The organism is Streptomyces sp. NPDC007929 (assembly GCF_042959065.1).
GTDB lineage: Bacteria > Actinomycetota > Actinomycetes > Streptomycetales > Streptomycetaceae > Streptomyces.
Map to the genome: position 1 here is coordinate 68,212 of NZ_JBIBKD010000013.1, position 57,671 is coordinate 125,882.

46 protein-coding genes and 3 pseudogenes are annotated in these 57,671 nt (G+C 73.4%); 28 read left to right on the forward strand and 21 right to left on the reverse strand.

Going from position 1 to position 57,671, the window contains the following annotated elements; all coding sequences use genetic code 11:
• The first annotated feature begins 271 nt into the window (after positions 1-271).
• Positions 272-2,269 carry a transglycosylase domain-containing protein gene (locus ACFZDE_RS34070; protein WP_391206793.1) on the forward strand — a complete coding sequence of 666 codons (1,998 nt, stop codon included), beginning with the start codon at positions 272-274 and terminating at the stop codon, positions 2,267-2,269.
• Between the two features lie 25 nt (positions 2,270-2,294).
• On the opposite strand, the gene ACFZDE_RS34075 is transcribed toward ACFZDE_RS34070, so the two are convergent.
• From ACFZDE_RS34075 to ACFZDE_RS34110, 8 genes are all read right to left on the reverse strand, one after another.
• On the reverse strand, positions 2,295-4,169 hold the full coding sequence (locus ACFZDE_RS34075) for a LamG-like jellyroll fold domain-containing protein (protein WP_391206796.1): 1,875 nt from the start codon (positions 4,167-4,169) through the stop codon (positions 2,295-2,297).
• Positions 4,170-4,782: 613 nt separating this feature from the next.
• On the reverse strand, positions 4,783-5,793 hold the full coding sequence (locus tag ACFZDE_RS34080; protein WP_391005159.1) for an NAD-dependent epimerase/dehydratase family protein: 1,011 nt from the start codon (positions 5,791-5,793) through the stop codon (positions 4,783-4,785).
• A 63-nt stretch (positions 5,794-5,856) separates the two neighbouring features.
• On the reverse strand, positions 5,857-6,927 hold the full coding sequence (locus ACFZDE_RS34085) for a Gfo/Idh/MocA family oxidoreductase (RefSeq protein ID WP_391206800.1): 1,071 nt from the start codon (positions 6,925-6,927) through the stop codon (positions 5,857-5,859).
• A 366-nt stretch (positions 6,928-7,293) separates the two neighbouring features.
• A complete protein-coding gene (locus tag ACFZDE_RS34090) occupies positions 7,294-9,498 on the reverse strand; it encodes a LuxR C-terminal-related transcriptional regulator (RefSeq protein ID WP_391206803.1) in 2,205 nt (734 codons plus the stop codon).
• Between the two features lie 652 nt (positions 9,499-10,150).
• Positions 10,151-11,308 carry an acyl-CoA dehydrogenase family protein gene (locus tag ACFZDE_RS34095; RefSeq protein WP_391206806.1) on the reverse strand — a complete coding sequence of 386 codons (1,158 nt, stop codon included), beginning with the start codon at positions 11,306-11,308 and terminating at the stop codon, positions 10,151-10,153.
• The gene (locus tag ACFZDE_RS34100; protein ID WP_391206809.1) at positions 11,305-12,915 is read right to left on the reverse strand and encodes a 5-guanidino-2-oxopentanoate decarboxylase; all 1,611 of its coding nucleotides are present in this window, start codon (positions 12,913-12,915) and stop codon (positions 11,305-11,307) included. Before ACFZDE_RS34100 ends, ACFZDE_RS34095 begins: the two co-directional genes overlap by 4 nt.
• Positions 12,912-13,718, reverse strand: a complete 807-nt coding sequence (locus tag ACFZDE_RS34105) for an SDR family oxidoreductase (protein WP_391206813.1) — start codon at positions 13,716-13,718, stop codon at positions 12,912-12,914. The genes ACFZDE_RS34100 and ACFZDE_RS34105 overlap by 4 nt, the downstream gene beginning before the upstream one ends.
• On the reverse strand, positions 13,715-15,799 hold the full coding sequence (locus ACFZDE_RS34110; RefSeq protein WP_391206816.1) for an acetate--CoA ligase family protein: 2,085 nt from the start codon (positions 15,797-15,799) through the stop codon (positions 13,715-13,717). Before ACFZDE_RS34110 ends, ACFZDE_RS34105 begins: the two co-directional genes overlap by 4 nt.
• A gap of 317 nt (positions 15,800-16,116) precedes the next feature.
• Between ACFZDE_RS34110 and solA the strand changes: the two genes are divergently transcribed.
• Together solA and ACFZDE_RS34120 are read left to right on the forward strand one after the other, a co-directional pair.
• Positions 16,117-17,298, forward strand: a complete 1,182-nt coding sequence (gene solA / locus ACFZDE_RS34115; RefSeq protein WP_391005173.1) for an N-methyl-L-tryptophan oxidase — start codon at positions 16,117-16,119, stop codon at positions 17,296-17,298.
• A 69-nt stretch (positions 17,299-17,367) separates the two neighbouring features.
• Entirely contained in the window at positions 17,368-18,573 is a 1,206-nt protein-coding gene (locus ACFZDE_RS34120; RefSeq protein ID WP_391005175.1) for a Glu/Leu/Phe/Val dehydrogenase dimerization domain-containing protein, read from the forward strand.
• Here the strand turns inward: ACFZDE_RS34120 and ACFZDE_RS34125 are convergent.
• The 6 genes from ACFZDE_RS34125 to ACFZDE_RS34150 all read right to left on the reverse strand — a co-directional run bounded on the left by ACFZDE_RS34125 (position 18,566) and on the right by ACFZDE_RS34150 (position 26,133).
• Positions 18,566-20,110 (reverse strand): hypothetical protein, encoded by a 1,545-nt coding sequence (locus ACFZDE_RS34125; RefSeq protein ID WP_391206818.1) that lies wholly within the window; start codon positions 20,108-20,110, stop codon positions 18,566-18,568. The two genes, ACFZDE_RS34120 and ACFZDE_RS34125, sit on opposite strands and share 8 nt — an antisense overlap.
• Positions 20,111-20,208: 98 nt before the next feature.
• Positions 20,209-21,075: a DeoR family transcriptional regulator gene (locus tag ACFZDE_RS34130; protein ID WP_391005342.1), complete on the reverse strand. Its 867-nt coding sequence runs from the start codon at positions 21,073-21,075 to the stop codon at positions 20,209-20,211.
• A 501-nt stretch (positions 21,076-21,576) separates the two neighbouring features.
• A complete protein-coding gene (locus tag ACFZDE_RS34135; protein ID WP_391206821.1) occupies positions 21,577-23,142 on the reverse strand; it encodes an FAD-dependent oxidoreductase in 1,566 nt (521 codons plus the stop codon).
• Positions 23,143-23,369: 227 nt separating this feature from the next.
• Positions 23,370-24,326, reverse strand: a complete 957-nt coding sequence (locus ACFZDE_RS34140) for a hypothetical protein (RefSeq protein WP_391206824.1) — start codon at positions 24,324-24,326, stop codon at positions 23,370-23,372.
• Between the two features lie 52 nt (positions 24,327-24,378).
• Entirely contained in the window at positions 24,379-25,095 is a 717-nt protein-coding gene (locus ACFZDE_RS34145) for a hypothetical protein (protein WP_391206827.1), read from the reverse strand.
• Between the two features lie 144 nt (positions 25,096-25,239).
• A complete protein-coding gene (locus ACFZDE_RS34150) occupies positions 25,240-26,133 on the reverse strand; it encodes a hypothetical protein (RefSeq protein WP_391206838.1) in 894 nt (297 codons plus the stop codon).
• A 341-nt stretch (positions 26,134-26,474) separates the two neighbouring features.
• Here ACFZDE_RS34150 and ACFZDE_RS34155 point away from each other — a divergent pair, with 341 nt between their 5' ends.
• Entirely contained in the window at positions 26,475-27,104 is a 630-nt protein-coding gene (locus ACFZDE_RS34155; protein WP_391005187.1) for a LuxR C-terminal-related transcriptional regulator, read from the forward strand.
• A gap of 41 nt (positions 27,105-27,145) precedes the next feature.
• Here the strand turns inward: ACFZDE_RS34155 and ACFZDE_RS34160 are convergent, their stop codons facing one another.
• Positions 27,146-27,766, reverse strand: a complete 621-nt coding sequence (locus tag ACFZDE_RS34160) for a hypothetical protein (RefSeq protein WP_391206841.1) — start codon at positions 27,764-27,766, stop codon at positions 27,146-27,148.
• Positions 27,767-27,931: 165 nt separating this feature from the next.
• Here ACFZDE_RS34160 and ACFZDE_RS34165 point away from each other — a divergent pair, with 165 nt between their 5' ends.
• The 16 genes and pseudogenes from ACFZDE_RS34165 to ACFZDE_RS34240 all read left to right on the forward strand — a co-directional run.
• Positions 27,932-29,560 carry a phage tail sheath subtilisin-like domain-containing protein gene (locus tag ACFZDE_RS34165; protein ID WP_391206844.1) on the forward strand — a complete coding sequence of 543 codons (1,629 nt, stop codon included), beginning with the start codon at positions 27,932-27,934 and terminating at the stop codon, positions 29,558-29,560.
• 14 nt (positions 29,561-29,574) lie between these two features.
• Positions 29,575-30,033 carry a phage tail protein gene (locus ACFZDE_RS34170; RefSeq protein WP_391005194.1) on the forward strand — a complete coding sequence of 153 codons (459 nt, stop codon included), beginning with the start codon at positions 29,575-29,577 and terminating at the stop codon, positions 30,031-30,033.
• On the forward strand, positions 30,030-30,431 hold the full coding sequence (locus ACFZDE_RS34175) for a hypothetical protein (protein ID WP_391005196.1): 402 nt from the start codon (positions 30,030-30,032) through the stop codon (positions 30,429-30,431). Before ACFZDE_RS34170 ends, ACFZDE_RS34175 begins: the two co-directional genes overlap by 4 nt.
• Positions 30,428-30,601, forward strand: a complete 174-nt coding sequence (locus ACFZDE_RS34180; RefSeq protein ID WP_391005344.1) for a DUF6760 family protein — start codon at positions 30,428-30,430, stop codon at positions 30,599-30,601. Before ACFZDE_RS34175 ends, ACFZDE_RS34180 begins: the two co-directional genes overlap by 4 nt.
• Positions 30,602-30,639: 38 nt before the next feature.
• Positions 30,640-33,924 (forward strand): hypothetical protein, encoded by a 3,285-nt coding sequence (locus ACFZDE_RS34185; protein ID WP_391206847.1) that lies wholly within the window; start codon positions 30,640-30,642, stop codon positions 33,922-33,924.
• 88 nt (positions 33,925-34,012) lie between these two features.
• A complete protein-coding gene (locus ACFZDE_RS34190; RefSeq protein ID WP_391206850.1) occupies positions 34,013-34,543 on the forward strand; it encodes a phage tail protein in 531 nt (176 codons plus the stop codon).
• A gap of 17 nt (positions 34,544-34,560) precedes the next feature.
• Positions 34,561-35,169, forward strand: coding sequence for a phage tail protein (locus tag ACFZDE_RS34195; RefSeq protein WP_391206852.1), 609 nt, complete (start codon positions 34,561-34,563; stop codon positions 35,167-35,169).
• Positions 35,166-35,807: a hypothetical protein gene (locus ACFZDE_RS34200; protein ID WP_391005205.1), complete on the forward strand. Its 642-nt coding sequence runs from the start codon at positions 35,166-35,168 to the stop codon at positions 35,805-35,807. The genes ACFZDE_RS34195 and ACFZDE_RS34200 overlap by 4 nt, the downstream gene beginning before the upstream one ends.
• Positions 35,804-37,711, forward strand: a complete 1,908-nt coding sequence (locus ACFZDE_RS34205) for a phage baseplate assembly protein V (protein WP_391206881.1) — start codon at positions 35,804-35,806, stop codon at positions 37,709-37,711. The genes ACFZDE_RS34200 and ACFZDE_RS34205 overlap by 4 nt, the downstream gene beginning before the upstream one ends.
• Positions 37,712-37,731: 20 nt before the next feature.
• The gene (locus tag ACFZDE_RS34210) at positions 37,732-38,160 is read left to right on the forward strand and encodes a GPW/gp25 family protein (RefSeq protein WP_391206883.1); all 429 of its coding nucleotides are present in this window, start codon (positions 37,732-37,734) and stop codon (positions 38,158-38,160) included.
• Between the two features lie 48 nt (positions 38,161-38,208).
• Entirely contained in the window at positions 38,209-40,119 is a 1,911-nt protein-coding gene (locus tag ACFZDE_RS34215; RefSeq protein ID WP_391207035.1) for a putative baseplate assembly protein, read from the forward strand.
• Positions 40,116-40,658, forward strand: a complete 543-nt coding sequence (locus ACFZDE_RS34220; RefSeq protein ID WP_391206885.1) for a phage tail protein — start codon at positions 40,116-40,118, stop codon at positions 40,656-40,658. Before ACFZDE_RS34215 ends, ACFZDE_RS34220 begins: the two co-directional genes overlap by 4 nt.
• 1,409 nt (positions 40,659-42,067) lie before the next feature.
• Positions 42,068-43,036 carry an NADase-type glycan-binding domain-containing protein gene (locus tag ACFZDE_RS34225; RefSeq protein WP_391206887.1) on the forward strand — a complete coding sequence of 323 codons (969 nt, stop codon included), beginning with the start codon at positions 42,068-42,070 and terminating at the stop codon, positions 43,034-43,036.
• A gap of 55 nt (positions 43,037-43,091) precedes the next feature.
• Positions 43,092-43,466 (forward strand): hypothetical protein, encoded by a 375-nt coding sequence (locus ACFZDE_RS34230; protein WP_391206889.1) that lies wholly within the window; start codon positions 43,092-43,094, stop codon positions 43,464-43,466.
• A 390-nt stretch (positions 43,467-43,856) separates the two neighbouring features.
• Positions 43,857-44,154, forward strand: a pseudogene (locus tag ACFZDE_RS34235) (RacP protein); the annotation flags it as partial.
• Between the two features lie 22 nt (positions 44,155-44,176).
• A pseudogene (locus tag ACFZDE_RS34240) lies at positions 44,177-44,862 on the forward strand (transposase); the annotation flags it as partial.
• On the opposite strand, the gene ACFZDE_RS34245 reads toward ACFZDE_RS34240, so the two are convergent.
• The 3 genes from ACFZDE_RS34245 to ACFZDE_RS34255 all read right to left on the reverse strand — a co-directional run bounded on the left by ACFZDE_RS34245 (position 44,794) and on the right by ACFZDE_RS34255 (position 47,001).
• Complete coding sequence (locus tag ACFZDE_RS34245) at positions 44,794-45,708, reverse strand: S41 family peptidase (RefSeq protein WP_391206891.1); 915 nt, start codon at positions 45,706-45,708, stop codon at positions 44,794-44,796. The pseudogene ACFZDE_RS34240 and the gene ACFZDE_RS34245 sit on opposite strands and share 69 nt — an antisense overlap.
• A gap of 269 nt (positions 45,709-45,977) precedes the next feature.
• A complete protein-coding gene (locus ACFZDE_RS34250) occupies positions 45,978-46,619 on the reverse strand; it encodes an FtsX-like permease family protein (protein WP_391206893.1) in 642 nt (213 codons plus the stop codon).
• A gap of 97 nt (positions 46,620-46,716) precedes the next feature.
• Positions 46,717-47,001 (reverse strand): hypothetical protein, encoded by a 285-nt coding sequence (locus ACFZDE_RS34255; protein WP_391206896.1) that lies wholly within the window; start codon positions 46,999-47,001, stop codon positions 46,717-46,719.
• 42 nt (positions 47,002-47,043) lie between these two features.
• Between ACFZDE_RS34255 and ACFZDE_RS34260 the strand changes: the two genes are divergently transcribed.
• The 7 genes from ACFZDE_RS34260 to ACFZDE_RS34290 all read left to right on the forward strand — a co-directional run bounded on the left by ACFZDE_RS34260 (position 47,044) and on the right by ACFZDE_RS34290 (position 53,081).
• A complete protein-coding gene (locus ACFZDE_RS34260) occupies positions 47,044-47,196 on the forward strand; it encodes a hypothetical protein (RefSeq protein WP_391206899.1) in 153 nt (50 codons plus the stop codon).
• A 125-nt stretch (positions 47,197-47,321) separates the two neighbouring features.
• The gene (locus ACFZDE_RS34265) at positions 47,322-48,110 is read left to right on the forward strand and encodes an MHYT domain-containing protein (RefSeq protein WP_391206902.1); all 789 of its coding nucleotides are present in this window, start codon (positions 47,322-47,324) and stop codon (positions 48,108-48,110) included.
• A gap of 197 nt (positions 48,111-48,307) precedes the next feature.
• Positions 48,308-48,823: a SigE family RNA polymerase sigma factor gene (locus ACFZDE_RS34270; RefSeq protein WP_391207038.1), complete on the forward strand. Its 516-nt coding sequence runs from the start codon at positions 48,308-48,310 to the stop codon at positions 48,821-48,823.
• Positions 48,813-49,493: a hypothetical protein gene (locus ACFZDE_RS34275; protein ID WP_391206908.1), complete on the forward strand. Its 681-nt coding sequence runs from the start codon at positions 48,813-48,815 to the stop codon at positions 49,491-49,493. Before ACFZDE_RS34270 ends, ACFZDE_RS34275 begins: the two co-directional genes overlap by 11 nt.
• A gap of 171 nt (positions 49,494-49,664) precedes the next feature.
• A complete protein-coding gene (locus ACFZDE_RS34280; protein WP_391206910.1) occupies positions 49,665-49,817 on the forward strand; it encodes a hypothetical protein in 153 nt (50 codons plus the stop codon).
• 305 nt (positions 49,818-50,122) lie between these two features.
• On the forward strand, positions 50,123-51,799 hold the full coding sequence (locus tag ACFZDE_RS34285) for an ABC transporter substrate-binding protein (RefSeq protein ID WP_391005229.1): 1,677 nt from the start codon (positions 50,123-50,125) through the stop codon (positions 51,797-51,799).
• Between the two features lie 43 nt (positions 51,800-51,842).
• Positions 51,843-53,081 carry an amidohydrolase family protein gene (locus ACFZDE_RS34290; protein WP_391206913.1) on the forward strand — a complete coding sequence of 413 codons (1,239 nt, stop codon included), beginning with the start codon at positions 51,843-51,845 and terminating at the stop codon, positions 53,079-53,081.
• 29 nt (positions 53,082-53,110) lie between these two features.
• Here ACFZDE_RS34290 and ACFZDE_RS34295 read toward each other — a convergent pair.
• Both ACFZDE_RS34295 and ACFZDE_RS34300 read right to left on the reverse strand, forming a co-directional pair.
• Positions 53,111-54,017 (reverse strand): annotated as a pseudogene (locus ACFZDE_RS34295) (aldo/keto reductase family oxidoreductase).
• Positions 54,018-54,181: 164 nt separating this feature from the next.
• Positions 54,182-54,862: a hypothetical protein gene (locus ACFZDE_RS34300; protein ID WP_391206916.1), complete on the reverse strand. Its 681-nt coding sequence runs from the start codon at positions 54,860-54,862 to the stop codon at positions 54,182-54,184.
• A 369-nt stretch (positions 54,863-55,231) separates the two neighbouring features.
• Here ACFZDE_RS34300 and ACFZDE_RS34305 point away from each other — a divergent pair, with 369 nt between their 5' ends.
• Positions 55,232-56,092 carry a hypothetical protein gene (locus ACFZDE_RS34305; protein WP_391206919.1) on the forward strand — a complete coding sequence of 287 codons (861 nt, stop codon included), beginning with the start codon at positions 55,232-55,234 and terminating at the stop codon, positions 56,090-56,092.
• A gap of 49 nt (positions 56,093-56,141) precedes the next feature.
• On the opposite strand, the gene ACFZDE_RS34310 is transcribed toward ACFZDE_RS34305, so the two are convergent.
• Positions 56,142-57,599: a hypothetical protein gene (locus ACFZDE_RS34310; protein ID WP_391206922.1), complete on the reverse strand. Its 1,458-nt coding sequence runs from the start codon at positions 57,597-57,599 to the stop codon at positions 56,142-56,144.
• Positions 57,600-57,671 lie beyond the last annotated feature (72 nt).

The window sequence follows — 57,671 nt, forward strand, 5'->3', positions numbered from 1 at the left end:
CTGCGGTGAGCGATCCCCCGGGGCGCCGCGCCCTGTCCCGCGGCTCCCGGTCGCGCCGGGCGGTCAGGGCGGGAGCCGGATCCCTTGCCTCGTACGGCCCGGCCGCCGTCTGCCGCCCGGCGGCAGGTGCGGACGCCGCGGGGGCGCCCGCCGTTGCGTGACGTCCTTCACGGCTGTCGCCGACGACAACCGGTGTGCGCCGTCCGTCCTCTCCGGCAGGCCCTTGGGACGCGCGACGGGGCCGTGAGAACGACCGAGGGAGCAGACCGCTTTGACCGCACAGTCACGCCCGTACCGGTCCAGGCACAGGTCCGCGGGCCGACCGCCCCGCGGCATCGGGAGCGGCGGCCGCCGCGGGAGACGGCGGTGGATCGACTACCCGCGTCACGGCCGGTCCGGCCCGCGCCGCTGGCTGCCGTCCTGGCGGCTGGTGTCCGGGACGCTGGCGGCCTGCCTGGCCGTGATGGCGGCGCTCTGCGTCGGCGTGTACCTCTACGTCGACGTCCCCGACCAGAACGCCGAGGTGCGGCAGGAGGCCAACGTCTACTACTGGGCCGACGGCAGCTCCATGGTCAGCGTCGGCTCGGTGCACCGGCGCAACGTGCCCCTGTCCCGGGTACCCGGCCCGGTCCGCGACGCGGTGCTCGCCGCGGAGAACGCCGACTTCTACAGCGACTCCGGCGTCTCGGTCGGCGGCATGGCCCGCGCGGCCGTCAACATGGTCCGGGGGCAGGAGACCCAGGGCGGTTCCACCATCACCCAGCAGTACGTGAAGAACACGTACCTGACCCAGGATCAGACCCTGACGAGAAAGGTGCAGGAACTCGCCATCGCCCTGAAGCTGGACCGCCGCATGTCCAAGGACGACATCCTCCAGGGGTACCTCAACACGAGCTGGTTCGGGCGCGGAGCCTACGGCATCCAGGCGGCGTCGTACGCGTACTACGGCGTGGACGTCAGCAGGCTGAACCCCTCCCAGGGCGCGTTCCTCGCCGCGCTGCTCAAGGGCGGCAACGAGTTCGACCCCTTCCGAGGCGAGGCGCAGCGGCACCGGGCCGAGAAGCGCTGGGCGTGGATCCTGGACCGCGAGGTCGAGCGGGGCATGATGGATCGCTCGGAACGCGCGCGGTACACCGAGTTCCCCACACCCCGCAGACAGACCCTGGCCACCAGTCTGGGCGGCCAGAACGGCTATCTGGTCGACCTCGCCAAGCGTTACGTGAAGAAGCGGACCGGTCTCACCGACGCCGAGCTGGACCGGGGCGGCTACCAGATCCACACCACGTTCGAGAAGGACGCGATGCGGCGGCTGGGGCGCTCCGTCGAGGACGCCCTGCGCGACATCCGTTCCTCCCGGCGCGCGAAGGACCGGCATGTGCAGGTGGGGGCGGCGTCCGTGCGGCCGGGTGACGGTGCGATCCTCGCGGTCCACGGCGGTGCCGACGCGCTGAAGCAGTTCAGCAACAACGCCGACACGGCCGGTGTCCCGGCCGGAGGGGTGTTCAAGCCGTTCGTGCTGGCCGCCGCGATGCAGTACGGGGTGCGCACCCATGACGGCGGGAGGGTCTTGCGCTTCCTCCCCGAGAGCTACTACGACGCCACCGGCGGGTTCCACCTGGGCGGCGTCCCGGGAGCCGCGGATGGCCGGGGAGCGGTGCCGTCACTGTCCTCAGACGTCCCGACGCTGCGCGACGCGCTGGTCGCGTCCGCCCATCTCACCTTCCGTCGGCTGGGCGCCGACACGGGCCTGAAACAGGTACGGAGACTGGCCGTCGACGCGGGGATGCTGCGCGCGACCATGGCGCCGCTGAACGAGGAGTTCCCGCTCGGCACGTCCTCGCCCAGCGCCATCCGGGTCGCCACCGCCTACGCGACGTTCGCCGACGGCGGGACGCGGCACGAGCCGTACTCGGTGACCAAGGTGCTGCGCAAGGGGGAACGGATCGCGGGGTTCTCCCGGCCGCGCGGCAGCCGGGCGATGGCGGAGTTCGTCGCTCGGCAGATGACGTCGGTGCTGCGCGACGCGGCCAGGAGCACCACGGGCCCGGGCGGTCGCTACGCCGGCATGTCCACGGGTGGCCGGGAGACGCAGCGGGTCGCCTGGTTCGCCGGTTACGGGGACGACCTGGCCACGGCGGTCACGCTGTTCCGCGCCGAGCCCGGAAAGGCGCTGCTGCCGCTCGCCGGTACCGGCGGCCCGGGGCCGGCGAGCGCACAGCGGCTGCCGGGACGGATCTGGACCTCGTACATGGAGGCCATGTCCCGGTGAGGGCGTCTGGCGCCGCCGTGCCGGGTCAGTGGTTGTGTGCGGCGGAGGCGAGGCCGGTGATCCGCGAGGGCGTGAGGGCGTCCTGGAAGACCCGTACGTCGTCCAGGTAGCCCCGGAACAGATCGGCCCCGGTACCGCCGCGCTGGCCGCGCCCCACCGTGAAGGGGCCGTTCGCCCGCCATGCGGAGGTGTGGCTCGCGGTGCCCTGGAGGGTGCCGTTGACGTACAGCCGCAGCTGCCGCTTCCCGGCGTCGTACACCCCGGTGAGGTGCTGCCACCCGTCCGGGGCGGCCGGGGCCGAGGAGCGGGCGTCGTCCCGGGGCGCGTCCGCGGAGTCCGCGCCGCCCATGGTCATGTGCCAGCGGTCGTCGGCGGCGCTGTAGCGCAGGAGGAAGCCGCTGACGTTCGCACCGTCCTGTGCGGCGAGCGTGTAGTCCCCGCCCCCGGGTCGGGGCCGTGCCCAGAGCGCGACGGTGAAGCTGCGGGAGGTGTCCAGCACGGCCTGCGTGGTTTGGACATGGCTCTTGCCGTCGAAGAAGACGGAGCCCTCCCGGTCCGGCCGCCAGTCGACATAGCCGTGGTACTCGCCCGGCCGGCCGAAGGAGGAGGTGTCCTTCGGGCGGGCCCCCCAGGTGCGGAAGTCCCAGCGCAGGGCGGCCTGCGCGTGGCCGAGGCGGGCAGGCGGGGCGGGCTCGGGGGACGGGGACGGCTTGCCCGCGCCGGAGGACCGGGCCGGCCCGGGCTTCGGCGGCGGGGCGCTGGCCGGGATGTCGGTGAGGCCGCCCGGCCGCGGGGGCGAGGAGCTGGTCCAGTGGTTCCACTTGTCCCCGTGCTGCACCGCGTTTGCCGTACGGGTCTCGGGCGCCGGGTCGGGGGCGCCGCCGGTCATCAGAGCCGCCCCGGACACGGCCAGGACCGCGGCGACGGCCACGGCGGCCCACCACAGGCGACGCTCACCGCGCCACGGGGCGGGCTCGTGCGCGGAGGCGACGGCACGCACCTCGGGCAGCAGCCGCGCTCCCGCCCGCTCCTGCCGGTAGTGCCGTCCCTCCCAGGGCAGCAGTTCCTGGGCCAGCAAAGGCGCCCACTGCCCCGTGTGGAGCCGCGACACCTCACGGAACGCCCGTGCGCAGCCCTCGCAGCCCTGCACATGTCCCGCCAGTTCGCCGCCGCCGCGCACCGGGCGGTCGAGGCCCGTGCGGGCCGTCGTCAGCACCAGACGGCTGTAGGGCCGGCACGGGGGTGACACGGACTCCTCGTACAACCGCCCGTACACGGCGCGGAACTCGTCCTCCACGGTCTCGCTCCACCGCCGTACGACGGCGGTGGAGCTGCCGGTGCAGCGCGCGGCGAGGGTGAGGTCCTCGCCCTCGACGAAGACATGCCAGAGCACGGTCTGGAGCCGGCCGGGCAGCCCGCGGAACGCCGCGACGAGCAGCGGCACCTCGCCCGTGGCGTGGTCCGCCGGCACCGGGGCGGGTATCTCCCCGCGGGATCCTTCCAGCCAGGTGAGGAGGCCGGGCACGAGGTGGCGGCGGGCGTCGGTCCCGCTCCACGCGGCGGCGGTGTGCAGGACCGTGTTCAGCAGGTGGGGCCGCCATGCGAGGTCGCCGTCGTGGAGGAACGTCTGGGCCGCCGTGCGCTGTGCGGAGGTGCGCAGCAGTTCGGCGGCGGCCGGGGTGGTGGTGCACCGGGCGGCGTAGGCGCCCACCGCGGTGTCGTGGCGGTCGGCCAGTTCCCCGGCGGCCTTCTCCTGGGCGAGCGGGTCGTCGGTGGCGGGCTGCACGAGCGCCGCGCGCACCAGCTCGCGGTCGTCGGGCACCGGCCCGTCCAGCGGGAGGGCGAGGGGCGGGGTGGCAGCGCCGGCGGTGTGGGGGAGCCGGCACCCGAACTGGGGCACGTCGTTTCTCCTGAGGAATGTGGTCGCTCGTCGAGGAGGGCCCCCGGTCTCGCGCGCGCGTTCCTGTCACCCCGCCGCCGCACGACGTCCCGGCTGCCGCCCCGACGCACGCGGTCGGCGGCAAGAGGCACCGTGGGCACGGGACTTCGCCGTGCGGGGGGATCACGGCGAAGTCCCGGCCCACCGTGCCACACCCGGAGATCGCAGCCCAGTGGCGGCCGGACGCGGTGGAGGTGCCTTCCGTACGGCGGAAAGACCGGTCGGACGGTTTCCGCACGGTCAGGGGCCGTGCGGCGCGGGCAGTGCCGTCGCCGGGCCCCGCGAACTGCTCGTCCCTCCTGAGCGGTTCGCGAGTGCGGCGGGAGCTCTCCCGCCGGGCCCTGCGGTCCTGCCCGACCGGGTCCGACGTGCCGCGCCGCCCGCCCACCGGGCTCCCCGGGAGCCCGCGGGCGGGCCTCGGGCCGCACCGGACCGGAGCGCGGCCGGTACGGCGTTCGCGGGACGGCCCGACGGCTCCGGCGCGCTCGTCCTCACGACCCGCTGAGGGTGGGGACGTCCGGGTGTGACCGGCCCGGACGTCCCCGGCCCGGCACGCGGGCGCACACAGGTGCCGCTAGCGCGGCCGGTGTGCCTCGATCAGCCGCTCCATGATCGCCTCGCGCCGGGTGTCCACGACACGCCGGGCGGGATCCTCGTCGTACCAGGCGACGATCTCCCGGGCCCCCTGCGTGAACGGAACGGAAGCCGTGAACTCGGGCACCAGCCGCCGCACCTTGGTGTTGTCGAAGACCATCGAGTGGGCCTTGTCGCCCAGGAGGTCCTCACCCCAGGCCGGGTCGGCGGCGGCGATCGCGTCGGAGGGCACATGGACCAGCCGCGGCTCGTCAACCCCGGCGGCACCGGCCATGATCCGGTAGATCTCGTCCCAGCTCAGCACCTCGTCACCGGTGATGTGGAAGGTCTCCCCCAGCGCCCCGGGGTGGCCCAGGAGCCCGGTGAAGCCCAGCGCGAAGTCGGTGTGGTGCGTCAGCGTCCACAGTGAGGTGCCGTCGCCGTGGACCATCACCTCCTTGCCCTGCCGCATCCGCTCCACCGCGGTCCAGCCGCCGTCGAAGGGCACGGCGGTGCGGTCGTAGGTGTGGGAGGGCCGTACGACGGTGACGGGCAGGCCCCGCTCGCGGTGGGCCCGGGCGAGCAGTTCCTCGCAGGCGATCTTGTTCCGGGCGTAGGCGGAGTTCGGGTTGTGCAGCCGCGCCGTCTCGGGGACCGGCACCCGGGCGGGGGGCCTCTGGTAGGCGGCGGCGGTGGCGATGAACACGTACTGGCCGGTGCGCCCGGCGAACAGGTCGACGGACAGGGCGACCTGCTCGGTCGTGAAGCCCAGGAAGTCGACGACGACGTCGAACTCCCGGCCGCCCAGGGCCGCGCGCACCCCGTCGCCGTCACGGACGTCGGCGGTGATCACGGTGGCGCCCTCGGGCGCGGGTCGTGCGGCGGAGACGCTGCGGTTGAGCAGGTGCACATCGGCGCCGAGTTCGGCGGCGCGCGCGGCGCAGGCCGAGCTGATCACTCCGGTGCCGCCGATGAACAGGACGCTCCGGCCCTTGATGTGGTGGGTGGTCATGAGGGGTGCCGCTCCTCGGGGGTGGGGGGACGGTGGCTCGCCGTGCAGCCGGGGGGTGCCGGGTCACTCGCCGGGGAACGTCACGCCCAGGTCGGCGCGGATCCGGTCGAGGGCCCGCATGACGCGCAGCGTCTCGTCGAGCGGCATGAGGTCCGACTCCGTCCTGCCCGCGGCCACGCACCGGGCCACCTCGGCGGCCTCGAAGCACAGGCCTCCCTCGCGCAGGGCGGGGACGTGATGGCCGAGCAGTTCGTCGGACCGCCCGATCAGCCGGACCGTCGCCGGTGCGTAGAAGGGGCCCTCGATCTCCAGCCGGGCCCGGGTGCCCGAGATCGACGCGGTGGTGGGGGTGCGGGCGTGGAGGGTGGTGTTGAGCACGCCGTGCGCACCGGCGTCGTTGGTGACGACGACCGACGCCTGGCCGTCGACGCCGGTGTGGGTGGTGGCCCCGACGGTGGTGAGCGAGGCGAACGGCCCCAGCACCATGGACGCGAAGGACACCGGGTAGACGCCCAGGTCCAGCAGGGCCCCGCCGGCCAGTTCGGGGGCGAACAGCCGGTGGGCGGTGGCCGGGTCCATGAACTGGCCGTGGTCCGCGGTCACCGTGCGCACCTCGCCCAGCAGCCCGAGGTCGAGCACCTGGCGGACGATGTCCATGTGCGGCAGGAAGCGCGTCCACATCGCCTCCATGCAGAACACGCCCTTGGCGCGGGCGGCTTCGATGAGCTGCTCGGCCTCCCGCGCGTTGCGGGTGAAGGCCTTCTCCACCAGGACGTGCTTGCCGGCCTCGACCGCCTGGAGGGCCTGGGCGAAGTGCTCGGAGTGCGGTGAGGCGATGTACACGACGTCGACCCGCGCGTCGTCGACGACCTCGGCGTAGCCGCCGTGGGCGGCCGTTGTGCCGAACCGGTCGGCGAAGGCGCGGGCCCGCCCGGCGTCGCGTGAGCCGACCGCCACGATGCGCTGCTCGGTGTGCGCGCGCAGCGCCCCGGCGAACGACGCGGCGATACCGCCCGGGGCGATCACACCCCAGTTGAGGACCGGCGCGTCGCGCGGGGAGGGAGTCCGGGGCGCGGGCAGCACCGTACGGGCGGTGCGGTCCGCGCGTCCGTCGGCCTGGCGGGTCTGCGGCATGGGGCTCCTCGGGGGGAGGTACGGGCGAGATGCGTACGGCGTCGGGGGTGCGGCGTCGAACCCCCGGCGGGGCGGCGTCACGTGGCGCCGGGCCGGTGTGCGGGGCGGGTCCGGTCCGGCGCCACCGCGCGTTCCCTCTCCGACGTGCGGACAGGGGCCCGGCCATGCAAACGGATCACGGCGGAGGGACGCAAGCCGTTTCCGGCCGGTACGGCGACTGCCGGAACACCGCCCCCGAATCCACGCCGAACTGCTCACCCACCCTGCACGATGCCCACCGGGCACGAGGCAGGCTCCGGCTGTCGGTGAAGGTCCTCGGTCGGCTCCACCGCCGAGGTCGAGTGGGAGTTCGTCACGCGCGGCTGATCACCCCTCGTCCCGGCCGGCCCACCAACGGCGGAGTTCGTAGCGGGAGCGGATGCCGAGCTTGCCGTAGATGTTGCCGAGGTGGAAGCCGACCGAAGCGGGGGTGACGAACAGCCGGGCCGCCACCTCACGGTTGCTCATACCGCTGCTGACGAGCCGGGCCACCTCCGTCTCCCGGGCGGTCAGCGCGAACGGCTCGGTCCGGCCGGGCATGCGCAGGGCGCGCAGCCCGGCCGCGCACCTCGCGCGCAGGGGTTCCGCTCCCAGCCGCGCGGCGATCGTCCAGGCCGCACGGTAGCGGTCGACCGCGTCGCGGCGGCGGCCCGTCGCCGCGAGGAACTCGGCGTGGTCCGCCTGGTAGCGGGCGTAGTACCAGGGGGCCGCCGACTCGAAGGGCCCGGCGGCGGCGTCGGCCTCGGCGTAGAGCCGGGCGGTGGCCTCGCGGGAGCCGGTGAGCGCCATGGCACGGGCCTCCACCCCGGACGCGCAGGCGCGCACCCACGGCGGCAGCCCGGCCGACTGTGCGCGCCGCAGGGAGCCGAGGAGGGAGGCGGCCAGTGCCGTGTCCCCGGCGGTGACCGCGGCGCGCGCGAGTTCGGCCTTGCGCCACGGCAGCAGGGGGCCCGAGAACACGTCCAGGGCCAGGCGGTGTTCGGGGGCCGTGAGGCAGGCGGCGGCCTGCGTCCCGTCGGCGTCGGCGACGAGCGCCCGGAACAACCGCGCCACGGCCTCCGGCACGGAGGTCTCCACCGGTTGCGTCTCGACGCCCGGTTCGGAGATTCCCGTCGGTTGCGCGTCGACGTCCCATACGGAGACTCCTGCCGGCCGCGCATCGGCGTCCGGCACGGAGGTTCCCGTCGGCTGCACGTCGACGCCCGGTTCGGAGGCACCCGTCGGTCGCACGTCGGCGTCCCACACGGAGGCACCCGTCCGCCGCGCGTCGGTGTCCGGCTCGGGGGCACCCGTCGGTCGCGCGTCGACGTCCGGCACGAAGGCCTCCACCGGTCGCGCGTCGGTGTCCGGCGGGGCTTGCCCCGGATGTCCCTCGGCGTCCGTCGGCTGCGGTGTGCCGCTGCCGCGGGCTGCCGCGATCAGGTCCAGCAGTTCCTGCCCGCGCGCCCGCCACAGGGGGCTCGACGACCTCAGGGCGACCCTGCCGGTCGCCTCCGCCGGGCCCCACGCGCCGCGCAGCCACTGGGCATGGCCCCGGACAACCAGGGCCGCCTCCCGGACGTGGTTTCCGCCGAGGACGGTACGCACCGCCGCCTCGCACCCCTCGGCGTCCCCGGCCTCCAGACGCAGCCACGCCTCGGTGACCGCCGCCCGGTCGCGTGCCTCCATCGAGGCGCGCGGCGCGGCGGTCAGTACGCTCAGGGCCTTGACCGGGCCTTCGGCGGAGGCGGTCAGCACGGCGTTCAAGCAGCGCCGGGCGCCCTCCCAGTACGGGTCGCCGGCGTGCGCGGGAGCCCAGCGGGCGAGGTGTTCGCGCAGTTCGGCCGCGGGCGTTCCGGTGAGCCACCGGGCCTCGACGGCCCAGACGACCGCTGCCTCCAGTCCCCCGTCCTCGCCCGCCAGCCGCAGTTCCCGGCAGGCCTCGCCGAGCCGTAGCGCGCCTTCGGCGAACCGGCCCTCCAGCACCGCGAGCCGGCCGGCCAGCGCGCGGTGCCGGGCGGAGGCGGTGTCCGCCTCCACCCGCGCGAGCGCTCGGCGGGCGTGCTCCAGGTCGTGGGCCCGCAGCGCGAACTCGGCCGCGTCGGCCGTCCTGCGGGCTGCCCGGCCGGCACCGGCCGACACATCCGCCGCGCGCCGGGCGAGTTCGGCGGCCCGCGCCGGGCGTCCGCGCGCCGCCAGTCGTCTGGCCTGGGCGTCCAGTTGCCGGGCCAGGTCCTCGTCGGGTCCGCGGGCGGCCGCCGCGCGGTGCAGCAGGGCGGCGGCGCCCTGGGCGTGCCGGGCGGCCCAGCCGTGGGCGAAGCAGGTCTCCGGGGCGCTCATCGTGGCGATGACCAGGGTCCGCATCGGCCCGGCCACCGACACCCGGCCCTCGCCGGGGTGCCAGAGGACCAGTCCGGCCTCCGCGGCGGCCTCGACGATCGGCGCCACCTCCTGTGTGTGCTCGACGAGTTCACCGAGCCGCTGGAGCGGGACCTCCTCGCCGAGCACGGCCAGACACTGCACGAGCCGCCGGTAGGCCCGGGGCAACCGCACGGCCTGCCCGCCCCGGAGGCCGGGCCGGACGCGGGGTTCGAGTCCGGCACCGGTCGCGGGACCCGATCCAGGTCCGGCACCGGTCGCGGGACCGCGGCCGGGTTCGGGCCCGACACCGGATTCGGCCCCGGCGCCCGGCAAGAGAGCGTGCCCGGGCCCGGCGGCGGTTCCGCACCCCGCGGCCGCTCCGCACCCCGCGGCAGGCCCGGGCCGGACCCCGGTCCCGGCCCCGGCGGATGCCCCGGGCCCGAATCGACGTCCTGACCCCGGCGCGGGCGCCGGTCGCGGGCCCGGCGCGGGGCGGTACGGGGCCGTGCGCAGCACCAGGTCAAGACCCCTCGGTACCGGCCGCCCCGGTACCGAGGGGTCCGTGTCCGTCCACGACGCGACGTGCCCGTCCTTCAGGAGCAGGAGGGCGGCTTCGACGGCCGGGACGGAGCTGTCGTCCGAGGACGCCGTGCGCGACCCCGCGGACCCCGGCGGTTCGTCACACCGGGGCCCCGGGGGCGCCGGTGTGGTGTCCGCACGCATACGGGTCCCTCCTCTGCTCGGACAACGCGTCACCGCCCAGTACGCGGGCGGTGACGTGTCTGATCAGCGGGAAGGGCACCCGGCGTCAACTGCTCAGTGTGGCCGAGCGGTTGCCCTCGGATCAGGGCAGGTTGCGGGAGATGACGAGCCGCATGATGTCGGAAGTGCCCTCCTCGATCTCCTCCAGCTTCGCGTCCCGCATCCACTGCTCCATGGGGTACTCGCGCGAGTAGCCCCAGCCGCCCATCGTCTGCAGTCCGGCCCAGGTGCAGAACATGGCCGTCTCCGACGCCGTCAGCTTGGCCATCGCGGCCAGTCCGGTGACGTCCCCGCCCGCGTCGACGACCCGCGCGGCGTGCAGGACCTGCAACCGCGCGACGTGGATGCGGTTGGCCATGTCGGCCAGGCGGAAGGCGACGGCCTGGTGCTCGATGATCGGCTTGCCGAACTGCTCGCGGGTGCGGGCGTAGTCACGGGCGTACTCGTAGGCGGCGCGGGCCGCGCCGACGGCCGCGGCGCCCAGCACGATCCGGGAGATGTCGAAGGTGCGCATCAGCCCGACGAAGCCCTCACCCTCCGCGCCGAGCCGGTCCTCCTCGGGGACGAGGACGTCGCTGAGGAACACCTCGCGGCAGACGATGGCGCGCTGGCCCATCTTCCGCATGGGCTCGCCGAAGGTCAGCCCGTCGGTGCCGGCGCGCAGCAGGAAGGCGCTGACGCCCCGGGACCGCAGGGCGGGGTCGGTCTTGGCGAAGACGACGTAGAAGCGGGCCGCTCCGGCGTTGGAGATCCACGCCTTCTGCCCGTTCAGGAGATAGCCGCCGTCGACCTTCTTCGCGGTGGTGGTGATGGAGGCGGCGTCGGACCCGGAGCCCGGTTCGGTGGTGGCCAGTGACGTCATGGGCGCGTCCGGGCCGACCAGGGGTCCCAGCCAGCGCCGCTGCTGCTCCTCGGTGCCGAGGGCCAGCAGCGGGTCGGCGAAGAACCCGTTCGAGCAGAGCAGGTTGCCGATGCCGGGGTCGCCGAAGCAGAGCTCCTCCTGCACCAGGCACTGGGTGAAGACGTCGGTGAAACCGCCGCCGCCCAGGTCCTCGGGCAGCATGAAGTCGGTGATGCCGATCTTCGCTGCCTCGCGCCACAGGTCGACGGGCGTCTGGACGTCCGCCTCGTCCACCTCGCGGCCGCGCGGCCGGATCTCGTTGCGTGCGAAGTCCCGGCACAGGTCCACGACGGCGCGCTGCTCGTCGGTCAGCGGCCAGGGTTCCCTCAGGTCGTTCATGCTGCTCCAATCTCAGCCGGGGGCCGTTCCATCAGGTGGATCAGGGTGGGCCGGTCGGCCTCCAGGGCCACGCCGAGCGCGCGGACCAGCTGTTCCTCGTCGTCGGCGCGCACGCCGTGGCAGCCCATGGCGCGGGCCACGAGGGCGAAGTCGACCGGGGGCAGGTCCACGGCGTGGACGGGCTCGTCCCGGGCGGCCATCTCGTCGCGTATCTCGCCGTAGCCGCCGTTGTCGACGACGACCACGGGCAGCGCCAGCCCCAGCTGCGCGGCGGTGGCCAGTTCCTGCACGGTGAACATCACCCCGCCGTCGCCGTGCAGGGCGATCACGGGCACCTCGGGGCGGGCCAGCTTGGCCCCGATGGCGGCGGGCAGCCCGTAGCCGAGGGTGCCCAGGCCCGTCGGGTACAGGAACGAACGGGGCGTGTGGCCGGGCAGGTTGGACAGGGCGCCGTAGTAGCAGGCCATCGTGGAGTCGCCGGCCAGGACCCCCTCGCGTCCCAGGGCCGTCGCCAGGGCCCGGGTCAGCCCCAGGTGGGCGGCGCCTTCGGCGCGGGCCTGCTCCCGGTGGTGCGCGCGGGCGCGCGCGGCGCGTTCGGCGCCCTGGGCCGCCGCGCCGGGGCGGATCAGGTGCTCCAGGAGCGAGCCGAGGGCGAGGGCCGCGTCGGCGACGAGTGCGACGTCGGGCAGGGCGTTGGCGGTGACGGCCTCGGCGTCGGCGTCGATCCGGATCAGCGGGCCGGGGATGTCGAGCGGCCCGAACCACAGGTCGCTGGGGGCGAGTTCGGTGCCCACCGCGATCACGGCGTCGCTGTCGCGCACCAGGTCGCGCACGGCCTGGTGGTGCAGTCCGGCACCGACGGCCAGGGGGTGGTCGTCGGGCAGGACGCCCTTGCCGTTGGCGGTGGTGACGACGGGCGCGCCCAGCCGTTCGGCCAGGGCGCGCAGTTGTACGGCGGCGCCGTTGCCGCCGCCGCCCGCGACGAGGACCGGCCGCACCGCGTCGGCGAGGATCCGGGCGGCGGCCCTGACCTTCGGCAGGGACGGGGCGAGGCGCGGGACCGTGACCGGTTCGGCGATCGTGACCTCGGCCCGCTCGTCGAGCAGGTCGAGGGGGATCTCCAGATGCACGGGGCGGGGCCGCCCGCCGGTCATCGCGGCGAACGCGCGGGCCACCGCGACCGGGATCTCCTCGACGGCGGTGACGCGGTGGCTGTAGGCGACGACGGCGTCCAGCGCGGCCCGCTGGTCCTTCACCTCGTGCAGATAGCCGTTGCCCCGCCCGGGGTGGCGCAGCGGCAGGCCGGGCGAGAGGAACAGCACGGGCACGGAGTCGGAGTAGGCCTGGGCCGCGGCGGTGGCGGCGTTGAGCAGGGCCGGGCCGGTGGTGGTCAGGCAGACCCCGGGCCGTCCCGAGGCGCGGGCCCAGCCGTCGGCGGCGAATCCGGCGCCCTGCTCGTGCCGGGGGGTGACGTCGCGTACGCCGTAGCGGGAAAGGGCCGCGTAGACGGGCAGGTTGTGGGTGCCAGGGATGCCGAAGACGGTGTCGGTGCCATGGGCGCGCAGGGCCGCGACGAGCGCCTCGCCGCCGGTGAGCTTCTCGCTCATGACGCGGCCCCCGGGTCGGTGTAGACGGGCTTGCCGAGCCACTGGCCGCCGTCGACGGTGAGCACCTCGCCGGTGATGTAGGCGGCGCCGTCGCCGAGCAGGAACGCGGCGGTCCGGGCCACTTCCTCGGGGGTGGTGAAGCGGGCGGCGGGCACGCTGGCGAGGACGCGGGCGCGGGCGTCCTCGGTCGGCCACAGCGCGGCCGAGGCGCCCTCGGTCTCCGTCGGGCCGGGGGCCAGGCAGTTCAGCCGGACGCCGCGCGGGGCCCATTCCACGGCCAGGGTGCGTGTCATGGCGAGCACGCCGGCCTTGGCCGCGGCGCTGTGCACGGTGCCGGGGTGGCCGTGCCAGGCGTAGCTGGCGATGACGTTGAGGACGGCGCCGCCGCCCTGGTCGAGCATGTGGCGGGCGGCGGCCCGGGTGCAGTGGAAGGTGCCGTTGAGCACGATGTCGATGACGGCCTTCCAGCCGCCCGGGGAGAGCTTCTCGCCGGGCACGACGAAGTTGCCGGCGGCGTTGTTGACCAGGGCGTCGAGCCGGCCGTGCCGCTGTGCGACCGCGTCCACGGCCGTCTCGACGGCGGCGGCGTCACGGACGTCGCAGGTGACGGCGTCGGCGCTGCCGCCCGCGGCCTCGATCAGTTTCACGGTCTCGTTCAGCGCGTCCTCGCGGCGGCCCAGCACGGTGACGTGCCCGCCGCCCGCGGCCCAACGCCGGGCGACGGCCCGGCCGATGCCGGAGCCGCCACCGGTGACCAGCGCCACCCGTCCGGCGAACTCCCGCGATGGTGTCCCGTCGTTCATGTCTCTCCCTGTGTGTCGTGGCCCGGGCCGTCGGCCGGGGCGAGCAGCAGCGCGTCGACGGCGACGGCTCCGTCGGGACCGACCCGCAGCGGGTTGATCTCCAGTTCGATCCGCTCGCCCCGGTACCGGGTGATGAGGCGGGAGACCGCCACCACGGCGTGCACCAGGGCGTCGAGATCGGCCGGGGGCGCTCCGCGCCAGCCGGTGAGCAGGGGGGCGCAGCGCAGCCGGAGGATCATCGCGCGGGCCTGTTCGGGGGAGACGGGCGCGCATTCGGTGACGGTGTCGCGGTGCACCTCGGCCCGGGTGCCGCCCGCGCCGACGGTGACGACCGGGCCGATGCCGGGCGCGCGGCGGGCGCCGACGATCAGCTCGGTGACATCGGAGCGGACGTCCTGCTCCTCCAGCAGGTAGGGGCCCTCGCCCAGGCGTCCGCGCATCTCGTCGAAGGCCGCGGTGGCCGCGGTGGCGTCGGCGAGGCCGATCCGCACCCCGCCCGCCTCGGTCTTGTGCTCCAGCCAGGGCGCCTTCAGCACGAAGGGCGGCCTCAACTCGGCGAACGCGGCGAGCAGTCGGGCCCGGTCGGGCACCCGGCGCGCCTCGGGGAAGACGATCCCGGCGCCGAGCAGATCGGCCCGGGTCTCCCAGAATCCGGCGGGGGCGCGGGTGTCGGGGGCGCCGGGAGCGGGCTCCCGCACCGGCCGGGCGTCCAGTTCGACGGCGCCGGACAGGGCCCGCGAGGCGGCGCCGACGGTGGGGAACACCGGGACGCCGAGGGCGCGCAGCAGGTCGGCTGCCTCGCCGTCGGCGCCCATGGAGTGCAGCACGAGGGCCCGTCCGTAGGTGACCGGCAGCGCGGCCAGGGCGGCGGCCTCGTCCTGCTCGGCTCCGGCGAGGGCGGTGCTGTCCAGCCCGTAGCGGCCGAAGTAGCCCGACATCAGGACGCTGTCGACCTCGCCGGAGCGCAGCAGGGCGCGGGCGACCGCGGTGTAGCTGGACAGGTCCTGCTCCCCCGCGCCGGCGAGGTCGACGGGGTTGTCGGTGGCGGCGGTCTCCGGCAGCAGGGCGGCGATCTCGCCGGCGAGCGGGGCACTCAGCCGGGGGACGGTGAGGCCGTCGCGGTGGGCGCAGTCGGCGGCCAGCGCGCCCTGTCCGCCGCTGTCGCTGAGGACGGCGATGCGCCGGCCCCGGGGCGGGGTGCCCGCGGCGACGCAGGCGGCCACGTCGACCAGCGCGGCGGGGGTGGGCACGCGCAGGGCTCCGGCGGCGCGGCAGGCCGCGTCGACCAGCTCCGCGGGGGAGGTGAGGGCGCTGGTGTGGGAGCGGGCGGCGCGGGCCCCGGCCTCGCTGTCCCCGGCGCTCAGCACGAGCACCGGCTTGCCCGCCCGGCGCAGCCGCCGTACGGCGGCGAAGACGCGCTCCCCGTCACCGAAGCTCTCGGCGTACAGGGCGACGACGGCGGTGGAGGCGTGATCGGCGAGGTCGTCGAGCAGCTCCGCCATGGTGACGTCCACCTGGCCGCCGACCGAGACGAAGCGGGAGATGCCGAGCCCGGCGCCGCGGGCCAGCTGGGCGAGTTCGCTGCCGACCTGTCCGCTCTGGGAGACGATGGCCAGCCGCCCGGGCTGGAAGTCCCCCCAGGCGATGTGCAGTTCGGTCTCGGCGTCGTACAGGCCGAGGCTGCTGGGGCCGATGATCCTGGCCCCGGCGGCGGTGATGCGCGCGGCCAGGCCCGCCGCGTCGGGCACCCCGGCGGTGATGCCGAGGAAGCCGCGCACGCCGAGGCCGAGTGCCTCGTCGATGACGGGGGCGACATGGGGGGCGGGGACGCACACGGCGACGAGGTCCGGCACCTCGGGCAGCGCCGTGAGCGTGGGCGCCGTCGGCGCGCCCAGGATGTCGCTGCCGCCGTGTGAGACGAGGTGTACCGATCGCCGGTCGCGGCCGGCGAGGGCGCCGCGCGCCAGCCAGTGGCCCCACTTGGCGGGGTTCGAGGAGGCCCCGACGACGGCCACCGACGCCGGGTCGCGGAACACGGCGAGTGAGGAACGCGGGGGGCCGGCCGCGGGCGGGTCGGTCATGAGTCTCGACTCCTCGTTCGCAGAAGACCGGAGGACCGGAGGGAACCGGCGGACCGGAAGGTCGTTACTGACTGGCGCTACAGTCAGTAAGACGGATCGTGAGGTGTCTTCTGCCGAGATGTCAATGGCTCTCACCAGCAGCATGCCAAAGGGAAAGTCACTGACTTGCGAGTCAGCAACAGAATCAGAATCTATTGACATCCCCAGGGCGGTCCGCCATCGTCGAAGCACAGCCGCCACCCGCGGGGGCCCCACCCGGCCGACGCGCCGGGACCCCAACCGGGCGGCACCGCTTCTGCGCAGCGAAAAGGACCTCCATGAGCGCTCACGCAGCTACCCGGACCTTCGATGTCGTCGTCATCGGCCTGGGCGGACTGGGATCAGCCGCGGCCTGGCATCTCGCCCGCTCCGGACGCCGCGTCCTCGGACTCGAGCAGTTCGCGTTCGGGCACGACCGCGGGGCCTCCCACGACACCTCACGGATCCTCAGGCACAGCTACCACCGGCCCGACTACGTCCGGCTCACCCACCACGCCTACGCGGACTGGGCCACGCTGGAGGAGGCCTCCGGTCAGAAGCTGGTGACCACCACCGGCGGGATCGACCTGTGCCCCGAGGGCTCGGCGCTCCCCCTGGACGACTACACCAAGAGCCTGGACACCGAGCGGATCCCCTACGAGGTGCTCGACGTCGAGGAGGTCCGCGCCCGCTGGCCGCAGGTCAGGCTCCCGGACGGCACCTCCACCCTCTACCAGGAGCGCACCTCCATCGTGCCGGCGGCGCAGTCGGTGGCCGCGATGCAGCGCCTGGCGGTGCAGTCCGGCGCCGTGCTGATGGACCGCACCCCGGTCACTCAGGTGCACCACGGGGCGAACGGCGTCGAGGTGGTGACGCCCGCCGGGCGCTTCTGCGCCGAGAAGGTGGTGCTGTGCGGCGACGCGTGGACCAACCGGCTGCTGGAGCCGCTGGGCGCCGCCATCCCGCTCACGGTCCTCGACCAGCAGATCACCTACTTCGAGCCGGCCGACCCGGCCCGGTACGCCCCCGAGGTGTTCCCGGTGTGGATCTGGCTCGACGACCCGAGCTTCTTCGGCTTCCCCTGCTACGGCGAGGCCACGATCAAGGCCGGTGAGGACTGCGGCGGGCCCGAGGTCACCCCGGAGACCCGCACCGGCACCACCGACCCGGTCATGCTGGAACGCCTGTCGTCGTTCATGGCGGCGACCTTCCCGGGCAGCGGCGCCCCCGTGCGCTCCAAGCGCTGTCTGTACACGCTCACCCCCGACCGTGACTTCGTGCTCGGCGCCGTACCCGGGGCGGAGCGGATCCTGGTCGGTCTCGGCGCGGGGCACGCCTACAAGTTCGCCCCGACCCTGGGCCGGATGCTGGCCGAACTCGCCGGTGATCCGGCGCTCGGCGCCACCGAGCCGTACACACCCTTCCGGCTGGACCGGCCGGCCCTCACCGACCCGGACCACCCGGTCAACTGGATGACCTGACCGGCCGCCGGCCCGCACCACCTTCCTGCCTCGACATCGCCCCGCACCGGGCAAAGGGACGGACGACGCATGACTGCCACCATCACCACCTCCGGCGCCACGACCACCCGCAGTCCGTATCTGGAGGTCGTCTGGACCGATCCGGTCACCGGCCGTCAGGGCTTCGTGGTCATCGACCGGCTCGTCCGCGGCGTGGCCAGCGGCGGGCTGCGGATGCGGGACGGCTGCACCCTGGAGGAAGTGCGCGGGCTCGCCGCCGGCATGACCCGCAAGGAGGCGCTGCACTACGACCCGGCCCGGCGCTACATACCGCTCGGCGGCGCGAAGGGCGGCATCGACTTCGACCCGCGCGACCCCGGGAGCCCGGCGGTGCTCGGCCGGTTCCTCCAGGGGATCAAGCCGCTGCTGCGCGACTACTGGACCACGGGCGAGGACCTGGGGGTGCGGCAGGACAGCGTCGACGAGGCCGCGGCGAAGATCGGCCTGGACAGCACCATCGAGGCGATCTACCCGCTGCTGGACGATCCGGTGACGGCCCGGCTGCGGCTCGCGGACGCGTTCGCGGTCACCGTCGACGGGGTGCCCCTGCCCGAACTCGTCGGCGGACTGGGGGTCGCGGAGTCCGCTCTGACGGCCCTGGACCGCATCGGCCTGGAGTACGGCGCGGCCCGGGCGGTCGTGCAGGGCTTCGGGTCGATGGGCGGCGCCACCGCCCGCTATCTCGCCCGGGCGGGTGTGAAGGTGGTGGCCGTCGCCGACGCGCACGGTGTCGTCGCCAACCCCGAAGGTCTCGACGTGGAACGGCTGCTGCTCACCCGGGACGCCTTCGGCGCGGTCGACCGCGCGCAGCTGCGCCCGCAGGACACCGAGGCGGACGGCGGCACCTGGCTCGACATCGAGTGCGAGGTGCTGGTGCCCGCGGCGGTCTCCTACTGCGTCACACCGGCCGACCAGCACCGGATCACGGCGCGGGTGATCGCCGAGGCGGCGAACATGCCGGTGCTGCCCGAGGCCGAGGCGGCGCTGCACGCCCGCGGGGTGACGGTGCTGCCGGACTTCGTGGTCAACTCCGCCACCAACGCCTGGTGGTGGTGGACCCTGTTCGGTGACATCGGCGCCGACTCCGGCGAGGCCCATGCCATGGTCCGCGCGGCCATGCGCCGGCTCACCTCGAACATGCTCGACAGCGCCGACGCGGGGGGTGTCACCCCGCGACAGGCCGCTCAGGCCGTCGTGGAGCACAACCTCACCGCCATCGATGCCGCGTTCACCTGACCCCCGCACGTCCCGGGCGCTCCGGCCGGGAGTCCGAGCGCAGGAGGCGGAAGGACTGCAGGGTGACGCAGGGGCGCTCACCCTCGCACCGGGCCACGACGCGCAGATTCTGCCGTCCGGGCAGCGGCTCGACGCGGACCTCTAGCGGTTCCCCGTCGGCGCCCGTCGACATCAGGTCGACGGACGCCCACAGCTTGCCCTTGCCCTTGCCCGTGTAGAACTCCAGCCGTTGCGCCCGCTCGGCGAGTTCGGAGACGCGCACGCCGAGCCGGTCGTAGCGCGCGGTGCCGAACCGCACGCCCTCGTAGCCCACTTGTGCTCCGTCGGTGAGCCGCAGGGCGTGCGGCCCGCCCTGCGGGGCCGGTGTGACCGGGCCCTGTGAGTAGGCGAACGCGTCGGCGCGGACCTCTCCCTCGGCCGGGGGCGGGGTGCCGTCCGGCGCGGACGGTCCCGGCGAGGCGGGCCCCGGGTCGGGGTCGGTGTTCGTGCCGGTCACCCAGTACACGGTCAGCGCCGTGCCGGCCAGCACCCCCGACGCGACCGCGAGGGCCACGGCCCGGCGTCGCTTCGCCGGCGCCATGAGTCTGCGGTACGCCGACGGCTTGCGGTGACGCGCCCGTCCCGCCGCCGGGGGACCCGCACCCCCCGAGCGCGCCGCCGGGGCGCCCGCGGGCGAGGTGCCCGCGGTGGACGCGGCACGACGGCGCGGGCGCTTGGGGAGGGTGAACGAAGGGCCGCGCAGTTGCCGCTTGTTGGCCTGGTACTCGTGCACCGGCCACCACCCCAGCAGCCGCAGCGGCAGATGCCGCGAGGCGCGGGCGTCCAGGTCGACGAGGTCTTCGTACAGCGCGAAACAGCGCGGGCAGTTGCCCAGGTGGTCGGCGACGGCGGGGTCCAGGGGCGCCCCGGGGAAGTCGGTGACGGACTGGAGGTACTGCAGGCAGTCGGCGTTCTCCATCCGCTCGCAGTACAGGTCTATGCGGACCTGCCGCAGCGTCAGGTTCGCGCGTTGCAGACCACGGGCCAGCTCGTCGCCGTACAGCCCGCTGATCGCCGCGATGTCCGAGTCGTCGTCGCCCTCGGCCAGGCCGTGCCACAGCAGGCACTGGGCCATGGGCGGCAACTGCTCGTAGGCGAGGGCGAGCTGACCGTCGTCCAGCATCGGCCACATGGAACCGCCGCGGATCCACCTGGTGAACTCCGGCAGGAAGGAGTGGGGGGATCGCAGGGCCCGGGTCACCGCGGCCAGGCGGACCGACTCCAGCAACCGGAGCCGGACGCAGCCCGAGTGACGGCCGTGCTCCAGCGGGACGGGGGAGACGATCTGGTCGCGGAGATAGCCGAAGGCGGACGCGACCAGATCCTTCGCCACCGGGACGGACGGCGTGCAGGTCAGCGCGTAGGCGAGGGCGGCGTCCCCGTGGCGCCGGTGGATCACCTCGAACAGCGGGCCTTGTCCGGCGCGGACGGCCCGAAGCAGTTCGGCGTCCCCCCGGCTCTCCGTCCTGGTACGCGACGCTATGGCGGTCAGCGCCATGACGCAGACGTCCTCCCCTCGCCCACCGAGCCCGCGACGTCCGCGGATTTCGGGATTGCATGATAAGAGCATGAATCGCGCTCACGGGAGCCCGAGCATCAGGGAAAACGAATTCGATTGCTCTTCACCGTGGCGGGAATGACGACCAGCGTGGTGTTCACCCCGCTCTTCCTGAGCGCGGCGACTATCTCCGCGTTGGCATGCGAGTCGGTCACCAGGGTGTTGATGGAGCCGACGTCCGCGATTTTCGCCTGATGCACCCGCCCGAGTTTCGAACTGTCCGCGACGACGATTTTGTGCTGGGCCTGCTCCAGCATGATGCGGTCGATCTCCGCACCGCGCGCGCTGTGCCGGGTGAAACCGACTTCAGGACTGATGCCGTCCACGCCGACGATCGCGAAATCGAATTGGTACGAACGCAAGGTCTTCTCCGCGGCCCGGCCGACGAGGTCGTTGGACAGGGGGCGCGCGGTGCCCCCGGTGACCACGACACTGACCACCTGGCGCGCCATGAGGGACGTCGCCGTGTCGAGGCCGTTGGTGACGACCGTCAGATCCGGGCGGCCGGCCAGACTGCTGGCGACGAAGCCGACCGTGCTGCCCCCGCTCAGCGCCATGGTGAGCGGCCGGGACGGTATCAGGGAGGAGGCCAGCGCACCGATCCGGCGCTTGGCCTCGGTGTTCTGTGAGCGGCGCAGGCTGACGGGCAGTTCCGCGCCGCGCCGGGCGGCGGCGATCTTGCCGTAGGAGCGGCGGATCAGTCCCTTCTCCTCCATCACCGCCAGGTCCCGGCGCACGGTGGCGCCCGAGACCCCGAGGATCGTCGGCAGGAACCGCACCTGGAGCTCCCCGCGCTGTGACAGGAGCGCCAGGACGGTCGAGATCCGCGTATCGCGTGTCCGGTCGGTCATCGTCGGCTCCGTGGTGCCGTCGAGACAGATGTCCGGAAGGTTCCGCCGGCACATCGCGCGACCCACTTTCTCGCGTCGTGTTTCATCGAATGGCCGAGAACCGAATATTGGCTGTGCAATGTCATGGAATGTTCCGTGTGACCTCACCCGGCGGTTTACATGACAGGGCCGACCGCATGCGCCGGTGAGGGCATCGCGGTTGTGGCGACAGGGCGCCACATTCAGCTCCTGTTCCTCCGATCGCCCAGTACTTTGCGCTCTCGCATTGCGCGGGCGTAACGCGGAAGGCGAGGATTTGAACACTATATCGAGGGATAATCACACCGTTACGGCTACTCCCCGAAGTGATCAAAGCGCATGAGCGTTTGGAGGGCCGGGTACGCCGCCGATTCGGCTCGACCCGACCTGTTCCCCAGACTCGCCCACCTCTCCTTCCTGGGGGAACAGGGAAAGTCCCTAGGATCGCGCAGGGCTCCCGAGCAGTGTGGGCGTGAGCCGACGCCGGTCCTGCCGGAGGTGATGTGGAGGCAGCACGTCACCTCACGGCAAGTGAACTCATTCGCCGAGTACGGCCATCGCGGCGTTGTGACCGGGGATGCCGCTCACACCACCGCCGCGGACCGCGCCGGCGCCGCACAGCAGCACATTGGGGTAGGGCGTCTCCACGCCCCAGCGGCCCGTCGCCTCCGTCGCGTGCGGGAAGGCCAGCGAGCGGTGGAAGATATTGCCTCCCGGCAGCCGCAGTTCGTCCTCCAGGTCGAGGGGCGTCTTCGCCTCGATGCAGGGGCGGCCGTCCTCGTCCAGGGCGAGACAGTCGGCGATCGGCTCGTCCAGCACCGAGTCGAGCTCGGCGAGCGCGGCCTTGGTCAGGGTCTCCCGGGCTGCTTCGTTGTCCTCGACGAACAGCCGGGCGGGGACGTGCAGTCCGAACATCGTCAGCGTCTGGTAGCCCTGGGCCGCCAGCTCGGGTCCGAGGATGGACGGGTCGGTCAGCGAGTGGCAGTAGATCTCCGACGGCGGGGCCGAGGGGAGCCGTCCGTCGGCGGCCTCCCGGTAGGCGCGCGCCAGTTGGTCGTAGCCCTCCGAGATGTGGAAGGTGCCCGCGAACGCCTCCTTGGGGTCGACTGAGGTGTCCCGCAGCCGCGGCAGCCGGCGCAGCAGCATGTTGACCTTGAGCTGCGCGCCCTCCGCCGGGTCGTCGACCGTGTCGCCGAGCATCCCGGCCAGCGCCTCGGGCGAGGCGTTGACCAGGACCTTGCGCGCCCCCACGGTCGACTCGCCGGAGCCGTCGTCGTAAGTGACCACGGAGAGACGCTCGTCGGGCTCGATGTGGGTGACCTCGTGACCGGTGACGATCTCGGCTCCGGCCTCCCGGGCCACCCGGGCCAGCTCGCCGGTGAGGGCGCCCATGCCGCCGACCGGCACGTCCCAGTCGCCGGTCTCCCCGCCGATCACGTGGTAGAGGAAGCAGATGTTCTGGGCCAGAGCGGGGTCGTGGGCGTCGGTGAACGTGCCGATCAGACCGTCGGTGAGGACCACGCCGCGCACGACGTCGTCCTTGAAGCGGTCCTCGATGGTGACACCGAGGGGCTCCTCGAACAGCATCCGCCAGGCGTCGTCGTCATCGATCCGGGCCCGCAGGTCCTCCCGGCTCGGCAGCGGCTCGGTGAGGGTGGAGAACACCCGCTTGGCGACCCGCTCGGTCGTTCCGTAGAACTCGCGCCAGGCGGTGTACTCGGCGTCGGAGCCGGTGAAGTTGCGGAACGCCGCCCGGGTCCGCTCCTCTCCCCCGCCGACCAGCAGGCCGGTGGCACGGCCGCCGCGCTCGGCCGGCGTGTAGGACGAGATGGACCTCTTGCGCACCTGGAAGCGCAGCCCGAGCTCCTTCACGATCTTCGGCGGGAGCAGGGAGACGAGGTAGGAGTAGCGCGACAGCCGGGCGTCCACTCCGGAGAAGGCACGGGTGGACACGGCGGCGCCGCCCGTGGTGTCGAGCCGTTCGAGCAGGAGCACGGAGCGCCCCGCCCGGGCCAGGTAGGAAGCGGCGACGAGGCCGTTGTGGCCACCACCGACGATGACGACGTCGTAGACGTCCTGCGAGAACGAGGCATTCCGAGGCATGCCTCTTGCTAACACGCCTCGGACCACAACCACAAGAGATTGTCGCCCGTCTCGATGTTTTACTGAGTTGCGAATCAGTACCCTCAGCAGGGCTGAACGTCCACCTCTGATGAGAATAAACCCAGGTCAGATACGCCTCATAGCCTTCGCGAGAAGCCCGCTCCACCTTCCTTCCGGCTTCGTGATTCTTTTCTCTTGCTGATTGAGTTGGCAGTCAGCGTCAGGGGTCAGGACACGATCGAGGTCTGCCGGAACCTCTCGAGGAACTTGCCGTCGCCGCCGACGAGCTGAGGGATGCCCTGGTCGTCGCACCCCAGGTCGATCCGACCGTGCCAGTCGTAGGAGTGGCCGAAGAGGTTGTCCTCGTGCCAGTCGAACTGCACGGAGACGAAGTGCCGGGGCAGCCCGCCGTCCGGCGAGGGCATCTGCCGGGGGGTGACGACCATGGTCCCGTTGCCGCGCAGACCGGCCGCGCTGCGGCCCTTCACACCCCCCACCTGCTCCAGCGGGCGGATCTTGAAGTTCTTCATGTAGACGCGGTTCTTCGCCTGGCGCACCTTGCCCGCCTCCAGGCGGAGCCGGTCCGCCGCCTTGCGGTTCGCCTTGAACGTCTCGATCTTGCGCTGACGCTGCTCCAGTTCACGCTTGAAGGTCTTGCGAGCGGCCGGATTGTCGGCGTAGCGGTGGCCTTCCAGCAGCTCCTGGAGCTGGGCAACCCGCTCCTCGGCCCGCATGATCTCGTCCAGGTCGACTGCGTCCGCCGCGTTGCCGGACTCGTTCGCCTTGTTCATGAGCTGCACCTGTGCCTGGCGGGTGCTGAGGCGGACGGCGGTGTACGACATGCGCAGCGGCAGGACCATGAAGATGCTGTGGCTGTGGTTGACCGCCTCGGGCACGTCGTCGCGGTGGCGGTGCACAAGCCCGGTGAAGCGCTTGACCTGACGCACGATCGGCTGGAAGCGGCTGTGTGTGTAGAACAGGCCGGAGACGGCGTGCTCCCCGAGGTCCTCGTCGACGAGGGCGTCCTTGAGGACCTCGGGCACCGCGTCCAGCGGAGTGGCCGAGGTCGCCTCGAACGACAGGCTGCTGTTCAGGTCCTTGACGATCGAGTAGGCCAGGCTCGCCGTCGACGTGGCCACGAGGCCCATCGGGCCCATCGCGGCGAGAGCGGGGTTGACGGTCATCGTCGTCCTTCCGGTCGGGGGGTGGGATGGCCGCGGGTGCCGGAATGTGCCGTCAGGCCGCGTCCGCGCCGTCGAGGGGCGGCAGTTCGTCGATGTCGACCTCCAGGGACAGACCGTGCTCCTGGATCAGCTGGATCTGGTCCTCGGTGAGCATGCCCTCGGCCTCGCTGTCGCTCGTGGCCGCCAGCACGGCCTCGACCAGATCCCCGAGCACGGCGGGATCGACCGGGGCGGGATCGGCCGGGGCGGGCTCCGCCTCGGCTTCGGGCGCGTACTCCTGGTCGTAGCCGGCGTACGGGTCGTGGTCGGCCGGCTGCGCGTACGGGTCGTGGGCGGCGGGTTGTTCGGCGTACTGCGCGGACTGGTCGTACGCGGACTGGTCGTACGCGGTGTACGCGGACTGGTCGTACGCGGCGTACTGGCCGTACGGGTCCGCCTGCGCGTACTGGTCCGCCTGTCCCTGCTCTGCGTACTGCGCGTATTGCGCGGACTGCTCGTACTGCTCGACCGGGGGCCAGTCTCCGTAGATGCCGAACTCGCCCGCCAGCCAGTAGGCGAAGCGGGTCACGACGTCCTGCCGGTACAGCGTCTCGTCCTCACGGTCGGCGGGCAGTTGCGCCAGGACGTTGTCGAACTCCAGGAAGTAGTACGCGTAAGGTGCCAGGTCGGACGCCTGGACGAGCTGGGCGAAGGCCAGCCACTCGGTACCCGCGGGAAGTTGATTCCACCGGTACAGGACGTCGTCGTAGAGCGGTGATGCCTCGGACACGTGCGGCTCCTCTACGGGGGCGGGCGCAGCGGCGGGCGTCGTGGGCCGGCCGTTGCCGTCACTGTGCTGGACGGCCGGCGACCGTCACCAGGCCGGGCGGGCACCCGGGCGGACCCCTTCCGCTGCCCCTATGGGTGAGCCCTCTCACGGGTCCCAGCGGGACGGGGGCCGCAGCACCACCCGGAAGCCGTGCGCGGCGAACGCGGCGGTGACCGCCTGGCCCGCCTCCCCGGGCAGTCCGGTCACCAGGCCCGTGGGGGTCCGGCGCAACGCGCCCGCGTTGGCGCCCCGCTGCACCGACCCGGCGAAGACCCCCGCACCCGGCACGCCGGTCAGTGCGGCCAGGGGCGGGTAGGCGGGGTTGGCGCTGCCGACGACGAGCCGGCCGGGGTCCGCGGCCCACAGCACGGCCAGTCGCTGATGGGGCCTCAGCGCGGCGAGCAGGGCCCGGTTCGCCTCCCCGGCCGCGTCCCAGTCGACGCCGCCGATCGTCCGCCGCGCCTGCCGGAGGGCGAGTTCGGCCCGCTGGGCCCGGCGGCGGGCCGAGGCGCCCGGTGACCGGTCCCGGCCGTCGGACGGGTGCTCTCCCGCGTCCGGGAAGGATCCGGGGGCGCGCAGGGCGGACGCCGCCACGACATGCGGGACCTCGTGCACCGCCTCGTGCACCGACGGGGACTCGTACGGCTCGTCGGCGGCGGGCGCCGCACCCGCCGGCGCGATCATGCCGGCCGCGATGAGGTCCGCGACCAGCGCGGCCACCGTCTCGTGCAGCGCGGCATGGGCTTCCTGGCGCCTGTGCGGTGCCGGAACGCCGCCCGGCCCGGGTCCGGCGTACCGCAGGACGAGGTCGGTCAGCACCGGGCCGTACCGCTGGAACACCTGCCGGACCGCGTCGCACGCGGGCAGCCCGGTCTCCTCGGCCAGGGCGGCGCGCAGGCCTCCGGCCAGGGCGAACCGGTCCGTGTCCCAGGCCCGTTCGACAGCGGCCCCGACGGCCCGCAGTACCGCGTCGTGCACGGCGTCCTGTGCGCTCGGCATGCCCGGTCGCCTCCCCTCCTCGGCTCTCACGCTCGACGGTGCGTCCGCCTCGTGCCCTTCCGCCAGGACGGGCGGGAGGGCGAACGCGCGGCGAGGGCGGGGCGGTGGTGCGGCCTTCCGGCTGCCCGTTCGGGCCCCTAGGCCCCGGTCCGGCGCCGGGTGCGGGCCTCTCTCGTCCCGGCGCACCTCGCGTACGAGCCGGTAACACCGGTTCGGTCCAGGAAACAGCCGACCACGGTCATGGTCACGCCACCGTCCGCGAGGGAGGCTGATCGGGCAACCAGGAGCAACGGCCCCGGGCAGCACCGTTGCCCGCAGGCTCGACGCACGAGGAGCCCACCATGACGACCGACCGCATCTTCGTCCATGTGAGGACGTCGGACCCGATATCGGAGGCGGGGATCGTCGCGGCCCTGAAGTCACGGGCGGAGATCTGGATCGCGGACGGCGCCCAGGCGAACGCGGACACGGTCGCGCTCATCGTCACCGACGAGATGAACGAGGAGGCGCTGCATCTGCTGCGGACCGTGCGGGGCAAGGGCATGCAGGAGGTCATCGCGGTGGTCTCGGAACTGGACGACGCCGGTCTGATGCTCGCCGTGGAGTCCGGAGTGGCCGGTCTGGTGCGGCGGCGCGAGGCGACGGCGGACCGTCTGGTGCAGGTCATCACCTCCGTGCACCGCGGCGCCGGTGTGGTGCCGCCGGACTTACTGGGGCGGCTCCTCAAGCAGGTGTCGCAGGTGCAGCAGCACGTGCTGGCCCCGCGCGGGCTGCGCTTCAACGGGCTCACGGACCGCGAGGGCGACGTCCTGCGCCTCGTCGCCGCCGGGCTCGACACCCGGGAGATCGCGCAGAAGCTGTCGTACTCGGAACGGACCGTCAAGAACGTCCTGCACGACGTCACCCACCGCTTCCAGCTGCGCAACCGGTCGCACGCCGTGGCCTACGCCATCCGCGAGGGCCTCATCTGACGCACCGCCACCCGTGGCTCACTCCGGCGCTCATATCGCCGTCACCTCGCCTGCTCCTCGATGCGGGGCCGCTGCCCCGGCACCGACCGGCGGCGCCCGGAGCCCGGGGTGTCCGGGGTGTCCGGGGTGTCGGTGCGGCGGGCTCCGAGGTCGATCCGGCTGGGGGCGCGGTCGACGGCGGGGTCGGCGGGCGGCTGGAGCGGGGCCAGCACCACGAGGTGCAGGGGCGGTGCGGGAGGCGGCGGCCCGGGCGGCGCGGGCACCGGTTCGGCCGGGGCCACGAGGAGCGGCAGCGCCCCGGCGCCGAAGGCGGAGAACGCGGCGTGCACCAGGTCGTCCGGAAGGCACGGGGCGGCGGCCCCCGCCACCACGACGTCCCCGAGCACCCGCTGCCGCGCCTGCCAGTCACCGCCGTGCGCGGTCAGCCGGTAGGAGTACCTCAGGACGCGCAGCGGCTGCATCCGGGCGCTGACCGGGCGGTCCGCGCCGTCCCGCAGATACATGCCGCCGCCGCGGCCCCGGCTGTCCTCGCGCACGTCGTAGAGGCAGACGCGTACGACGACCGGGCCGCCCGCGTCCGCCGGTTCGGGCACCGGGTCCTCGAAGGACAGGCCGGCGTCCGGGGCACAACGCCTCAGCCAGGCCCCGAGTGAGAGGGTCACCGCCTCCATCATCACGCCATCGTGGCCGCGGCCCCGGCGTCCGGCCACGCCCGAAGGGCTTCCCGATGGGGCAGCCGGAGGTGTCCTCGCGCGTGGCTGATCGCTCTCTCGCCCGGTACCGGGCGGGTGAAACCGTGAGTCGTCCCACAGGAAAGTGAGGAGCGTGTGCCGAACTATCTGACTCCGGGCGTCTTCGTGGAGGAGACGTCCTCGGGCATCAAGCCGATCCAGGGTGTCGGAACCGCGACCGCAGCGTTCATCGGCTTCACCGAGAAGGGTCCCGTCGACGAGGCCGTCCTGGTCACGAGCTGGACCCAGTACACGAACGTCTTCGGCGAGTTCACCGCCGGCGCGTACCTCCCGCAGAGCGTGTACGGCTACTTCCTCAACGGCGGTGGCAACGCGTACGTCATCAGCCTGGGCACCGGCGCGGAGGAGTCCGGCCCGGCCGCCGTCCCCGCCGCCACCGGCGCACCGGCGTCCCCGGTCACGCAGGCCCCGCCGCCTCGTGGCGAACTGGCCGGCGCGAGCGGCCGGCCCGCCCTGACCGTCGGCTTGGCCGCCGCGGCCGACAACCCCTCCGGCGGGCCGGTCGTCGTCGAGGTGGAGGACGCCACCGGCGCCGACGGCGACGACGAGACCTTCAAGCTGGTGGTGCGCCGCGACGGCAAGGTGGTCGAGGAGTACGACAACGTCTCCGCCAAGCGCGGGCCGTCCTTCGTGGGCACCGCCCTGAAGAAGTCCGCCCTGATCACGCTGGAGGACGTCAAGGGCACAGCGCCCGCCCGCCCCGCCAAGGGCACGAAGGTGTCGCTCGCCCCCGCCGTGCCGGCCGCCGCGTCCGCGGTGGCTCGCCGGGGCGGCAGCGAGCCGGCGCGGGTGCGGGAACTGGACGCCGGCCGCTACATCGGCGACACCGCCGCCCGCTCGGGCCTGGCCGGGCTTGAGGCCATCGACGACATCACCATGGTCGCCGTCCCGGACCTGATGTCGGCCTACGGCAGGGGCGCGCTCGACGCCGAGGCCGTCAAGGCCGTGCAGCTCGCCCTGATCGGCCACTGCGAGACCATGGGCGACCGGGTCGCGATCCTCGACCCGCTGCCCGACCTCGGCGCCCAGCAGGCCCGCGACTGGCGCGCGGAGTACTCGGGGTTCGACTCCAAGTACGCCGCCCTGTACTGGCCCTGGGTGAAGGTCATGGACCCGGTGGAGAAGCGGGCCACGACGATCCCGCCCAGCGGGCACGTGGCCGGCGTGTGGGCCCGCAACGACGCCACCCGCGGTGTGCACAAGGCACCGGCGAACGAGGTGCTGCGCGGAGTGCTGTCCCCGGCCGTCGCCGTGACCAAGGGCGAGCAGAGCATCCTCAACCCGATCGGGGTGAACTGCCTGCGCGGCTTCCCCGGTCAGGGGGTGCGCGTCTGGGGCGCCCGCACGCTCTCCAGCGACCCCGAGTGGCGGTACCTGAATGTGCGCCGGCTGTTCAACTACATCGAGAAGTCGATCCTCGACGGCACGAACTGGGTCGTCTTCGAACCCAACGACCGTTACCTGTGGGAAGGCGTCAGCCGCACCGTCACCGCCTTCCTCACCCGGGTGTGGCGCAGCGGGGCGCTGTTCGGCCGCAGTCCGGCCGAGGCGTTCTTCGTCCGCTGCGACGAGGAGAACAACCCTCCGGAGAACCGGGACGCGGGCCTGCTGACCATCGACATCGGCATCGCCCCCGTCAAACCGGCCGAGTTCGTGGTGTTCCGGCTCTCGCAGTACACCCCCGGCGCTGAGAGCAACGAGTAGAAGGGCAGCAGACCATGACCATGCCTACCGGCGTTTCGGGCGTACCCCAGGCCATCTCGGCGGCCCGGTTCGTGGTGAGCTTCGACGGGACGGCTCCGTCGTACTTCTCCGAACTGAGCGGTATCACCAGCGAGGTGGAGCCCACCGAGTACATCGCCGCCGACGCCCGGACCGGGGCGATCGTGCACACCAAGCAGTTCGGCAAGACCAAGCCGCCCACGGTCACCCTCAAGCGCGGTGTCGACGGGACCGGTCATCTGATGGCCTGGCACGGGATGGTCCGCTCCGGCAACCCCGGGGCCCGGATGACGGGAACGCTGGAGCTGCAGAACGCCAGTGGTCAGCCGCAGGCCACCTACCGGCTGATCAACGCCTGGCCCAGCAAGATCGAGATCGGGAACATGAAGGCCGGGGCGTCCGAGATCGTCCTGGAGACCGTCACGTTCACCTGCGAGGAGGTTCTCCCGCTGTGAGCCCGGGCGAGGCGGTGACGGGGCAGACCATGCGGACGGAGTACCCGTTCGTGCTGCCCCGCGGCTATGTCGACCCGCAGGGCCGGGTGCACCGGGAGGGCCTGATGCGGCTCGCCACGGCCCGCGACGAGATCGCGCCCCAGACGGACCCCAAGGTGCAGCGCAATCCCGCCTATCTGACGGTGCTGCTGCTGAGCCGGACCGTCACCCGGCTCGGCTCCGTGACGGACGTGTCCGCCGACACCGTGGAGAACCTCTTCGCGTCCGATCTGGCGTTCCTCCAGGACCTCTACCGGCGGATCAACCAGGACGGGCGCACCGAGGCCGAGGTGCACTGCCCGTCCTGCGAGCACCGCTTCCTCGTCGACGTGGCGGGTGAGGCGCCGGGGGAATCCTGACGTACACGGCCGACCGGCTCTGGGAGGAGGTCGTCTACGTCGCCTACTACCTTCACTGGTCCGCCGACTCGGTCCTCGGCCTGGAGCACCCGGCACGACAGCGGGTGATCGAGGAGATCGGTCGGATCAACCAGCGGATCTCCGCACCCGACGACGATCCGGACGTCTGAGACGCGTCCGTGTCCGGCCCTTGGAAAGGAGGCGGCCCGTGCCGTGGTCGTTCAGGCAGGTGCTCGCCCGGTGGCGCACCTGGCGTTCGCCCCGCCGTCCGGCGGACCCCGGCGGCGTCCCCGCGTGGATGCGGGGGCCCGGCCTTCGTCCGACGCTCGCGCCGGTGCCGTGGACGGTGTCCGCCCTGGGCACCGGATCGGTCGCCCGCGCGGGCACGCGTCCGCTGATCCATGCGCTGCCGGCGGGCCGTTCCGGTCGGGGCCGGGTGCCCCTCGGTGGCGGCGGCCCCTCGGACGCCACCGCCGCCCCGACGGGCCGGGTGGACGCGCTGGTGGTCCCGGTGGCGGTGCCGCCGGGGCGGGAAGACCGCCGGTGGTGGTCGCCCGGGGCGCGGGCCAGGACGGGTCACGGGGGTGTGGGCCGCCCGGGAGGAACGGCGGCCATCGAGGACCCGGGCCCGGGCACACCGAGCACCGGGGCCCCGGGCCGGACGAGGAACCCGAGCACCGGCGACCCCGGCCGGACGAGGAACCCGAGCACCGGCGACCCCGGCGGGACGAGGAACCCGAGCACCGGCGACCCCGGCGGGACGAGGAACCCGAGCGCCGGGGGCACCGGAACGGGTAGGGGCCCGGTGACGGAATCGGCCCGTGCCCGGCCGGGCCGCTTGAGCACGGCTCGGACGACGGCTGCGGGTGTCGCCGGGGTCGCTGAGGCGGGTACGAGGGAACCGAGCGGGACCGAGCCGGGCCGGGTCGCCGACTCGGGGAGGGTCTTCGGCGACTGGACGGACAGGGCGAACGGCACCGGCCTGGCCCGGGCCGTCGACCCGGGTACGGGTTCTGGGAACAGGGTGGACTCGGGCGGGACCGAGTCGGACCGGGTCGTGGAGGCGGGTACGAGCTTCGAAGACCAGGTGGGGTCGGGTAGGGCGCGCGGCACCGGCCTGGCCGGCGTCGTCAACTCCGGTGCGGGCTTCGGGAACAGGACGGACACGGGCGGTGCCCACGGGACCGAGCCGGACCGGGGCGTCGACTCGGATCCGAGGGAGCCGAACGGCACCGACATGGCCCGGGCCGCCAACTCGGGTGGCGACTCCGAGGACAGGCCCAGCTCGGACCGGGCGGTGGACTCGGGTATGGGCGTCGATGACCGGACGGGCCGGGCGCACGGCACCGGCCTGGCCCGGGCCGCCAACTCCGGTGCGGGCTGTGGGAACAGGGTGGGCTCGGGCCGGGCCGACGGGACCGAGCCGGACCGGGCCGTGGACTCGGGCACGGGCTCCGAAGACCGGACGGGCAGGGCGCACGGCACCGGCCAATCCCCGGCCGCCAACTCCGGTGCGGGCTCTGGGAACCCGGTGCACTCGGGCCGGGCCGACGGGACCGAGCCGGACCGGGGCGTCGACTCCGGCACGGGCTTCGAAGACCGGACAGGCCGGGCGCACGGCACCGGCCTGGCCCCGGCCGTCCACTCGGGTGCGGGCTTCGAGGACCAGGTGGCGGCGGGCAGGGCCAGTGGCTCTGACGCGGACGTGGTGGGCCGTGCGTGGTCGGGCACGGGGGCGCATGTTCCCGGAGGCGGTGGTTCGGAGCTGCCGGTCATGGCCGCCCGGCGGGTGGCCGTGCTGCCCGACGCCGTGCTCCAGGAGCACTCGCCCCTGACGCGTGCGACGGACGACCGCGTCGGCCCGCCCCGGCCCGTGACACCGCCGCCGGTGCGATCCCGCTCGGAGTTCGACCGCAAGCTGGACGCGTTCCGTCCTGCCTGGCTGCTCGAACGGCTCGCCACGGAGAACGACCTCCCGTCCTTCGTCCAGGCACGCGTGGCGAAGGACACGGCGCCGCCGCCACATGTGAGCGGAGGGACCGCCCCCACGCCGCAGTCCCCGGCCCCAACCCCAACTCCGGCTCCGGCTCCGGCTCCGGCTCCGGCTCCGGCTCCGCGCACTGAGCCTGGCCCGGCCCCCCGGCACCGAGCATCGGCGTCTGCGGGCACCCCCATGCCCCGACGACCCCGCCGGCACCCTCAGGACTACGGACGCGCCCGGGCGCCGGGGGTCCCGGAGGCTCCCCCGGCACCGGCACCGGCACCGGCAACGGCAACGGCCCCGCCCACCGCACCCGGGACGACCGCACCGATGCCTCCACCCCTGCCGGCCTCACCCCTTCCGGAAGCCGTCGGCCCAGCGACACCGGCACCCGGCGAGGCCGGAGTCACCCCCGCGACGGCGTCGGGCACCCCCGAGACCCCCGACGACATCCGCCCGAGCACACCCGGGTGGGAGACCGCCTGGAGTCTGCGGCTGGCCTCCCGTGCCCCTGGCCGGAGGCCGCGCCGCAGCTCGGCGACGACCGGCGACGATCCCTCTTCGGAGGAGGACCCTGCCGACCTCGCGCCACCCCCGGAAGGCGACTCCCCCTCCCTCGCCGCGCACGAGTGGCCCGCCCCTGAACCCCCGTCCGCGCACTCGCCGGGCCCCGGCGCGCTCCCCCGGACGCCGGACGACCGCTCCCGTCCCGGAGAGGCACGGCATGTCACCGGGCCCCTCGAGGACCTGACGCCGGATCCTGCCCCGTCATCCGGCCGGCGATCGGTGGACGCGCCCCCGGCCGCCCTGTCGTACGCCCCGCCGCACCGGCCCCTGCCGACGGTCCCGCCGTCCGTTCCCGCGGTCCGTCGGCCGGAGCAGGGCACGGTGGCGCCGGAGCCGGAGGTCGTCACGAGGGCCGAGCCTTCTGCCGTGGCCAGGCCCGAGGTACCGGTGCCGTACCCGGCGTTGATCGCGGTCGGAGGCATGCTGCCGCCCCCGGAGGAGATCGTCATCGGCCGGTCCGGCAGCGCCCGTACGCGCGCGGCACAGCTGTGGTTCGGAGCACCGCCCGCCCGGGACGCGCGGCCCTCCCCCGCCTCCCCACCGGCGCCCCTCGCCTCGTGGAGCGCGCCGGGCGGCGATGGCGACGGCCCGCTCGGGTCCGTCCCCTCCGGCACGCTCCCCCCGGGCCCGTTCACCGGCGTACCACCGGCCGCATTCCCGCCCGAGCCCTCGGGCGAGTGGGCCGGCCCACCGCGGTCCGGGGCGGGATCGGGCGGCGGGTCCGGCCCGGCCGCCCCGGGCGTCCCGCTCGACCGGACCCCCGAGTGGGCCGCCCTGATGGACCTGCTGGCCTCGCACCGGCGGCAGCGCCCCTTCGGGCACATGGACGACCCGGCGTTCCTGGACGCCCTGGCCGGGCGGCTGCACGACCGGGTGCTCGCGCGGATCCGCCGGGAACTGGTCGTGGACCGCGAACGCAACGGCCTGCTGGTCCCCCGCACATGACACGAGACAGACATGGCACGACGCAGGACATGACACGAGGCAGGACATGACATGCCGCAGCACATGACACGACAGAAGGGAGCAGGCGATGCCTGAGCGTCCTGCCGCGGGCGGCCTCGCCATGGACGACGACACGTTCTTCGGGTCGGTCAACATGGCCCACCGCTTCGCCGTCGCCATCGACCATTCCCGCTACCAACTGGGCACCTGGGCCACGGCCTCGGGCCTCCATGTCACCTGGCAGGTGGCCGAGTACCGCTCGGGCGACCGCTGGAACCAGCCGTTCGTCTTCCCGGGCGTGCCGCAGTACGAGCACATCAGGCTCACCCGGGCCGCCTGCCGGGAGTCGCAGACCGTGCAGGAGTGGCTGACCGAGACCTCACGCCGCAGCACCCCGCTGACCGGGGCCATCGCCCTGACCAACTGGGAGGGCAGGCCCACCGTCACCTGGCAGCTCAAGGAGTTCTTCCCGGCGGCCTGGAGCATCGACGGCTTCGACTCGGCGGGGGGAGGCGTCGCGATGGAGACCCTCGAACTCGCGCACAGTGGCTTCCTGGACGACGACTTCGCCCCGGCCAGCCCCGGCCCGTCACCTCTCACCCCCTCCCCCGCGTACTGACCCCGTCGAGGTTCCCCATGACCACCGCACCACCGCGACCCGGCACCAGCGCCCCGGCTCCCGGCCCCCTCCAGAGCCCCGGGCCGGGGGCGTTCCCCGGCCGCCCGGGCCCGTCCCCGTCCGCCGGCGACCGGCTGCGCCCGGGTCTCGCGATGCGCTTCCACGTGACGCTGGACGAGCGGGACATCGACCTCGGCCTGTGGTCGTCGTGCCGCGGGCTCCAGGTCTCGTTCGGCTCGAAGGAGATCGTCGAGGGCGGCCAGTACTGCGACCGCACGCTGCTGCCCGAACGCCTCACCTACAGCACGGTCACGCTCGAACGGATGATGACGCAGGCCGACTCGCCCCGGCTCCAGACATGGCTGGCCGGTGTGGCGGCGCGGTGGACCGGCTACGAGTACGACGGCGGCCGGGCCGGTGAGTACCAGGGGCAGGACGTGACGATCCGGCTGTTCGACTACCAGGGGGCGCTCGTCACCGGCTGGGTGCTCCAGCGGGCCGTGCCGACGGAGTGGGTGGGGCCCGATCTGGACGCCCGCAGCAACTCCGTCGCGATCGAGCGGCTGTCGTTCGACCACAGCGGGTTCCTCGCGCACGCCGGCGACCTTCCGGGGGTGGCGCGGTGACGGTCGTACCATCCGGGAGTTCCCTGCAACGCAACGTCGCCAAAGGCGTGTTGCAGGACGGGAAGGGCAGGGACTTCACCTTCGAGTACAACCCGGCCGAGATCAGCCTGTCCCACAACGCCGAGGGGCTGACCGACCCGGTCGGGCAGGACAGCAAGCGCGACCACAGCCTCGTGGCGGCGATGGTCACCCGGGGCTCGACCCGGCTCATCATGTCGACGCTCGTCCTCACCGGCACGGACATCGGGAGCAGGGTCGAGCTGCTGCTGGAGTGGGTGGTGGAGCGGACGCAGCAGCGTCCGGAGGGCACGGCGGTGCCCGGCGAGCGCGAGCGTCTCACCTTCCGGTGGGGCACCGCGGGCACCGGTCTGGACTACACGGTGGAACTGATGCGCTTCGACTGCACCTACACCCGCTTCACCCGCGACGGTCTGCCCATCCGCGCGGAGATCCGCAATCTCACCCTGCACGTCCTGGGCAGGGCCGACGCGGCACCGGCGGCCGCCGCCGGGACGGTGGGGACGAAACCGGCGGCCGTCACCCCGGGCGTCCCCGCCGGGTTCTCCCCCGGCAGCGCGCCGGGCCCGCGCCAGGACCCCACGCGTGACATGGCCGCCAAGCTGGGGGGCCGGGGGTGAGCGCGCCGCCGGCACCTCCCGCGCCCTCGGCGCAGATCCGCGCGGGCGGCACCACCGCCCGTCCCCTCGCCGACGATCTGGAGGGCCTGGTGCTGCGCGCGGTGGTGGACAGCCGGCGCAACGCCCCGACCATGATCGAGGTCGCCTTCCGCGACGACAAGGCCGATGTGCTGGACCGGGCGGGCATCGCCTTCGGCGGCCGGATCGAGGTGTGGTGCCTGCCCACCGGCGCGGCCGAGCCGGTGCTGGTCGGAACGGGCGAGGTCACCGCCGTCGAGGCGGACTGCGTGGACCTGTCCGTCATCACCACCGTGCGCGCCTACGACCGCGGCCACCGGTTGCAACGCGGCTCACGCGTGCGGACGTTCGTGAACATGACCGACGCCGACATCGCCGGCAGCATCGCGCGGGAGGCCGGACTGCCCGTGGGGCGGATCGAACCGACCCGCACCTCCCACACGCACCTGGGGCAGATGAACCAGACCGACTGGGAGTTCCTCGCCTGGCGCTGCCGGGAGATCGGCTACGAGTTCGGGGTCGACGAGGACGGGTTCTTCTTCCGGCCGGGTCCGGGCCGGGCCGGTGGCACGCCGGTCGCCCTCGAACTCCAGCACAACCTCAGGGCGTTCCGGCCCCGGGTGACGGGGGCCGCGCTGGTTCCCGAGGCGGAGATGCGGGTGTGGGATCCGCTGCGGGCACGGGCGGTGTCCACCCAGGCGGACACCACCGGCCCGGCCGGGGCGGCCGGTGCGACACCGGCAGGTGTGGGGCTGACCGGTGTGGAACTGACCGGCGTGGACGTGGCGGAGACACTCGCCGCGGTGCGGGGCCGCAGCGCACCCGCGTCACCGGCCCCCGCGGCGTCGGAGCTCGGCCCGGCTCCCACCGTCGGCGGGCACATCGTGACCGGCACGGCCCCGGCGACGGGCGGCGCGATCACCGCCGCGTCCGGGGAGGCCCTGCACGGGCCGGCGCAGCGGCTGGCGGGCAGCCTGGCCGAGGCGCAGGCGACGGTCTGGGGCGATCCGCGGCTGCGGGCGGGCACGACGGTGCGGGTGAGCGGCCCGCCCCGGCCCTTCGCCGGGACGTGGGCGGTCAACGCGGCCCGGCATGTGTTCGACCAGCTGGAGGGCGGCTACCGCACCCATCTGGAGCTGGGCACCCCGGCGGACCGCACCCTGCTCGCGCTGACCGCGCCGTCCGGTGCGGCCCACGAGGCGCCCCGGGTGCCCGGCCTGGTGTGCGGTGTGGTGACGGACGTCAACGACCCCGTGGGCAAGGGCCGGGTGCGGGTGGTCCTGCCGTGGCTGGCCCCCGACCACGAGACGGACTGGGCGCCGGTCGTCCAGGCCGGGGGCGGCCGGCGGGCCGGGGCGCTGCTGCTGCCCGAGGTGGGTGACCAGGTCCTGCTGGGCTTCGAACTCGGCGACCCGCGGCGGCCGTACGTGGTCGGCGGGGTGCTCGGCGAGGCCAGTGCGTACGCGCCCGGCGGGCCGGCGGTGGAGGCCACGGGCCGGACCGCCGACGTCGTACGGCGCGGGATCGTCTCGCCGACCGGGAACATGCTCGCCTTCCACGACAAGGTGCCGGCCGGGCGGGGCGGGCCGGCGGACGTCTCGACGGTGGTGCTGGGGACCGGCGACGGCTCGCTGGGGCTGGCCGTCGACCAGGCCGCGGGGACGGTGACGCTGACCTGCCGGCCCGCTCCCCCGGGCAGCGGCGCGGCCACCGGGCGGATCCACATCGACTGCGGCGACGGCGGCGCGGTCGACATCTCGGCCGGTACGGGCGGTCAGGTCACCATCGACGGCGGCGCCTCGCTCAGCCTGCGCGCCCGGACATCCATCAGCATCGAGAGCTTCGGCACCGTCGCCATCAAGGGCTCGAAGATCGAACTCAATTGACGTCCGGGAGGACGGCTGCGGTGAACAACGACCACATCGGCACGGGCTGTGCCTTCCCGCTGGGCGCGGGCACCGGCGGCGGCATCCGCACGGTGAGCGGAGCGGCGCTGCTGGAGCAGTCCATGAAACTCATCCTGACCACCTACCCGGGCGAGCGCCCGATGCTCCCCGCGTTCGGATCCCGGCTGCGCGACTACGTGTTCGCCGGCACCGACCCGGACACCCTCGACGCCCTGGCCCGCGAGGTCGCCTCGTCGCTGGCCGCCTGTGAACCGCGGGTCGGCGTCGACGCCGTACGGGCACGGCCCGACGCGGACCACCCCACCCTGGTGAACATCGAGATCACCTACACGCCCCGGGACTCCGGCGACCCGCGCAACATGGTCTTCCCGTTCTACGCGCTGCCGGACGACGACCTGCCCGCCGGGTCCGACACGGAAGGGCGGTAGAGCGTGCTGCCCACCCCCGACCTGGACGACCGGCGCTTCACCGACCTCATGGACGAGGCGCGGCGGCTGATCGCGCGGCGCTGCCCGGAGTGGACCGACCACAACCCCTCCGAACCCGGCAGCACACTGGTGGAGACGTTCGCCATGATGGCGGACCAGATCATCCACCGGCTCAACCAGGTGCCCGACCGGCTGTATGTGAAGTTCCTCGATCTGATCGGGCTGCGGATGCTGCCGCCCGCCGCGGCCCGCACGCCGGTCACCTTCTGGTCGACGTCCCCGGTCACCGAGGCGCCGCTGGTGGTGCGCGGCGGCACCCGTGTGGCGACGGTGCGCACCGAGACCGAGGAGGCCGTCTCCTTCCGCACCGACCACGACGCGACGATGGTGCCGGGCCGGCTGACGCAGGTGCTGACCCAGGCGGAGAGTGACGACGGCCCGCAGGACCGGGAGTTCGGCGCGCAGGGCGTGCGGGTGCCCTTCGCCGCGTTCGGCGCGCCGCCGCGCACCGGGGACGCCCTGCTGCTCGGTCTGGAGCGGGCCGTGCCGGGCTGCGCGGTGCGCGTCGGGTTCGAGGGCCGTATCGACGGCGTGGGCGTCGACCCCGAGGCGCCGCCGCTGGTGTGGGAGGCGTGGGACGGTTCGGTGTGGACGCCGTGCGAGGTGTCCGAGGACGGCACCGGCGGCCTGAACCGGGCCGGGGACATCGTGGTGCATGTGCCCGAGGGGCACGACACCGCCGTGCTGGGCGGCCGGACCGCGGCCTGGCTGCGGGCGCGGGTGGTGGAGCCGCCGGCCGGCCTGCCCGGCTACACCTCCAGTCCCGTGGTGCACGCGCTGAGCACGGTGACGGTCGGGGTGACGGCCTGGGCCACCAACGTCGAGGTCGTCGACCGGGAGTACCTCGACGACGCGGAAGGGGTCCCGGGGCAGCGTTTCGCCGTGCCCCGGGGGCCGGTTCTCGCTCCGTACGGCGATCCCGTCCTGGAGATCGCCCCGCGCGGGGACGACCCCGTGTGGGAGACCTGGGCCCGCGTCGACGACTTCTCCGGCAGCGGGCCCGAGGACCGGCACTTCGTGCTGGACGCGATGGCCGGCGAGGTGCTGCTCGGGCCGGCCGTGCGGGAACCGGACGGGAGTCTGCGCCGCTACGGGGCGGTGCCGGTGGACGGTGCCACGGTGCGGCTGCGCCGCTTCGCGGTCGGCGGCGGGGCCCGTGGCAACGTGCCCGCGGGCGCGGTGCGTTCGCTGCTGTCGTCGCTGCCGTTCGTCGCCGGGGTGGAGAACCGCGCGCCCGCCCGGGGCGGGGCCGACGGGGAGACGCTGGCCGAGGCGGTGTCCCGCGCGCCGCTGGTGCTGCGCAGCAGCAGCCGGGCGGTGACGGCGGACGACTTCGAGTCCCTGGCGCAGCAGGCCGCGCCGGAGCTGGCGCGGGTGCGGCTGCTGCCCGACGAGCGGCCCGGGGCGGTCCGGCTGCTGGTGGTGCCGGCCGCGCCGGCCGGTGAACGCGTACGCCTGGAGCATCTGGTGCCGGCGCGCAAGACCCTCGACCGGGTCGCCGAACGGCTGGAGCGGGCACGGCTGGTGGGGACCCTGGTCATGATCGAGCCGCCGTTGTACCGGGGCGTGACCGTGGTGGCACGGATGACCGCCCATCACCGGGCCACCGGGGACCGGGTGCGCAAGGACGCCGAGGAGGCGCTGTACCGGTTCCTGGATCCGCTGCCGGGCGGCGGGCCGGCCGGCACCGGCTGGCCGTTCGGGCGGCCGGTGCAGGTGGGTGAGATCTTCGCGCTGCTCCAGCGGGTGCCGGGGGTCGATCTGGTCGACGACGTACGGCTGTTCGCCGCGAACCCGGTGACGGGCGAGCGGGGGCAGGAGAGCCGGCGCATCGATCTGCCGCCGAACAGCCTGGTGGTCTCCTACGACCATCACATCCGGGTGGAGGAGCGGCGGTGAGGGCGGCGGTCGAGGGGCTGGGCAGCCCGTACTCGCTGGCCGATCTGCTGCCCGGGGTGTTCCGCGAGGACCCCTTCACGGTGCGGCTGACGGCGGGCTGGGACGAGGTGATCGCCCCGGTGATCAGCACGCTCGACTGTCTGGAGGCGTATCTGGATCCGCGGCTCACCCCGCCGGACGTCCTCGCGTGGCTGGCGGAACGGCTGGGCACGCGGCTGGACGAGAAGTGGCCCGTGGCGCGGCAGCGGGCGGCGACGCGGGAGGCGCTGGCCGCGCACCGCAGCCGCGGCACGGTCGGCGGTGTGTGCGAGCAGCTGGCGCTGGCGACCGGGGGTGCGGTGGAACTGCTCGACTCCGGTGGGGTGTTCACCTCGCAGACGCCCGGCAGGCCGTTCCCCGCGGATCTGCCGGAGACGGCGGTGCTGCGGGTGACGGTGGCGACGGGGGACGAGGAGCCCGGCGCCCTCGACCTGGAGTCGCTGACGCGGCAGTGCATGCCGGCCCATGTCCCGTATCGCACGGAGGTGGTACGCCGATGATCGTCTGTCGCCGCTGCGGGGGACGCAACCATGACGCCGACGACTTCTGCGGGTCCTGCGGCGCGTTCCTGGAGTGGTCGGGTACGCGCACGGCGCCGGAGATCTCCCCGGAGGTGAAGGAGGAGGCCGAACAGACGGCCACCGCCCCGCCCGTCCCCCTGCTCCGCCGGGTGGTACAGGGCACGGCCCGCCTCCTCAACCCACCGGCAACAGGCACCCCGGTAGCAGTCCCCCCACCGAGCGCCTTCCCCCGCCCCCCGGGCCCGGGCGGCCCCCCTGGCCCGGGCGGCCCTCCCCGCCCGCCCGGCTTCGGCGGCCCGGGCCTCGGCGGGCCCCCGCCCCAGGGCGGCCCCCCGCGCCCGCCAGGCTTGGGCGGCCCTCCCCGCCCGCCAGGCTTGGGCGGCCCAGGCCTCGGCGGCCCCCCGCCCCCGGGCGTTGCCCCACGCCCACCGGGTCTCAGCACCCCACCCGGCACGGGCTCCCCACCACGCCCACCGGGACTCGGCAGCCCACCGGGGCCGGACACTCCCCCACGCCCACCCGGCCTCAACAACCCACCCGGCACGGGCACCCCACCACGCCCACCGAGCCCCGGTACCCCGCCCGGCGCGGGCACTCCCCCACGCCCACCCGGCCTCAACAACCCACCCAGGACGGGCACCCCATCACGCCCACCCGGCCACGGCACCCCGCCCGGCGCGGCCATGCCTCCACGCCTACCGGGGGCGGGCACTCCTTCACCTCCACCCGGCCTCAACAACTCACCCGGCACGGGCACCCCACCGCGCCCACCGGGGCTTGGCACCCCGCCCGGCGCAGGCATGCCTCCGCGCTCACCGGGCCTCGGCAGCCCACCGGGGCCGGGCACTCCTCCCCCACGCCCACCCGGCCTCAACGACCCACCCAGCACGGGCACCCCAGCACGCCCACCGGGCCTCAACACCCCACCGGGGTCGGGAGGCCCTCCCCGCCCACCCGGTCCGGGCAGCAGCCCACCCAGCCCAGGCACCGCGCCGCAGCCACCCGGCACGGGCGCCCCGCCACGCCCTCCCGGCCTCACCACCCCGTCCGGAGCAGCCACGCCGCCACACCCCCCGGGGTTGGGAAGACCCCCGCGCCCATCCGGCCCGGGCGGCGTCCCGTCACACCCGCCCGGCCCCGACGACCCACCCGGCGCAGGCGGGACACGTCCTTCCCCCGGCCTGACCACCCCACCCGGCGCAGGCGGGACTCCCCCTCCCCCCGGCCTGACCACCCCACCCGGCGCAGGCGTACCCCCACGCCCCCCGGGCCGGGAAGGGCCTCCCCGCCCGCCCGGCGTGGGGGCTCTCCCGCGCCCGTCCCGCACGGCCCCGTCGGGGGCGCCCGGTGGCGCTCCGCGGCACGAGGACACCGTCCCTCTGCCGACCGTGCCGGAGGCCGCCGCACGGGACCGGGACGCCGCCCTGATCGTGCCGCTGCCCCCTTCCGTGTCGGCCGACGACGAGGAGCTGCTCGACAGCGAACCGGACGTGGTCCTCCCGCAGGCCCAGCAGCCCCGCCCGGCCCGGCGCCACCGGCCCACGCCCCGCAGCAACACGATCCGCCCGGGCGATCTGATCTGCGGTGACTGCGGACAGGGCAACACCCCCACCCGCCGGTTCTGCGCCCGCTGCGGGCACGAGCTGCGGGAGGCCCAGGTCGCCCGCACACCCTGGTGGCACCGGCTGCGGCGGCGGCGCGGCCCGCGGGTCGTACCGCTGGACAGCGTCACCGGCGAGCCGGCCCAGCCCGCCCCCGCCCCCGGGGGCGGCCTCGCCGCGCTGTGGGCCAGGGCGAAGGTCGTCGCGGGCGTCGTCATCTGCCTGTCGTGCATGCTGTACGCCACCTACGCGCCGTTCCGCAACACGGTCAACGACCAGGCGGCCTCGCTGCGCAGGACCGCCACCGGCTTCCTGGAATCCCAGTACGACCCGGTCCGCCCCTCCGGCGTCCGTACGATGGACTCCGTCAAGGGCAGCGATCCGAAGCACCTCGTGGACCTCAACACCGCGACGTACTGGGCCGCTCCGTTCGACTCCCGCTCCCCCGACGGCGCCCGCAAGGCCGTCCTGGTGGTGGAGTTCGACCGCGTCGTGGCACTCGACCAGCTCATCGTCACCGCCGGTGCCGCCGACGCGTTCACCGATCACGGCCGGCCGCGTCAGATGCTGCTCACCTTCACCAACGAGAAGCAGATGCGCCTCCAGCTCAAGGACACGGCCAAACCGCAGAAGTTCCCGCTGAAGAACGCCACGGCCATCAAGACCGTACGCATCGAGATCACCGACGTGTATCCCTCCGACAAGGGCAAGGACGTCACCGTCTGCGAGCTGGAGTTCTTCTCACTGCTGTCGTGAGCACCGGTCGCGCCGGCGATCCGCAGTCAACGCCCGTTCCGTCCGGAGGAGTTCGATGCAGTCTCGGGTCGCGTGGGAACTCCTCGCGAAACCATGGCGCGAGGAGCTGTCCCAGGTCTGCCACTTCGGGGAGTACTGGCGCCGCTTCCGCCTCGCCCGCGGATTCTCCCTGTCCGTCTCCCCCGATCCGTTCGAGGACGGGTTTCTCGACTGCCTGTCCTGGTACTTCGGCGAGTGCGTCTCCTTCGACGGCTCGCTGCTCAAGCCGGAGCACACCGGCGCGGAGGACTACCGCACCGCGGTCGAGGACCTCTTCCACGACTGGTTCCCCCTGTTCTGCGAGGAGTTCGCCCGCGCCATCGCCCGCGCCGACAGACAGCGCGGTACCGGATGGGCGGCGGGTGTCCTTTCCAGGGGCGACGACGTCTGAGCAGTGTCGCCCTAGGCAAAAACCCCAGGGTGCCGCGCCCCTGCTCGCTGGCAGGATCGGCACGGGCACCGCGCACCGGTTCTTCCGCGTCCCGCGGACCGGTGCGCGGTCGGGCGCCCTGACGGCCGCGGTCACGGCTGCCAGGGTCGTCGGTCCTCCCGCCTCGTCCCGTACTCCGTGTGCAGGTATCGGGCAACGGCAACGGGGACAGTGGTGGTCCGCCGGCCCCGCGACGGGCCACCACACCGCTCACTTCTCCTGAGCAGTTCGACGTCGCTCCACCACGCCCCCGGCCCGCGCCGCGCCCGGCAGTCCCACCGCCACCTCCAGGCCACCCGGCCGCAGCGGGGTCGCCAGCAGCGTGCCGTCGTGGGCGCGGACGATGGAATCGTGCCCCGCGCATCGCGGCGCCGGGGCGAGGGCCGCCCAACGGCACGCGGACACCCTGCGGTTCGTGCTGTTCGAGGCCAGGCCAGCGGGACTGCTGTTCCCCCAGCTGACCCGTGCCAGCGGGCTGTCTCCCAGCCAGGTCAGGTCGGGGCTGGCCGCCCTGCGCGACATCATCGCCGAAAACAGCTGGCCACCGCTGATCTGGACCAGAGTCGACGGCTACCAGCTCGGCGCGGAGCGCGCCGCGCTGGAGGCATACGAACGGGCCGTGCTCACCGAGAAGCTGACCGGGTTCCGCGATCCGGAGGGAAGCCACAGCCATGCGTCAGCGTCGCTATCCCTCCGATACCACGAACGCGGAACGGGCTCTGCTCGAACCGCTTTTGCCGGAGCCGGCCTGCGAGACCAGCCGCGGCGGCCGGCCCGAGAAACACCCCGGCGAGAGATCGTCGACGCCATCCGCTACGTGGTCGACACCGGCTGCAAATGGCGGGCCCTGCTCGCCGACTTCCCACGCGCGATGGGCAAAGGCCCCCGTGCGGTCGCCACCGTGATCGACTCTCAGAGCGTCAAGGCCGCCGAAACCGTATCCAAGGCCACCCGCGGCTACGACGCAGGCAAGAAGATCAACGGCCGCAAACGGCACCTGGTCGTGGACACCCGCGGCCTGCCCCTCATGGTCATGGTCACCCCCGCCGACCTGCACGACGCCTCAGCCGCGAAGGAAGTCCCCTTCCGCCTCCGCCTGATGCACCCCGAGATCACAATGGTGTGGGCCGACTCCGCCTACGCAGGGACTACGAACGGCACATCCAGCACTCCGAGACCCTGATCACCTGGGCCGCCATCACCCTCATGACCAGGCGCCTCGCCCGGAAAGCCGCCACCCCCAGCCGGCCAAGGAAACCGGCGCCGGCCAGCTGATCACCCAGCCCGCCTACGCGCAGCCAGGCTGCGCGGACAACCATTTCGTTGCAGCGTCCAGGACGGGATCCTTGCTTCCCCCGCGCCCGAGATTGTCGACGACTGGCTGGTCAGGCGGAATGGGGCTGTCGTATGCACGCCCCGTGCGGTCGGCATCCATCACCTCTGTCAGGTTGAGAATGGCCCCGTCGGACAGTCGGTGACTTACGTTGCCGGTGGGGACGCCTGTGGTGTCCTCGCCGAAGGATCGCGTAACAGGGCGCCCGCGGAAGGCCACAGTCACCGCCTCCCCGGAACTGGCAGTGGAACGGCTGGTGAGTACCGCAACAGGGGCTGATCCGCCGCCTACGGGAGGACTTGTTCCCCATCCGGTGGAATCACCGTCCAGACGAGGGCTGCCCTTCTCGATGGACCACACCGTCTTCTTGCCATCCGCATCGACGAACGACCCGACGTCACCGTCACCGAGGATCGGTCCCACGACGGCAAGCATCGGCCACATATTGCCACCGCGGTTGCGGCGCAGGTCTATGACCCAACCGCAAGCGTTCGGACGATCAGCCTTCGCCACGGCATCTCGCCCCTCCCGCACGTACTGCTGATAGACCTTCTCAGATCCCAGGACGCCGGGGAGCGACAGATACCCCATGCGGCCGGCCAACGCCCGCCCTTCCACAGGGTTGCGGATCTGCTCGTCCCCGTGCAGCTCTTTCGCCCTCTTCGGGTCGCTGAAGCCGCTGTGCCCGTCCCCCAAACTGTCCAGAGCCGCCTCGATGGCCCGATAGGTATCGCCAGGACGCTGCGCGCTGCCAGCTTCGGTGAAGGCTTTTCGCCGTATCTCATCCCAGTCGACATCGTGGCGGCGAAGTGCCTTGTCCTCCATGAGGTCCAACGTGGTGACCAGGTAGGACCGGGCCTTGTCAGACATTGCCGCCCCCGGAGTCGATGCCTCCTCCCCCGAGCACCCAGCCCCAGCAGCGAGAACACACACCAACCCAGCAGCCCTTAATCGCGGCAAACGCCCCCGAACCATGTGCCCTCCCAGTCAGCCAAACCAGTCGATCTATTGATGACCCCAACTTCCGATGATCAGTGCGCGGCCGACTCCGGTTCAGAAAATTTGCTCTCACGACCACACCGCCTTGCGCGCTCATCAGGACGTGCAGTACGGCGAACTCCTTGCGCGTCAGCCGGGCGTCAGCCGCAGGGAGCGGCCGTCCGCGGTAGGCCTCCCGGCGGAAGGGGGCCAGCCGCAGGCCGGCCCACTCCAGCACGGGCGGCGGCGTGCCCGACCTGCGGTGCGGGCCGTGCGGCCGGGCCACCAGCTCGGGGAAATCGAACTTCTATGAGAAATTGCCGCGAAATGTGCCCTCGGGCGGCGCCGAGCGCGCGGCGCAGACCGATCTCGCCGCGTCGTTCCATGACGGCGATGACCATCGTGTTGGCCACGCCGATCCCCCCGACGAGCAGGGCGACCGGGCCCAGTCCGACCAGCAGTCCGGTGAAGGACGCCTCCGCCGCCTGCCGGGCCTTCAGCGCGTCGGAGGGCCGACTGACGGTGACGTACCGCGAGTCCTGCGGGTTGGCGGCGCGCGGCAGCAGTCGCCGTACGCTCTCCACGCGCGCGTCGGCGGAGCGCTCGTACACCGTGGTGGGGTGGCCGTCGTAGCCGAGGTAGCGCTTCGCGGCCGCGCTGGAGACGAAGACGGCCGTGTCGAGTTCGGGAACGAGCGGCATCGGTTCGAGGACGCCGAGGACCGTGAAGTACCGGTCTTTGATCCAGATGCGTTCGCCGGGGGCCGTGACGCCCAGCCGGCTCGCCGCGCGTTCGCCGAGCACCGTGGTGGGGTACCGGCCGGGGCGCGGTCGAGCCAGCCTCCCCGGCTGAAGGAGGCCTCCAGGGTCCGCGGCAGGTGCGCGTCGGCCGCCGGCACGGTCAGGGCGTTCGACTCGGCCACGTCGACGCGCGCGTTGCGGTACGCGTTGACGCCCTCCAGCTTCCCGGTGCCGCGTCGAGATGGGCCCTGCTCGACGCGGAGATGCCGAGGACAGCGATCATCGCGGCGATACCGATGGCGACCTTCTTGAGGTATTCGGTGAGCGCGTCGCCGGTCTTCTCGCACGCCGCCGTCGCCCGGTCGAGAACGGAGTCCTCGCCCGGCGTCTTGGGTTGCGCGGCGGTCTTGGAATCGGGCGCCGTACAGCCGTCTCGCGCAGGCACGCGGCGTAGGCGACGCCGTCGTCGTCCCCCGGCGAGCCGCCGGTGTCGTCCGGGCCCGAACTGCTGTCGTCCTCGGCCGTGTTCTGGCTCGTGGCGGGCCGCTCACCGGCCTTGCCACCGGCGGCGGGCTCGTCCTCGCCGCCGCAGGCGACCGCGCCCGAGGCCAGCAGCAGGGCCAGCGCGGTGGCGCCGTGACCACCGGTGCGGCGAACCGACTACTCAAAAGACTGATCAGTGCTACGCATACGCCTCTCCCAGCTTGATCCAGTCCCGCCCGCGCGAAAGTCTCCTTCTTCGTAAGCGAGTTGGAAGTGGGATGCATGTCCGGCGACATAGACGGATTCACGTACGGAGCGGTGACGCCGACAGCCGCCTTTGTGATGGCGGCGCTGGGTTCGTCCCTGGGGATGCGCTGTCTGACCCGGGCGCTGCACCCCCGGTCCGCGTTCAGACCGGGCTGGCTCACGCTGGGTGCGGCGGCGACCGGCTGCGGCATGTGGATCTCGCACTCCGTCGCCATGATGGGCTTCTCCATCGGCGGCACGCATCTGACGTACGACGCGGACCGGTCGTTCCTGGGCCTCGGCGTCACGATCGCCGTGGTGGGCGTGGGCCTGTTCGTCGCCGGGTACTTCGGCAGGAGCCCGGCGGGGCTGGGCGTGGCAGGGGTGATCACCGGTGCGGGCGTGGCGGCCGTGCACTTCACCGGCATGACCGCCGTACGCACGAGCGGCCGCCTCTTACCCGACCGTGCCATGGTCGTCCTGTCCTGCGTCGTCGCGGTCGTCGCCGCCACCGCCGCGCTCCGGGCGGCGACGGGGCCACGGACGGCCAGGTCGTCGCTGGTCGCCGGTCCCCTCCTGGCGGCCGCGGTCACCGGGACCCACTACACGGCCATGTACGCGCTGTCCTACCGCCCCGCGAGCGCGGCCGGGGACGCGCACAGCCACCCCTCGATACCGACGCTGCTGCCCCTGCTCACGGCCCCCGTGTTCATGCTGCTGCTCACCGCTCTCGTCCTCTCGCTGGACCCCTTCGTCCACGGCGGTGAGACCATGCGCGCCGACCGGGCGCAGCCTGCGGTCGAGCGGGCCGGACGTGGCAAGTAGTTGAAACCCGGTCCCTTGGGTCCCTGCGGTCCCTGCGGTCCCTGCGGCGCGACGGCTCGTCGCACCGTCCGGGCATCCCCGCGGCCGTCCTCATCGTCTTCCCAGACGGGTGTGCTCCGATGGGCGCGACCCGGCAGGCCGGTGGGGGGCCGGAGACGCGCGAGACGCGGGGGGGACCCATGGATCCGGTGGAGGGCATGACCGAGGACGAGTTCGACGCTTTGTACGCCGCCGCCTTCCCCCGGCTCACCGGGCAGCTCTACGCCTTCACCGGGGACCTGGGCGAGGCCCAGGACGTGGTGCAGGAGGCGTTCGTCCGGGCCTGGGACCGGCGCCGGAGCCTCCTGGCCGACGCGGCGCCCGAGGCATGGGTGCGGACGGTGGCCATGCGGCTGGCGGTGAGCCGCTGGCGGCGCGCCCGGCGCCGGCTGGAACTGATGCGCAGCACCCCGCCCTCGGCGACCGTCCCCGGTCCCGGCCCGGAACGCGCCGCCCTGGTCACGGCGCTGCGCCGGCTGCCCGAGGCACAGCGTCTGGCCGTGGTGCTCCACCATCTGTGCGACCTCACCGTCGAGCAGGTAGCCTCCCAGACCGGCGCGCCCGTGGGGACGGTCAAGACCCGGCTCGCCCGGGGGCGGGCGGCACTGGCCCGGCATCTCGCCGTCGACGAGCCCGCCGGGCCCGCCAGGAGGGAGCGCGGCCGTGTCGGATGAACTCGCCCGCGCCCTGCGCGAGTTGGCGCGACAGCACCGGGCCGCTCCCACTGTGGGACCGGCCGGGATCCGTGCCCGCGCCCAGCGCCGCGGACACCGCCGCAGGGCGGCCCTGGTGCTCGGTGGCACGACTCTGGCGGCCTGCGCGCTGACGGTGGCCGCCGCGCTCACCCCGACCGCCGGGGACACCGGCGCCCTCCCCCGGACTCCGGCCGGCGCCCCGAGCGCGGCACCGCACGGCACGCCCACTCCCGTCCCCCTGTCCAGCCCCGGGAGCGCCGGCCTGCTCGACATGGACCATCGCACCCTGACGGCGGGCGGCCGGGTCATGCGCGTCAGCCGTCAGTCCGCCACCGCCCTCGCGGCGGGCCGCGAGCTGACGGTGACCGCCAAGTACGACGTGCTGCCGCGGTCCGCCTCCGCGGCCCGGACGGACGGTCCCGACGCCCGGATCCCGTACGTGGTCGAGCTGCGTGCCGCCGACGGGTCACGGCTCTACGTCGGAGCCCTCCCGGCGAACGCGCGCACGGCCCCCGACTGGGTGGGCCTGACCGGCGCGGACGCCCGCTGGTACTACTCCGGTGCCCGCGAGGGGGACCAGGTGCGGGTCGTGACGTCCGTGACGACCACCTCCGGGCCCGCCCGCACCGCACCGCCCGGCGGCGGCTGACCGGCGCCCCCCGCCGTCCGCTCACCGGCATTGAGCACTTCACCGGTGCGAACGCGCGGGAAGACGCCGCCGCGTCGCCCTCCGAACCCCATGCAATGCCCTGCGACCTGCGGATTTACCGCCGTACGCAGGGAGGATCGGCGCCCGCCCCACCGAGGAGCCCACCCGTGCGTGGATCCGGCGTCCTGCCGCTCGCCGAGTCCCCTGGCGGCGCTCACCGAGTCCTGCGCCTACCGCAGGCCCCCGCGGGCGGTCGCGGCCGGGAAGCTCCTGGCGCGCATCCCCGAAGCGAGTGGTTACGTCCTGATGGAACGGGTGCGATGATCACCGCCACCCCTCTCACCTGCTGTTCAGCATCCGGCACCCCCTTGTTCCGAGCCCTGCGCACCCTCGGTTTTCGACTGACGCATCGGTCAATAAAGGTGGTGTGAATCGTTGACATGACCGAACGGGCGGGGCTACGTTCCCTGCAACTCGACGACCCGCGAGGGACGGTGCCACCCCCCTCCCCTCGCGGCGCCCCGGACGTCCGGGCCCCCGCCCCGCACGCCGGACGGCCGCGACCGACAACGCCCCGCACGCCGCCGCCCCCCTCAGCCGCCGCCCGGCGGTCTCACGAGAGGACAGCCATGGCTGGACCGCTGCACACCCCGACCCGACGACAGGTCCTGGCCACCGGCACGGCCGCGGGTGCCGGTGTGCTGCTGAGCGGCTGCACCGGGGACGACCCGCGGCCGGTGCGGCTCGGCCCCGCCGCCCAGGTCACCGGTTGGGGCCCCGGCCCCGGCGACCCGGCCGGCGCCCGCCGAGGGGGCAAGGTCGTCACGGCCTGGGCGGCCCAGGCGCAGTCCTACGACCCCGCGATCGGCTGGGACGTGCACAGCTGGGAGGCCGTCTCGACGCTCCTGCACTCCCCGCTCTACAGCTACGCCGGGCAGAACGGCGGGCCCGCCCCCCTGGCCGCCGCGGCCCCGCCGACCGTGTCCCGGGACGGCCGGACCTACACGATCCCGCTGCGCCGCGGCGTACGGTTCCACCACGGCCGCCCGGTCACCGCGCAGGACTACGTGGACAGCTGGACCCGCGTCCTGGACCCGGACGTCGCCTCCTGGGCGTCCGGCTACCTCTTCGGGATCGAGGGCGCGCAGGCGTTCTACGAGCAGAAGGCCAGGAGGGTCAGCGGGCTGAAGGCCCTCGACTCCCACACCCTGCGCATCCGGCTGACCGAACCGGACGTCCTCATGCCGGCGCTGCTGTGCCAGCCCTACACCGCCGCCCTGCCCGCCGAGGAGATCCGCCGCCTGGGCACTTCCTTCGGCCGTACGCCCGTCGGCACGGGCCCCTTCCGCATCACGCGTTACGACGGCAAGGGCCAGCGGGCCACCTTCCGGCGCTTCGAGAAGTACTTCTGGCCAGGCACCCCCCTCATCGACACCGTCGAGTACCGCTGGGGCATCGACTACGCGATGCAGTCGCTCCAGCTGAGCGGCGGCAGCGTCGACGTCCTGGGCGAGGGACTGGTCTCCAGCCAGGCGGCCCGGTTCACCGCGGACCCCGGCATCCGCGAGAAGTTCGTCCACCCCGTGCCGATCCGCGGCAACCAGTGGCTCTCGCTCAACCTCAAGCGCCCGGAACTGCGCGACCGGCGGGTGCGCCAGGCCCTGAACTGGGCGGTGGACCGCGAACAGCTCACGCGCGTCACCTTCGGACTGTCCGACCCGTGGGGCTCCCCCTTCCCCAAGCACCTCGACCGCTACCGGCGCACGGCCGAGCCCTACACCCACGACCCGGACCGGGCCCGCGCTCTGCTGCGCGAGGCCGGTGTCCGGCGCCTCAGGCTCGACTTCCCCCTCGGCACCCAGGAACCGTGGCCCCTGCTCTCCCAGGTGCTCCAGCAGCAACTGGCCGAGGTCGGTGTGGACATCGACCTGCGGCCCATGGGCCAGTCCGCCTTCGACCAGATCACCGCGAAGGGCGAGGGCGACATGTACGGCAGCCGCCTCTACGTCACACTGAACAGCGCCCTGGAGATGGTGTCGTCCAACTACACCTCGGACGCCTCGTACAACTACACCGGCTACAAGAACCAGCGGGTGGACGAGCTCACCGCCAAGGCCCGCGGGAGCCGCACCGTCGAGACGGCCAACTCGTTGCTGGCGCAGGTCGAGGAGGAACTCGTCCGGGACGCGCCCGCGGTGTTCCTCGCCAACATGAACTTCCTCGGCGCCCGGCGGCCGGAGATCCACAACTACCAGATGCGCGGCGAGACGGGCACCTACTACGACCGGCTGTGGATCGGCCGCTGACCACGGCGCCCCGTGCGCCGGAGAGAAGGAGAGAGGGAAGCGGATGGCTGTCGCGCTGCGTTGTGCCCGTCTGGTGGATGTCGAGGCGGGCAAGGTGCTGCCCGATCACGTCGTGGTGGTGGAGGGTGAGCGGATCACCGCGGTGCGGCCGGCCGGTGAACCGGTCCCGGAGGGGCTGCGGTTGATCGACCTCGGTGCGGTCGCGCTCGCTCCGGGGCTCATCGATCTGCACACGCATCTCGTCGGCCCGGCGGCCTGCGGCGATCCCCTGGAGGAGCTGCGGCAGTCCGGGGCCCGGCAGGCCCTGGACGGGGTGGCGCACGCCCGCGACACCCTGCACGCCGGGTTCACCACCGTCCGCGACGTCGGCGCCGTCCACGCCTTCGTGGACGTGGCCCTGCGCGACGCCATCGAGGAGGGCATCGTGCCCGGACCGCGCATGGCGGTCGCGGGCGCCTACATCACCGTCTCCACCGGCGGTGGCATGGTCACCGGCCTGGCCCCCGGGATCGAACTGCCCCGCGAGTACCGCTTCGGCTCGGTGCGCGACGTGCCCGACGTCCGCGAACGGGTGCGGGAACTGCTCACCGGCGGCGCCGACGTCATCAAACTCATCGCCACCGGCGCCGTACTGACCCCCGGCACCGTCCCCGGCGCACCGGAACTGACCGAGGAGCAGATCCGGGCCGCGGTGGAGGAGGCACACTGGTACGGCGCCCATGTCGCCGCCCACGCACACGGCACCGAGGGCATCAAGCGGGCCGTCCGCGCGGGGGTGCGCTCCATCGAACACGGCACCCACCTCGACGACGAGAGCATCGAGCTGATGCTGGAGCACGGCACCTACCTGTCCGCCGACATCTGGTGGAGCGACTGGCTCAACGACCACACCGACCACTTCGACGACGAACAGCGCGCCAAGAACGACGCGGCCACCGAGCAGCAACGCCTCAGCTTCCGCAAGGCGGTTCAGGCCGGGGTGCGCATCGGCTTCGGCACCGACGCCGGCTGCTTCCCGCACGGCATGCAGACCCGCCAGCTCGCCACCATGTGCGCCTGGGGCATGACACCCCTCCAGGCCCTGCGAGCCGCGACCCTCACCAGCGCCGAGTGCATGGGCTGGCAGGACCGCGTCGGCTCCGTCACCCCCGGCAAGTACGCCGACCTCATCGCCGTCACCGGCGACCCCGAGGACCCCTCCGCCTACCACGACATCCCCTTCGTCATGAAGGGCGGGCAGATCGTCCGCAACGACCTGCCCGAAGGCACCGCACCCCACTGAGCCCCCGGGGGCCCGGGCCCGAGCCCCGGCTACGGCAGTGCGGTGCCGCGGGCCGTGATCCAGAGGCGGTACCACTCCTCGTGGCTGAGCTCCGGCTCCCGTACGGCCGCGTCGGCGCAGGCGCGGATGCGGTCCGGGCGGGCGCTGCCCACCACCGGGGCGATCCGCGCCGGGTGCCGTTGCAGCCACCACAGCAGGATCGTCTCCGGGGTCGTGCCCTTCGCCTCGGCGAGCGCCGTGACGTACGCGGCCGTCGCCCGCTCCTCGGGCGTCTCCTCCAGGCCCGTGTAGCGGCCCCGCGCGAGCGCGCCCCACGCCTGGATCTGGATGCCGTGCGCCCGGCAGTGCTCCAGGGTGCCTTCCGGGAAGCCGACGGAGGCCGCCTCGGCGGTGTTGACCAGCACGCCGGCCTCCAGCCAGTCCCTGCGGGCCAGGCTCAACTCCAGCTGGTCGGCGACCAGCGGGACGTCCAGGTGGGCCTGGAGCAGGGAGATCTGGGCGGCGCTCATGTTGGACACGCCGAAGCCGCGCACGAGCCTTTGCCGGTGCAGCGAGCCCAGCGCGCGGGCGATGTCCTCGGGGTCGGCCAGCGGGTCCGGCCGGTGCAGCAGCAGGACGTCGATGACGTCCGTGCGCAGCCTTTCGAGGCTGGCCTCTACCTGGCGGAGGATGTGCTCGCCGCGCAGGTCGTACATGCCGGGCAGGTCGTCCCCGGCCAGCCGGATTCCGCACTTGGTCTGGAGCACGATGCGTTCGCGCAGGCGGCGTGCGGGCGAGGACCTCGCCGAACACCGCCTCGGACTTGCCGTGCCGGTAGATGTCGGCGTGGTCGAACACGGTGATGCCGATGCCGAGCGCCGCCTGGATCGCCGCCTCGGCCTGGTCGATCTCCGCCGCGCCGTACGGGGTGGTGTCCCAGCCCCCGCCGAGACCCATGCACCCGTACAGCAGCCGTTCCTCACCCGTGTCCCGGGTCCTGTCCTTCTCGGTCGTCACCTCGGCAGCCTCGCACGGGTGGCTCGGCCGCCCGCAATCCCCCGCTCAGAATCCTGATCATTTCCCGGATCCCGGCATCCCGGCATGTTCGAACGACAGTCGCTTCAGTCGCTGAGCACCTCTTCGCACCGCTCTGACCTGCGGATCGGTCCGGCGTGTGGAGCGACCGAGGCAAAGGCCGCTCGAATCGCGTCCATCGCCCCGCGGCCCTCCACGCCGTCGAGGTCGTCGGCGCACCGGTGGTGGGCGAAGTACCGCTCCGGGGTGAACTCCTCACCGAGCAGGCAGGAACCGATGCAGCACAGTCCCGATTCCGCGTACAGGTCGACGTTCTTCCGGCGGCAGTGCTCGACGAGCCCGTCGGCCACCCGCCAGCGGACACGGTCGAACCAGAAGACGCCTGTGGCGCTGTGGATGCTGCCGTCCAGGCGTGTGCTGATGTTGAACGACTCCGTCGTCTCGGGCTGGTTGCGCACCAGGGCGACCAGGTCCGCCGGTACGCCGTCGAAGTAGGACTCCTGCACGGCGAAGTCCTCGTCCGCTTCGTCGTGGTCGCCGTAGGTGTTCAGTTCCGACTTGTGCCACTGGGTGATCAGCAGGATCCGGCCGTCGGCGGTGAAGTACCAGACTGCCGAATCCCCGTGGCCGTTGTGGTGAGCGAAGCGCTCCGCACCCGCGACGGTGGCTCTCGGCGTGTCCGTCAGTAGCGCGTGGACCACGGTCACACGCCGTTTCAGATCCGCCGAAGAAGTCCGCTGCAATGCGGTCCAGATCTTCTCGCTCATTCACACACGGTAGCCGTACGTTTTCGACCCGCATGTCGCGATGGTTTACCGGAACACGCAGTGCTCATCGGAAATGCACGCTTCACGGGGCGGGCACCTCAAGTCCCTTTGCTCACGGGAATTGAGCGGTTCAACTGCACCGGCCATGACACCTGCTAGTCCTGTTCCTCCCCTTTGCATCCGATTCACTCAGTGAACAATCCGCCCCTACCGCCGAATTCGTACTTTCGGTCATCCGGAGCAGGAGCCTCCGGGGTGGTTTCACCTACCCGTTCGGTGTCAGTGCCCCGTGCTCACATGGTCCCGCGTTCGGCACCGGCGGCGGGTCCGCCGGTGAACACCGAATCGAGTTCAAGGATGGGATCAGTCATGGCAAGGACGTACCAGGCGCTGGCCGCCGCCGTCTGCGCGGTCGCCGTGCTCGGTGCCGCGGGGTGCTCGAGCGACTCCGGCAGCGACAAACCGGCCAAGGACAAGGACAAGGGCGGCTCCGGCAGCAGTGCGGACGCGGGCAGTGGCTCGGGCGGCGACTCGGGTGGCGGCGCCGAGGACTCCGCACAGAAGAAGCCGAACGGGGTCGAGAAGCTCTCCGCGAAGGCGATCGTCGACAAGGCGGTGGCCGCCACCGAGGCGGCACCCACCCTGCGTCTGGTGATGCCCGACGTCATCGATCTGACCATGGACCGCAAGGGCAACTGCGCCGGCACGGTCGCCATCAGCGCCGACGCCCCGCAGGAACTCCTGCGCAAGAACAACGAGGTGTGGGTCAAGCCGAAGGACGAGGCCGCCTACTACGCCGGTGAGGAGGGGAAGGCGCTCCTCAAGGCGGTGCCCGGCGCCAAGGGCAAGTACATGCACGGCTCCGCGAACAAGTCGCTCTCCCTGCGCCTGCTCTCGGGCTACTGCGAGTTCAGCAACTTCAGGAAGAGCGTCAAGTCCGACTCGGCCCAGCTGGCGGGCAAGACGACGGTCGACGGACACGACACCGTGTCCGTGAAGGTGAAGTCGGACAAGGACGTCATCACCCTGCACATCGCCACCGAAGGAGAGCCGTACATCCTGAAGGCGTCCAACCCGAAGGACGGCAAGACCTTGGAGATGCTGCTGTCCGACTTCGGCAAGCCGTTCACTCCCCCGGCCACTCCCCCGGCCGCGCAGACGTACGACGCGGCCAAGGCCGAGGAGGCCATGTGGGGTTCGGCGGGTTCCGGTCTCGGCGGATCCTCCTGAACCACGGCGGCCAGGCGGCCCGCCCACCAGGACGGGCCGCGCCACCGCCTCACGGCAGAGGCGGCTGACTGCCCCGCGCGAGGGGCCACTCCTCGGTGACGAGCGGGAAGAGCAGGCGTGGCGTGGGGCGGATACCGAGAAGGGTGAACGGCATCGGGGTGAAGAGAGAACCCTCCAGGGTCACCCCGCCGTTCACCCTCCACGTCCCCGGGCGCCGGTCCCCCGACGCGCTCACCAGCCCGGGCCGGTCGGCCTTCACCCGCAGGTACGGCCCGAGGAGCGCGTCGATGCCGACCGCGTCGTACAGGCCGATGCTCGCCTCGGGGCCCAGCAGCATCCGCAGGTCACCGTCGCCGGACACCTCGGCGGTGCCCTGGCCCACCGGCTTGCCGTCGGCGTGCGCGTCGCCCTTCCAGCCCGAATCCCCGGTGTACCCGGTACCGATCCGCATGGTGCCGCCGGTCGTCTGCTCGACGTCCACCTTCAACGAGCCGTCGACCCGCACCTGAAGGACCAGCTTCAGCTTGAGCGACACCACCACGGGCACGGTGCCGACCATGACGACCGGGTAGGCGGCGAGCATCGCGAGGGGAATGCGGGGCGCGATCCTCGGCGCCCTGACCGGACCCTTGAGGCGCCAGCCCGCCCGGTAGGGCCCGCTCACCTTCAAGGAGGCGGTGGCGTCGGAGGGATCGGCGGTGCCCCGGCCGTCGTAGGAGAAGGAGACCTCGGGCGTCATCTCGAAGAACCCGCCGATCTGCGTCTCGCGCTCCAGCCAGGGCTTGCCACCGAGCATGGGGACGTGGGCGTCGAAGTCGAGACGCAGGGGCCGGTGCGCACCCGCCGACCCCTTCGCCGTGCCGCCCCCGGCCAGACCGCGCACCACGTCCAGCCCCTTGAGGAGCGGTTCCACCGTCCAGGCCGACGGCGCCACGGGAACCGTCCCGCCGGCGCTGCGGGAGCCCAGTACGTCCGCCAGGCTCGCGGGGGCGGTGGTGAGTTCGGTCGTCCCGCCGGTCCCGGCCCCCACCCCCGTCACCTTGAACAGGGCGCCCTCGGGGGAGGTTTCGGTCGGCGCACTGGCCACGACGTCGCCCTTACGCAGGGAAGCAGCCGGGCCCCGGGTGCCGGGGCGCACGACGGCCTTGCGGGAGGAGGCGTCGTAGGAGACGAGGGTGACCCGGGCTGCCGGGTCCCCGCCGGACGCTCCGCCGGAGGGGCGGGTGACGGTGGCCGTGCCGTCCTTGCCGCTTCCACCGGAGGTGACCGGGAGTCTCCCGGGCCGCTCGGTGCCGCCGGAGGCGGCGGAGGAGGCTGGGGCGGAGGAGCCGTCGCGGGAGGAGCTGCGGCCGGGTTCCCCGGACCGCTCCCCCGCCGGGCCGGGGGCGGAAGCCTCCGCCCGCGACGCGGCTCCGGCCGGTTCGGGGGCCGTGTCCGCACATCCCGTGACGAACAGCGCGGCGGTGCAGACCAGTGAGCACAGACCTGTGCCCTTGACGCGTTTCATGGGAGATCTCTTGGGTGGGGGAAGCAGGCCCGGACCGGGACACCGCGACCGCACCCTACATAACCGTTAGGT

What these genes read in the sequence shown, in the direction of transcription:
- ACFZDE_RS34080 (WP_391005159.1), bottom strand. Translation starts at nt 5,793, where the DNA reads ATGACCACCCACCACATCAAGGGCCGGAGCGTCCTGTTCATCGGCGGC.
- ACFZDE_RS34085 (WP_391206800.1), bottom strand. Translation starts at nt 6,927, where the DNA reads ATGCCGCAGACCCGCCAGGCCGACGGACGCGCGGACCGCACCGCCCGT.
- ACFZDE_RS34095 (WP_391206806.1), bottom strand. Translation starts at nt 11,308, where the DNA reads ATGAACGACCTGAGGGAACCCTGGCCGCTGACCGACGAGCAGCGCGCC.
- ACFZDE_RS34100 (WP_391206809.1), bottom strand. Translation starts at nt 12,915, where the DNA reads ATGAGCGAGAAGCTCACCGGCGGCGAGGCGCTCGTCGCGGCCCTGCGC.
- ACFZDE_RS34105 (WP_391206813.1), bottom strand. Translation starts at nt 13,718, where the DNA reads ATGAACGACGGGACACCATCGCGGGAGTTCGCCGGACGGGTGGCGCTG.
- ACFZDE_RS34110 (WP_391206816.1), bottom strand. Translation starts at nt 15,799, where the DNA reads ATGACCGACCCGCCCGCGGCCGGCCCCCCGCGTTCCTCACTCGCCGTG.
- solA (WP_391005173.1), top strand. Translation starts at nt 16,117, where the DNA reads ATGAGCGCTCACGCAGCTACCCGGACCTTCGATGTCGTCGTCATCGGC.
- ACFZDE_RS34120 (WP_391005175.1), top strand. Translation starts at nt 17,368, where the DNA reads ATGACTGCCACCATCACCACCTCCGGCGCCACGACCACCCGCAGTCCG.
- ACFZDE_RS34125 (WP_391206818.1), bottom strand. Translation starts at nt 20,110, where the DNA reads ATGGCGCTGACCGCCATAGCGTCGCGTACCAGGACGGAGAGCCGGGGG.
- ACFZDE_RS34130 (WP_391005342.1), bottom strand. Translation starts at nt 21,075, where the DNA reads ATGTGCCGGCGGAACCTTCCGGACATCTGTCTCGACGGCACCACGGAG.
- ACFZDE_RS34135 (WP_391206821.1), bottom strand. Translation starts at nt 23,142, where the DNA reads ATGCCTCGGAATGCCTCGTTCTCGCAGGACGTCTACGACGTCGTCATC.
- ACFZDE_RS34140 (WP_391206824.1), bottom strand. Translation starts at nt 24,326, where the DNA reads ATGACCGTCAACCCCGCTCTCGCCGCGATGGGCCCGATGGGCCTCGTG.
- ACFZDE_RS34150 (WP_391206838.1), bottom strand. Translation starts at nt 26,133, where the DNA reads ATGCCGAGCGCACAGGACGCCGTGCACGACGCGGTACTGCGGGCCGTC.
- ACFZDE_RS34155 (WP_391005187.1), top strand. Translation starts at nt 26,475, where the DNA reads ATGACGACCGACCGCATCTTCGTCCATGTGAGGACGTCGGACCCGATA.
- ACFZDE_RS34170 (WP_391005194.1), top strand. Translation starts at nt 29,575, where the DNA reads ATGACCATGCCTACCGGCGTTTCGGGCGTACCCCAGGCCATCTCGGCG.
- ACFZDE_RS34190 (WP_391206850.1), top strand. Translation starts at nt 34,013, where the DNA reads ATGCCTGAGCGTCCTGCCGCGGGCGGCCTCGCCATGGACGACGACACG.
- ACFZDE_RS34195 (WP_391206852.1), top strand. Translation starts at nt 34,561, where the DNA reads ATGACCACCGCACCACCGCGACCCGGCACCAGCGCCCCGGCTCCCGGC.
- ACFZDE_RS34215 (WP_391207035.1), top strand. Translation starts at nt 38,209, where the DNA reads ATGGACGAGGCGCGGCGGCTGATCGCGCGGCGCTGCCCGGAGTGGACC.
- ACFZDE_RS34230 (WP_391206889.1), top strand. Translation starts at nt 43,092, where the DNA reads ATGCAGTCTCGGGTCGCGTGGGAACTCCTCGCGAAACCATGGCGCGAG.
- ACFZDE_RS34245 (WP_391206891.1), bottom strand. Translation starts at nt 45,708, where the DNA reads ATGTCTGACAAGGCCCGGTCCTACCTGGTCACCACGTTGGACCTCATG.
- ACFZDE_RS34265 (WP_391206902.1), top strand. Translation starts at nt 47,322, where the DNA reads ATGTCCGGCGACATAGACGGATTCACGTACGGAGCGGTGACGCCGACA.
- ACFZDE_RS34270 (WP_391207038.1), top strand. Translation starts at nt 48,308, where the DNA reads ATGACCGAGGACGAGTTCGACGCTTTGTACGCCGCCGCCTTCCCCCGG.
- ACFZDE_RS34285 (WP_391005229.1), top strand. Translation starts at nt 50,123, where the DNA reads ATGGCTGGACCGCTGCACACCCCGACCCGACGACAGGTCCTGGCCACC.
- ACFZDE_RS34290 (WP_391206913.1), top strand. Translation starts at nt 51,843, where the DNA reads ATGGCTGTCGCGCTGCGTTGTGCCCGTCTGGTGGATGTCGAGGCGGGC.
- ACFZDE_RS34300 (WP_391206916.1), bottom strand. Translation starts at nt 54,862, where the DNA reads ATGAGCGAGAAGATCTGGACCGCATTGCAGCGGACTTCTTCGGCGGAT.
- ACFZDE_RS34305 (WP_391206919.1), top strand. Translation starts at nt 55,232, where the DNA reads ATGGCAAGGACGTACCAGGCGCTGGCCGCCGCCGTCTGCGCGGTCGCC.
- ACFZDE_RS34310 (WP_391206922.1), bottom strand. Translation starts at nt 57,599, where the DNA reads ATGAAACGCGTCAAGGGCACAGGTCTGTGCTCACTGGTCTGCACCGCC.